At 62.1% G+C, this 57,671-nt stretch carries 48 protein-coding genes and 2 pseudogenes (1 of these 50 running past the window's edge); 23 read left to right on the top strand and 27 right to left on the bottom strand.

Going from position 1 to position 57,671, the window contains the following annotated elements; all coding sequences use genetic code 11:
• A protein-coding gene (locus NKI41_RS26315; protein ID WP_352685727.1) for a sensor histidine kinase crosses the window boundary here: on the bottom strand, nt 1-558 show its beginning. The gene continues 705 nt to the left of window position 1, outside the view; 558 of the gene's 1,263 nt are visible here — the first part of the coding sequence; the start codon lies at nt 556-558; its stop codon lies beyond the left edge, outside the window.
• Nucleotides 559-755: 197 nt separating this feature from the next.
• Here NKI41_RS26315 and ppk2 point away from each other — a divergent pair, with 197 nt between their 5' ends.
• Nucleotides 756-1,658 (top strand): polyphosphate kinase 2, encoded by a 903-nt coding sequence (gene ppk2, locus NKI41_RS26310; protein WP_352685725.1) that lies wholly within the window; start codon nt 756-758, stop codon nt 1,656-1,658.
• Nucleotides 1,659-1,682: 24 nt separating this feature from the next.
• Here the strand turns inward: ppk2 and NKI41_RS26305 are convergent, their stop codons facing one another.
• From NKI41_RS26305 to NKI41_RS26295, 3 genes are all read right to left on the bottom strand, one after another.
• Nucleotides 1,683-2,432 carry an enoyl-CoA hydratase-related protein gene (locus NKI41_RS26305; protein ID WP_023677343.1) on the bottom strand — a complete coding sequence of 250 codons (750 nt, stop codon included), beginning with the start codon at nt 2,430-2,432 and terminating at the stop codon, nt 1,683-1,685.
• Nucleotides 2,433-2,447: 15 nt separating this feature from the next.
• Nucleotides 2,448-3,086 (bottom strand): acyl-homoserine-lactone synthase, encoded by a 639-nt coding sequence (locus tag NKI41_RS26300; RefSeq protein ID WP_023677342.1) that lies wholly within the window; start codon nt 3,084-3,086, stop codon nt 2,448-2,450.
• Nucleotides 3,087-3,183: 97 nt separating this feature from the next.
• A complete protein-coding gene (locus tag NKI41_RS26295; RefSeq protein WP_352470107.1) occupies nt 3,184-3,915 on the bottom strand; it encodes a helix-turn-helix transcriptional regulator in 732 nt (243 codons plus the stop codon).
• Nucleotides 3,916-4,186: 271 nt separating this feature from the next.
• Between NKI41_RS26295 and NKI41_RS26290 the strand changes: the two genes are divergently transcribed.
• Complete coding sequence (locus tag NKI41_RS26290) at nt 4,187-5,038, top strand: ABC transporter substrate-binding protein (protein WP_352501702.1); 852 nt, start codon at nt 4,187-4,189, stop codon at nt 5,036-5,038.
• Between the two features lie 14 nt (nt 5,039-5,052).
• Here NKI41_RS26290 and NKI41_RS26285 read toward each other — a convergent pair whose 3' ends face one another.
• Entirely contained in the window at nt 5,053-5,463 is a 411-nt protein-coding gene (locus NKI41_RS26285; protein ID WP_023677339.1) for a tellurite resistance TerB family protein, read from the bottom strand.
• 238 nt (nt 5,464-5,701) lie between these two features.
• Between NKI41_RS26285 and NKI41_RS26280 the strand changes: the two genes are divergently transcribed.
• Complete coding sequence (locus tag NKI41_RS26280) at nt 5,702-7,357, top strand: lysine--tRNA ligase (protein WP_352685723.1); 1,656 nt, start codon at nt 5,702-5,704, stop codon at nt 7,355-7,357.
• Here NKI41_RS26280 and NKI41_RS26275 read toward each other — a convergent pair.
• From NKI41_RS26275 to NKI41_RS26245, 7 genes are all read right to left on the bottom strand, one after another.
• Nucleotides 7,320-8,159: a thermonuclease family protein gene (locus NKI41_RS26275; protein ID WP_352685721.1), complete on the bottom strand. Its 840-nt coding sequence runs from the start codon at nt 8,157-8,159 to the stop codon at nt 7,320-7,322. The genes NKI41_RS26280 and NKI41_RS26275 overlap by 38 nt on opposite strands.
• An 11-nt stretch (nt 8,160-8,170) precedes the next feature.
• Nucleotides 8,171-8,815, bottom strand: a complete 645-nt coding sequence (locus NKI41_RS26270) for a S24 family peptidase (RefSeq protein WP_352685719.1) — start codon at nt 8,813-8,815, stop codon at nt 8,171-8,173.
• Nucleotides 8,816-8,896: 81 nt separating this feature from the next.
• Nucleotides 8,897-11,116: a 3-hydroxyacyl-CoA dehydrogenase NAD-binding domain-containing protein gene (locus NKI41_RS26265; protein WP_352685717.1), complete on the bottom strand. Its 2,220-nt coding sequence runs from the start codon at nt 11,114-11,116 to the stop codon at nt 8,897-8,899.
• A gap of 12 nt (nt 11,117-11,128) precedes the next feature.
• Nucleotides 11,129-12,337: an acetyl-CoA C-acetyltransferase gene (locus NKI41_RS26260; protein ID WP_352685715.1), complete on the bottom strand. Its 1,209-nt coding sequence runs from the start codon at nt 12,335-12,337 to the stop codon at nt 11,129-11,131.
• A gap of 31 nt (nt 12,338-12,368) precedes the next feature.
• Entirely contained in the window at nt 12,369-13,538 is a 1,170-nt protein-coding gene (locus NKI41_RS26255; protein WP_352685713.1) for an acyl-CoA dehydrogenase family protein, read from the bottom strand.
• A 237-nt stretch (nt 13,539-13,775) separates the two neighbouring features.
• Nucleotides 13,776-15,572 (bottom strand): acyl-CoA dehydrogenase, encoded by a 1,797-nt coding sequence (locus NKI41_RS26250; RefSeq protein ID WP_352685711.1) that lies wholly within the window; start codon nt 15,570-15,572, stop codon nt 13,776-13,778.
• Nucleotides 15,573-15,808: 236 nt separating this feature from the next.
• Complete coding sequence (locus tag NKI41_RS26245) at nt 15,809-16,270, bottom strand: MerR family transcriptional regulator (protein WP_023677331.1); 462 nt, start codon at nt 16,268-16,270, stop codon at nt 15,809-15,811.
• 550 nt (nt 16,271-16,820) lie between these two features.
• Between NKI41_RS26245 and NKI41_RS26240 the strand changes: the two genes are divergently transcribed.
• The 4 genes from NKI41_RS26240 (at nt 16,821) to NKI41_RS26225 (ending at nt 23,952) form a co-directional block, all read left to right on the top strand.
• Entirely contained in the window at nt 16,821-20,681 is a 3,861-nt protein-coding gene (locus NKI41_RS26240; RefSeq protein WP_352685709.1) for a peptidoglycan-binding protein, read from the top strand.
• 191 nt (nt 20,682-20,872) lie between these two features.
• Entirely contained in the window at nt 20,873-21,796 is a 924-nt protein-coding gene (locus NKI41_RS26235; protein WP_023676949.1) for a sulfite exporter TauE/SafE family protein, read from the top strand.
• A complete protein-coding gene (locus NKI41_RS26230; protein WP_352448631.1) occupies nt 21,796-22,587 on the top strand; it encodes a TIGR02186 family protein in 792 nt (263 codons plus the stop codon). The genes NKI41_RS26235 and NKI41_RS26230 overlap by 1 nt, the downstream gene beginning before the upstream one ends.
• Before the next feature lie 108 nt (nt 22,588-22,695).
• Nucleotides 22,696-23,952, top strand: coding sequence for an Hsp70 family protein (locus tag NKI41_RS26225; protein ID WP_352470096.1), 1,257 nt, complete (start codon nt 22,696-22,698; stop codon nt 23,950-23,952).
• Between the two features lie 5 nt (nt 23,953-23,957).
• Here NKI41_RS26225 and NKI41_RS26220 read toward each other — a convergent pair whose 3' ends face one another.
• The gene (locus tag NKI41_RS26220; protein WP_352685707.1) at nt 23,958-24,860 is read right to left on the bottom strand and encodes a LysR substrate-binding domain-containing protein; all 903 of its coding nucleotides are present in this window, start codon (nt 24,858-24,860) and stop codon (nt 23,958-23,960) included.
• A gap of 279 nt (nt 24,861-25,139) precedes the next feature.
• On the opposite strand from NKI41_RS26220, the gene NKI41_RS26215 reads away from it, so the two are divergent.
• Genes NKI41_RS26215 through NKI41_RS26205 form a run of 3 tightly spaced genes read left to right on the top strand, consistent with a single transcriptional unit; the run spans nt 25,140 to nt 29,748 of the window.
• A complete protein-coding gene (locus NKI41_RS26215) occupies nt 25,140-28,070 on the top strand; it encodes a molybdopterin oxidoreductase family protein (protein WP_352685705.1) in 2,931 nt (976 codons plus the stop codon).
• Nucleotides 28,067-28,801 (top strand): 4Fe-4S dicluster domain-containing protein, encoded by a 735-nt coding sequence (locus NKI41_RS26210; RefSeq protein WP_352470094.1) that lies wholly within the window; start codon nt 28,067-28,069, stop codon nt 28,799-28,801. Before NKI41_RS26215 ends, NKI41_RS26210 begins: the two co-directional genes overlap by 4 nt.
• An 11-nt stretch (nt 28,802-28,812) precedes the next feature.
• Entirely contained in the window at nt 28,813-29,748 is a 936-nt protein-coding gene (locus NKI41_RS26205) for a dimethyl sulfoxide reductase anchor subunit family protein (RefSeq protein ID WP_352613905.1), read from the top strand.
• Nucleotides 29,749-29,750: 2 nt separating this feature from the next.
• On the opposite strand, the gene pdeM is transcribed toward NKI41_RS26205, so the two are convergent.
• The 5 genes and pseudogenes from pdeM to NKI41_RS26180 form a co-directional block, all read right to left on the bottom strand.
• The gene (pdeM, locus tag NKI41_RS26200; protein ID WP_023676942.1) at nt 29,751-30,467 is read right to left on the bottom strand and encodes a ligase-associated DNA damage response endonuclease PdeM; all 717 of its coding nucleotides are present in this window, start codon (nt 30,465-30,467) and stop codon (nt 29,751-29,753) included.
• On the bottom strand, nt 30,464-32,986 hold the full coding sequence (locus tag NKI41_RS26195; protein ID WP_352685703.1) for a ligase-associated DNA damage response DEXH box helicase: 2,523 nt from the start codon (nt 32,984-32,986) through the stop codon (nt 30,464-30,466). The genes pdeM and NKI41_RS26195 overlap by 4 nt, the downstream gene beginning before the upstream one ends.
• Before the next feature lie 67 nt (nt 32,987-33,053).
• Nucleotides 33,054-33,965, bottom strand: coding sequence for a C40 family peptidase (locus NKI41_RS26190; protein WP_502901244.1), 912 nt, complete (start codon nt 33,963-33,965; stop codon nt 33,054-33,056).
• Entirely contained in the window at nt 33,928-34,278 is a 351-nt protein-coding gene (locus NKI41_RS26185) for a MarR family winged helix-turn-helix transcriptional regulator (protein WP_023676939.1), read from the bottom strand. Before NKI41_RS26185 ends, NKI41_RS26190 begins: the two co-directional genes overlap by 38 nt.
• Before the next feature lie 70 nt (nt 34,279-34,348).
• Nucleotides 34,349-35,712, bottom strand: a pseudogene (locus NKI41_RS26180) (leucyl aminopeptidase family protein).
• Between the two features lie 122 nt (nt 35,713-35,834).
• Here NKI41_RS26180 and NKI41_RS26175 point away from each other — a divergent pair.
• On the top strand, nt 35,835-36,656 hold the full coding sequence (locus NKI41_RS26175; protein WP_352685731.1) for a tetratricopeptide repeat protein: 822 nt from the start codon (nt 35,835-35,837) through the stop codon (nt 36,654-36,656).
• A gap of 116 nt (nt 36,657-36,772) precedes the next feature.
• Here the strand turns inward: NKI41_RS26175 and NKI41_RS26170 are convergent, their stop codons facing one another.
• The 9 genes from NKI41_RS26170 to NKI41_RS26130 form a co-directional block, all read right to left on the bottom strand.
• Nucleotides 36,773-37,789, bottom strand: a complete 1,017-nt coding sequence (locus NKI41_RS26170) for a type II secretion system F family protein (protein ID WP_023676936.1) — start codon at nt 37,787-37,789, stop codon at nt 36,773-36,775.
• A gap of 8 nt (nt 37,790-37,797) precedes the next feature.
• Nucleotides 37,798-38,811: a type II secretion system F family protein gene (locus NKI41_RS26165; protein WP_352685699.1), complete on the bottom strand. Its 1,014-nt coding sequence runs from the start codon at nt 38,809-38,811 to the stop codon at nt 37,798-37,800.
• Between the two features lie 29 nt (nt 38,812-38,840).
• The gene (locus NKI41_RS26160) at nt 38,841-40,349 is read right to left on the bottom strand and encodes a TadA family conjugal transfer-associated ATPase (protein ID WP_352685697.1); all 1,509 of its coding nucleotides are present in this window, start codon (nt 40,347-40,349) and stop codon (nt 38,841-38,843) included.
• Between the two features lie 29 nt (nt 40,350-40,378).
• The gene (locus tag NKI41_RS26155) at nt 40,379-41,662 is read right to left on the bottom strand and encodes a CpaE/TadZ family protein (RefSeq protein WP_352541280.1); all 1,284 of its coding nucleotides are present in this window, start codon (nt 41,660-41,662) and stop codon (nt 40,379-40,381) included.
• A 55-nt stretch (nt 41,663-41,717) separates the two neighbouring features.
• On the bottom strand, nt 41,718-42,452 hold the full coding sequence (locus NKI41_RS26150; RefSeq protein ID WP_352541279.1) for a CpaD family pilus assembly protein: 735 nt from the start codon (nt 42,450-42,452) through the stop codon (nt 41,718-41,720).
• A gap of 14 nt (nt 42,453-42,466) precedes the next feature.
• Nucleotides 42,467-43,993, bottom strand: coding sequence for a type II and III secretion system protein family protein (locus NKI41_RS26145; RefSeq protein ID WP_352685695.1), 1,527 nt, complete (start codon nt 43,991-43,993; stop codon nt 42,467-42,469).
• A complete protein-coding gene (gene cpaB, locus NKI41_RS26140) occupies nt 43,990-44,805 on the bottom strand; it encodes a Flp pilus assembly protein CpaB (protein WP_023676931.1) in 816 nt (271 codons plus the stop codon). The genes NKI41_RS26145 and cpaB overlap by 4 nt, the downstream gene beginning before the upstream one ends.
• Before the next feature lie 189 nt (nt 44,806-44,994).
• Nucleotides 44,995-45,513 carry an A24 family peptidase gene (locus NKI41_RS26135; protein WP_352541278.1) on the bottom strand — a complete coding sequence of 173 codons (519 nt, stop codon included), beginning with the start codon at nt 45,511-45,513 and terminating at the stop codon, nt 44,995-44,997.
• A gap of 149 nt (nt 45,514-45,662) precedes the next feature.
• The gene (locus NKI41_RS26130) at nt 45,663-45,833 is read right to left on the bottom strand and encodes a Flp family type IVb pilin (protein WP_023676929.1); all 171 of its coding nucleotides are present in this window, start codon (nt 45,831-45,833) and stop codon (nt 45,663-45,665) included.
• A 342-nt stretch (nt 45,834-46,175) separates the two neighbouring features.
• Between NKI41_RS26130 and NKI41_RS26125 the strand changes: the two genes are divergently transcribed.
• The 12 genes and pseudogenes from NKI41_RS26125 to NKI41_RS26070 form a co-directional block, all read left to right on the top strand.
• Nucleotides 46,176-46,598 carry a pilus assembly protein N-terminal domain-containing protein gene (locus NKI41_RS26125; RefSeq protein WP_352613897.1) on the top strand — a complete coding sequence of 141 codons (423 nt, stop codon included), beginning with the start codon at nt 46,176-46,178 and terminating at the stop codon, nt 46,596-46,598.
• Between the two features lie 151 nt (nt 46,599-46,749).
• Complete coding sequence (locus tag NKI41_RS26120) at nt 46,750-47,310, top strand: TadE/TadG family type IV pilus assembly protein (protein WP_352541276.1); 561 nt, start codon at nt 46,750-46,752, stop codon at nt 47,308-47,310.
• A gap of 30 nt (nt 47,311-47,340) precedes the next feature.
• Nucleotides 47,341-47,961: a TadE/TadG family type IV pilus assembly protein gene (locus tag NKI41_RS26115; protein ID WP_023676926.1), complete on the top strand. Its 621-nt coding sequence runs from the start codon at nt 47,341-47,343 to the stop codon at nt 47,959-47,961.
• Between the two features lie 387 nt (nt 47,962-48,348).
• Nucleotides 48,349-49,590, top strand: a complete 1,242-nt coding sequence (locus NKI41_RS26110) for a phosphopentomutase (protein ID WP_352685693.1) — start codon at nt 48,349-48,351, stop codon at nt 49,588-49,590.
• The gene (gene mutM, locus NKI41_RS26105; RefSeq protein ID WP_352685691.1) at nt 49,583-50,473 is read left to right on the top strand and encodes a bifunctional DNA-formamidopyrimidine glycosylase/DNA-(apurinic or apyrimidinic site) lyase; all 891 of its coding nucleotides are present in this window, start codon (nt 49,583-49,585) and stop codon (nt 50,471-50,473) included. The genes NKI41_RS26110 and mutM overlap by 8 nt, the downstream gene beginning before the upstream one ends.
• A 24-nt stretch (nt 50,474-50,497) precedes the next feature.
• The gene (locus NKI41_RS26100) at nt 50,498-51,271 is read left to right on the top strand and encodes an enoyl-CoA hydratase (protein WP_352685689.1); all 774 of its coding nucleotides are present in this window, start codon (nt 50,498-50,500) and stop codon (nt 51,269-51,271) included.
• Between the two features lie 160 nt (nt 51,272-51,431).
• Nucleotides 51,432-51,698 carry a 30S ribosomal protein S20 gene (rpsT, locus tag NKI41_RS26095; protein WP_023676922.1) on the top strand — a complete coding sequence of 89 codons (267 nt, stop codon included), beginning with the start codon at nt 51,432-51,434 and terminating at the stop codon, nt 51,696-51,698.
• Nucleotides 51,699-52,613: 915 nt separating this feature from the next.
• Nucleotides 52,614-54,086 (top strand): chromosomal replication initiator protein DnaA, encoded by a 1,473-nt coding sequence (gene dnaA / locus NKI41_RS26090; protein ID WP_023676921.1) that lies wholly within the window; start codon nt 52,614-52,616, stop codon nt 54,084-54,086.
• A 208-nt stretch (nt 54,087-54,294) separates the two neighbouring features.
• Nucleotides 54,295-55,413 (top strand): DNA polymerase III subunit beta, encoded by a 1,119-nt coding sequence (dnaN, locus tag NKI41_RS26085; RefSeq protein WP_352685687.1) that lies wholly within the window; start codon nt 54,295-54,297, stop codon nt 55,411-55,413.
• A 26-nt stretch (nt 55,414-55,439) separates the two neighbouring features.
• Nucleotides 55,440-56,588, top strand: coding sequence for a DNA replication/repair protein RecF (gene recF, locus NKI41_RS26080; protein WP_352470079.1), 1,149 nt, complete (start codon nt 55,440-55,442; stop codon nt 56,586-56,588).
• 76 nt (nt 56,589-56,664) lie between these two features.
• Entirely contained in the window at nt 56,665-57,426 is a 762-nt protein-coding gene (locus NKI41_RS26075; protein ID WP_352470078.1) for a molybdopterin-synthase adenylyltransferase MoeB, read from the top strand.
• A gap of 2 nt (nt 57,427-57,428) precedes the next feature.
• Nucleotides 57,429-57,587, top strand: a pseudogene (locus tag NKI41_RS26070) (GNAT family N-acetyltransferase); the annotation flags it as partial.
• Nucleotides 57,588-57,671: the final 84 nt, after the last annotated feature.

Here is a 57,671-nt window from a genome sequence, read left to right as displayed (position 1 = left end):
CGCCTCACTCTGGTCCTTGAACACCAGCACGTAGAGATCCGTGGCATGGCCGACTGAAGACGCGCTCACCCGATAGGCTCGTTCGACCGGCAGCTTTTCTATGTAGTCGACGCTGTCCGAAGCGACGTTGCCCGCCAAGATGCTATCCAACAAGGCCTGCATTTCCGGCGCGCGGAATTTCAGCGACAGCGACATGCCGGGGGCAATCCCACCGAAGGCGGCAAAGGCAGCGGCGTTGGCGTGGACGATGGCGGCGGAGCGATCGAAAATGATCAGCGGATCGGCAACCGCCGCCGCGAGATATTCGCCGGAAAGTTGTTGCACGCCCGACTCGATGGCCGCGGCATTTTCGGTCGATTGGCGGGCGATGCCGGCCGGCAGCATCGCAGCGGCAACCAGCACGGCGCCAGCCAGCAGCACCACATAGCCAGACATGCCGGCAAAACCATAGACCATCAGAACCGCAACGAGACCGGCCGCCAGCAGCCAGCGGCTGTTCCACAGCCGCATGGCGACGGTTTGCGCCCTGCCTCTCCGCTCTGTGCCGATGTCGGCCATTTGCGCTCCGTCTGCGGCCACTTCAAGAACTTCTTGCTGGACCGGCGCTAGAGCGCAGTGCGTCCAATTGGGCGCACAAAGGACGCTCTACCTCTTTATCTGCTGCATCGTTCTTTCCGAAAATCGATTCCGATTTTCGGGCCGATGCAGTAAGGCTCCCAATAGCACGAGTCCGGAAGCTGGAAAGGTTCGCCTCGATGAAAAACGCCAAGGAAAGCCCCGCCGCACCCTCATCGGGGCCGCTGAAGATCATGATCGACGGCAAGGAGAGGGCGTTCGACATCGAGGCCCCCGCGCTTCCCGACTGGGTCGAGGACCGCAAGCTCACTGCCGGCGGTTACCCTTACGACAAGAAGATGAAGAGCGAGGAGTATGACGAGAGGCTAGAGAAGCTGCAGATCGAGCTGGTCAAGGCGCAGGCGTGGCTGCAGTCGACGGGCAAGCGGGTAATGTCGCTGTTCGAGGGGCGCGACGCTGCCGGCAAGGGCGGCACGATCTTCGTTTTGCGCCAGTATCTGAACCCTCGCACGGCGCGCAACGTGGCGCTGACCAAGCCAACGCCCACCGAGCTTGGACAATGGTACTTCCAGCGCTACGTCGACCACTTCCCGACGTCGGGCGAATTCGTCACCTTCGACCGCTCCTGGTATAACCGCGCCGGCGTTGAACCGGTGATGGGATTCTGCACGCCCGAGCAGCACGAGCAATTTCTGGACGAGGTTCCGCATTTCGAGCGGATGATCCGCAACGAGGGCATACATTTCTTCAAATTCTGGCTGAACATCGGCCGGGAAACGCAGCTCGAGCGATTCCACGACCGCCGCTGGAGCCCGCTGAAGAGCTGGAAGTTTTCGCCAATCGACATCGCCGGCATCAGCAAATGGGACGAATACACCAAAGCGCGCGACCTGATGGTCGAGCGCACGCACAAGGAGTTCGCGCCCTGGATCATTGTGCGGGCGAACGACAAACGGCGCGCGCGGCTGGCCGTCATGCAGCGCATTCTCCTTTCGCTTCCCTATGACGGCCGCGACCTCGACGTCATCGGCAAGGAGGACAAGAAGATCATCGGCGAAGGGCCGACTTTCCTCGAAAAATAAGCTCACCTCATCGATACGCGGCTCTCATGCCGCCAGCCGGGCAATCCGCTGCAGTCGCTTCAGCGTGGTGTCGTCCTGCAGCGCCTGCTGGAAAAGCGAGATCTCCTGATCGATGCGGTCGCAGAGCGCGCCGGTGTCGCCCCTAAGCAGGTCGCGCGTCTGTAGCAGCGCCGCGACAGGCTTCTTGGCGAGTTGCCTGGCTCTTGCCAACGTGGCTTCCTCGACGCTGCCGTCCGTCACGATCTCGCCGACAAGGCCCAGTGCCCTGGCATCTTCGGCGGCGAGCGTGTCGCCCAGGCAGAAGAAGCGGAACGCCCCGGCATAGCCGAGCTTCTGCGGCGCCAGAATGCTGGTCGCCGCGTCCGGCACCAGGCCGAAATCGACGAACGGCACCCGAAACGTGCTCTTGCTCGAGGCGATCACCATGTCGCAGTGGAACAGGATGGTGCAACCGACGCCGACGGCGTCGCCGTCGACACAGGCAAGGACCGGTTTCGGAAACGTCGCCAGCGTGCGGAACATATCGGTGACGGCGGCGATCAGTCGCCGATGTTTGGTGGCGTCGAGAAATTCGGAGAAATCGGCACCGAGGCAGAAGCACCCGGCCAAGCCGCGCAGGACCACTACGCGGACGTCGTCGTCGACAGCGGCTTCGTGGAATGTCCTGGCCAGGCTTTCATAGGCCCGCCTGTCCAGCACCGGGCGGCCGTCACCCGACGATACCGTGACGATCAGCGTGTGATTGCGGAATTCTGCTTTTGAGTGAACGTTCATGGCCTCTCTCCAATCTCACGAGGCGCGTCTCTGTCCGAGCATGTCCGGGTACCCTCTGGCCAGCACCGGCGCAAAGTGGTTGCGGCGCGAACGCACCACGTCGAGCGTGTGCTCGTTGAAGGTGAGCAGTGTGGCAACCACCTGCTGGTTGCCATAGGTACGCTGGTAACCGAGCGGCGTTGCCAGGAAATGCAGCTGCAGCGCGCGAAGCACCCACATCGGCTCGAATTCGATGATCACCTGGTTGACGTTGCGCTTCAGACCCCACTCGACGAAGCCGGCGATCAGCTCGGTGCCGACCGTCGACACGCCGCGCCGACCGTCGCGGAATCCCGGCGCAACCGCATAGCGGGTCAGTTCATAGACATTCGGGCCGGACGGTGGGGTTCCCTCATAAAGGTCCGCCAGCACATCGGTTAGAAGATGGGCCCGGGTTGTCGGCAACATCCGCTGATAACCGGCGAGCTCGCCATTGCGGATGACGATCTGGTGCACTGCCTCGTCGTGGTCGAATTGATCGATCTCGAGGCCATCAGGGCGCTGCAGATCGGTCCATCCCATCTCTTCGACGAAAACTCTGTAACGCAAACGATGAACTGCCTCCCAGAGGTCGGGCCGTTCCATCAATTCCTGGGTTGTGAGGGAAAAAAGCATTTGCCGTCTCCTAGTTTCAATAGGAAGATACGGCCGTGCTTTCCCAAAAAAATTACGCGATCACGCAAGCAAGAATTTCTAGGCCGGCGCGGCCGACCTAGTTAATATAGCCGCGCCTTATCGCTTCCGCGACGGCCTGGACCCGGTTGACGGCACCGAGTTTGCTTTTGGCGTTAAGAAGGTGTTTCTCTGACGTGTGTTCCGAAATGCCGAGAATTTGTGAAATCTCCCATTCGGACTTGCCAACAGCAGCCCATTGCAGGCATTCGCGCTCACGCGGCGTTAATTCGACATGATCGATGGTTTTGCCCGCCATGGTGTGGAGCTGCATTGCGCGGCCAATCGCATAAGTCGAGACCAGCGACACCAACCCGAAATCGGCGCTCGACAATTCGACAGCCTCGCCGCCTAGCGACACCATGACGATCTGGCCATCGAGCGTGATTAGCGGAAAGGCCAACCCATCGCGCAGCTTGAATTCCCCGGCATCGCCCATCACCTCGCCGCCGCTCTTGCCGATGCGGATGCCCTGAGATGCTTCCCGCCACTGGAATGGCGCTTGAAGCTGCTTCATGTGGCTGACGACGGGGTCGTGATCGACGTAGTTGCGCGCGACGTAGCGCTCAAGCCATTCAGCCGGCCAGTCGCAGAGCAGCACATGGTCCTTTTGCTGGTTTCTCGGCGTGCCAGGTTGCGGAACCGTCCCGGCCATCAGCGCCGTCAGCCCGAACCCGCTTGTTACCCCCAACAGCTTTTCGCAGACGGCGGCGGCTGTGCCGGCGTGCTGCAACTGATCTATCAACTCCAGCGTACGATCGAAATGACCCATCGCAACATCTACCCCATGTTGCCTTCCGCTCTTGAGGCCAATGGCAGTGATCAACCCGCACCACGCCATCAACCCCGGACTGCAAAGCTGCCTCCCCCGTGCGTCCTACTGCTCCTCTTCAGCCGGCATCACGCAGTCACTTGCAAACTCACTAAACAATATCCCTAAATTGCAATGATGAAACCAAAAACCGTCGCACCTGTGTTTTTTTCGTACAAAAACCTGTGTTATTTCGTACGAAAGCCGGGGCAAGACCGAACGGAGTCGTCGCGTGGCGTTTCGGCGCATATCCATTTCATTGATCTCGATATTGATCGGAGCGCAATCGCTTGCGGCTGCTGCGCTCGCCGCGGAGCCGCAGGTGCCCGTGTTCTGGGACGCCAAGGAGCGGCTGCCAAAGCCGGACCTTTCGATGCTGCCGCGGCTGCGATTCCTGACCACCACGGATTTCCCGCCGTTCAATTTCCTCGATGGGGCAGGCCGGCTGTCGGGCTTCCATGTCGACCTGGCGCGCGCCATCTGCGCCGAGCTCGGCGTTGCCGAAAAATGCCAGATCCAGGCGCTGCCCTGGGCCGAGCTCGAAGGTGCGCTCGGGAAAGGCGAGGGCGAAGCGATCATTGCCGGCATCGCCGCGACGCCGGAGTCGCGGTCGAAATACGCATTTTCACGCTCCTACCTGCAATTTCCGGCCCGCTTCATCATGCTGAAGACACAGGCGCTGACCGAACCAATGTTCGACAAGCTGCGCAGCAAGCGTGTCGGCGTGATCGCCGGCTCCGCGCACGAGCGGGTGCTGCGCGATTATTTCGGCGACGTCCAAATCGTCCCGTTCGCAAAGCCGGAGGAGCTTTATGGCGAGCTGAAAGCCGGCAAGATCGACGCCGCCTTCGGCGACGGCATGCGTTTCGCCTTCTGGCTCGGCGGTTCGGATGCAGCGGGCTGCTGCCGCTTTGCCGGCGGCCCCTATCTGGCGCCCGAATATCTCGGCTCAGGCATGGCAATCGCCACCAGGGCCGACGATCCGGCACTGGCCGCCGCTTTCGACTACGCGCTGCAGGAAATCTCGGTGAAAGGCACGTTCGCCGAGTTCTATCTGCGCTATTTTCCCGTCAGTTTTTTCTGAGCTTGGCCGCCGGCTCAGGTCAGCGTGCGAAGGCGGGCCTTGGCGGCTCGCGCAATGGCGGCGACCGTCAGCGCATCGAGGTCGAGTTCCCGGCGGACGAGCTGCAGAACGCGTACCTCCTCCAGGCGCATTTCGAGATCGACAGCTGCGACCTCGAAGGCGGCGGCATAGGCGGTGTCACGCAGGCGTTCGGGCAGCGCCTCGGCGACGCGCGCCAGGACGCCCTCCAGCCCATCCTTTTCATGCAGCATTTTCTGGCAGGCCTGGGCGACCTCGACCAGCCGCTCCTGGTTGAAATCCTCAAACACCGGCCAGGATCGAACGACGTCGCCGATCCGCGCCAGTTCGACGTCGGTCATGTCGCGGTCTGACGCCGAGGTGATGACCATCAGGTAGATCATGGCTTCGTGTGGCGACAATGGCATTTACAACTCCTTGAGATGGTCCCGAAGTTAGGAACGAGGGACCGGCGCCGCAAGGAAAAACAGCCGCGATCGTTGGCGCTCCGATCACGCCTTGGAAGTTGATCCATCCTGACTATCGGGACGGGGGCTTCTTGCCTGATCACGGTCCTGCCCGAAAACCGGGTTCCACTTTTCGGGATCATGGTCTAGAGCATGCGGCTGCCGGCATCGATGCTGGCAACGTTGCAGGAATAGCATCATGGCCGAACAACAGCCGATCGATCTCAGCCCGGAAGTCCTCGCCGCCGCCGCCGAAAGCAAGGCGTGGCCATTCGAGGAAGCGAAAAAGATCGCCGCCCGCTACGCGAGCAGCGGCTACCCGGAAACGGTGCTGTTCGAGACCGGCTACGGCCCGTCCGGCCTGCCGCACATCGGCACGTTCGGCGAGGTGGCGCGCACATCTATGGTGCGCCACGCCTTCCGCGTGCTGACTGAAGACAAGGTCAAGACGCGGCTGCTGTGCTTCTCCGACGACATGGACGGATTGCGCAAGGTGCCTGACAATGTGCCTAACAAGGACATGCTGCGCGCCTACCTCGGCAAGCCGCTGACCAGGATACCGGACCCGTTCTCCAATGAGTATCCGTCCTTCGGCGCTGCCAATAACGCACGGCTGCGCACTTTCCTCGACCGTTTCGGCTTCGATTACGAATTCGCTTCCTCGACCGACTATTATACTTCCGGCCGCTTCGACGCGACGCTGCTCAAGATGCTCGAGCGCTTCGATAAGGTGATGGCAATTATGCTGCCGTCGCTGCGCGAGGAGCGGGCGCTGAGCTATTCGCCCTTCCTGCCGATCCATCCCAAGACCGGCATCGTCATGCAAGTCGCGATCGACGAGCGCAAGCTCGACGCCGGCACCATCGTGTGGCGCGACCCGGACACCGGCGAGCGCTTCGAGACGCCGGTGACCGGCGGTCATGCCAAGCTGCAATGGAAGCCAGATTGGGCGATGCGGTGGGCAGCACTCGGCGTCGATTACGAGATGTCCGGCAAGGATCTGATCGATTCCGTCAAGCTCGCCGGGCAGATTTGCCGCGCGCTCGATGCTCCGGCACCGGAGGGCTTCAATTACGAGCTGTTCCTCGATGAGAACGGCCAGAAGATCTCGAAGTCGAAGGGCAATGGGCTGACCATTGACGAGTGGCTGACTTACGCGCCGACCGAGAGCCTTAGCCTTTATATGTTCCAGCGCCCGCGAACCGCGAAGAAGCTCTATTTCGACGTCATCCCGAAGGCGGTAGACGAATATTACACGTTCCTCTCTGCCTATCAGAGGCAGGACTGGAAGGAGCGGCTGGGCAATCCGGTCTGGCACATGCATGACGGCAATCCCCCGGCAGTCGACCTGCCGGTTCCGTTCTCGCTGCTGCTCAACCTGGTCAGCGCCTCGAATGCGCAGAACAGGGACGTGCTGTGGGGTTTCATTTCGCGCCACGCGCCGGGTGTGACGCCGACAACCCATCCCGAGCTCGACCGGCTGGCCGAATATGCCATCCGCTATTTCGACGATTTCGTGAAGCCGGCGAAAGTGTACCGTGCTGCCGACGCGGTCGAGCGCGAGGCGCTGACCAAGCTTTCGGTAGCGCTCGCCGCGCTGCCGGCTGATGCCGACAGCGAGGCAATCCAGAACGCTGCCCTCAATGTTGCGCGCAAGATCGAGCGCTACCAGGACCATTCCAAGCAGAGCCCGGAGGGCGGACCCGGTGTCTCCGTCGCCTTCTTCCAGATGATCTATCAGGTGCTGATAGGTCAGGAACGCGGACCGCGCTTCGGCTCCTTCGCCGCGCTCTACGGCATCGCCGAAACGCGCGAGCTCATTCAGCGGGCGCTGGCTGGTCAACTGGCGGCATGAGGACGCCGTCTTGCTCCTCCAGGATCGAGCTAGGCGCTACAGGCGCGGATCGCGACGCAGCAGCCGGGAGCGGCGGCAGGCCTGAAACGCTCGGCGCCGGCCCGAAGACGCCTTTTTTTGCTGCACGCGCCTTCTCGCCGGCTTCTGCGTAAGGGCCGCCCTTGGCGGCGCGCGCCCAGCCATTTTCGACCAGCCATTGGCCGATATCCTGATTGCCGATCCGGCACTCGGCGGCGATCAGATCACGACCGCCTTCGGGCGGCACGGCACAGACCACCGCACGACTGCGGAGAAAGGCGCGGAAGGCCGTTCGCGCCCGAATGCCGCAATTCCAGGACTCGCCGCCGTCGGTGCAAGTCTCCTCCTGCTTGACGATGTCGATACCGGAAACCGCAATCGAATAGCCCTTTGCTTCGATGACCCCGGCGGCCGACGCGACGGGCTGGAATAGTTTCGTGCCTTTCCAGTCGTCAGGCATTTTCGTTTTTGGCGGCTTGGGCGGTCCGGCCAATGCCAGATCGCTCAACGGGGCGCGCGGCTCTATCCGTTCAAGCTCGTTAGAACCGGGCTGCGGCGGCACCACGATGTCTGGATCGATTGCCCTCGAATGCGCCGCCTGCTTGGCTGGCACTGGTTTCGGGATGGCCGACGTAGCCGGCGCGGCGGGCTGCGGTTCAGCGCCGACCTGGATTTGCTCCCAGGGGCCGCCGCTTTCGCTCTGGACGGCGCGGCCGCCGGCGACAATTGCCGTGGCCATCGCCGGGATCGCCAGAACAGCCAAGGCAAGGTGAGGCAGACGCACCGGCCCCGCGCCTACTGGCTTGCCCAGACAATCCGCGCCACCCATTCGACATCGCGCATGGGGATGTCGCGGTCCGGGTGATCGGGATTGAGGGAGACCAGCGCGATCGACCTCGGTGTCTGGCGGTCGAGCACCTTGGCCATCACCTCGCCGGCATTGGTCTTGACGACGACGCGATCACCCTTTCGTATGGTAGCCCCCGGCTCGACGATCAGGACATCGCCATGGCGATAGAGCGGCAGCATGGAATCGCCCTGGACCTTCAAGGCATAGGAGGTCTCGGTTGCCCGTGCCGGAAGCTCGATCAGGTCCCATCCCTGCCCCGCTGGAAACCCGGCGTCGTCGAAGAAGCCACCGGCGCCCGCCTGGGCGAAGCCGAGCAGCGGCACCGACGATCTCTGCACGGATAGTGCGCCGGAATTACCCCGACCCTCGACCAGCCCCGCAAATTCGTCCAGCGAGGCGCCGGTCGCCTCAATGATCTTGGCCAGCGATTCGGTCGACGGCCAGCGCGGCCGTCCATCTGAGGACAGCCGCTTCGATTTGTTGAAGGCGGTCGAGTCGAGGCCTGCGCGCCTGGCCAGTCCGGAGGCCGAAAGCGAATAACGCTCGGCGAGAGCGTCGATGGCGGCCCAAACGCGGTCGTGCGAGAGCACCTTGCTCTCCTTCGAAACAGGAAAAAATACCTTCTCTGTTCTACCCCTTGGCCGCCATCTTGTCCACCGCCGAAGACGGCGTCAGGCCGCCTCCTTGGCCTCGTCCCTGGTATAGGGATCGAAGCGCTCGTAGAAGGTCTCGCCCTTCTCGGCCATATCAAGCAGCAGCTTCGGCGCCTTGAACTCGGTGCCGTATTTCTTCTGCAGGCGCTTGGCGATTTTGACGAATTTCTTAGCGCCGATGCCGTCGATGTAGGACAGTGCACCGCCTGTATAGGGCGCGAAGCCGAAGGCCAGGATCGAGCCGACATCGGCCTCGCGTGGGTCGGTAACGATGCCCTCTTCCATCACCCGTACCGCCTCAAGCGCGATGGTGACCAGCAGCCGCTGCTTCAGTTCCTCATAATCGACCTGCTCCGGCGCCAGCTGCGGGTAGAGATCCCTGAGGCCTGGCCACAGCTTCTTCTTGGCCGGTTTTGCCGGATAGTCATAGAAGCCCTTGCCGTTCTTGCGGCCCAAGCGACCATGCGTGTCGACTATCGTGTTGATCAGCGCCATCTGCTTCGGATCGACCGCCTTGTCGCCGAGGTCGCGCATGGTCTGCTTCATGATCTTCTGGGCAAGGTCGATCGCGGTCTCGTCGGTCAACGCCAGAGGACCGACCGGCATGCCGGCGGCTTTCGCCGCATTCTCGATCATCGGCGCCGGAACACCTTCGATCAGCATCTTGTAGGCTTCCGACATGTAGCGCAGTACGCAGCGATTGACGTAAAAACCGCGCGTATCGTTGACGACGATCGGCGTCTTCTTGATGGCGCGGACGAAGTCGATCGCGGTGGCCAGCGCCTTGTCGCCGGTCTTCTTGCCGAGGATGATCTCGACCAGCATCATCTTGTCGACCGGCGAGAAGAAGTGGATGCCGATGAAATTCTTTGGCCGCGCCGAATTCCTGGCCAGCGATGTGATCGGTATGGTCGACGTATTCGAGGCGAAGATCGCCGACTGCTTGAGCACAGCCTCGGCCTGTTCGGTGGCATCCTTCTTGACGGCCGAGTCCTCGAACACCGCCTCGACCACAAGATCGCAGCCGGCAAGATCCGCGTAATCGGCCGTCGGCGTGATCAGCGACAGCAACCGATCCTTGTCCTGCGGCTTGGCACGGCCCTTCTTCACCTGATCCGAGATAAGGGTCTCGGAATGCGCCTTGCCCTTGGCGGCGGACTCCATGTCACGGTCGAGCAGCACCACCGGAATGCCGGCCTTGGCCGTCACATAGGCAATGCCAGCGCCCATGAAGCCGGCGCCGAGTACGCCAATCTTCTTGAACTTCGTTTCCGGCACACCGGCCGGGCGGCGCGCGCCCTTGTTCAGTTCCTGGAGCGACACGAACAGCGAACGGATCATCGCTGCCGCTTCCCTGGTCTGCATAATCTCGGTGAAATAGCGTTGCTCGATCCGCAGGGCGGTGTCGAACGGCACCAACAAGCCCTCGTAAACGCATTTCAGGATGGCGGCAGCGGCGGGATAATTGCCATAGGTCTCTCGGCGCAGAATGGCGATGGCCGGCGGCCACAGATTGGCACCGGCCACCGAATAGATCGGGGCGCCGGGCAGCTTGAAGCCCTTTTCATCCCATGGCGCCACCGGTTTCAAGCCGTTCTTGATCATCGCCTTGGCGATTTCGACCAGCTTGTCCGGCTCGGCAATCTCATGGATCAGGCCCATCGACTTGGCCTTCTGAGGCAACAGCGTCTGGCCGGACGTCAGCATTTGCAGCGCCTGCTGCTGGTCGGTCAGCCGTGGCACGCGCTGGGTGCCGCCGGCGCCCGGAAAAATGCCGATCTTCACTTCGGGAAGCGCCATCCTCACTTTGTCTGAATCGGCCGCGACACGGCCATGGCAGGCGAGCGACAATTCGAACGCGCCGCCCATGCATGTGCCGTTGATCGCCGAAACCCATGGCTTTCCGGAAGTTTCCAGCTTACGGAACAGGCCGTTCATGGTGCCCGCATTGTCGAACAGGGCCTTGGTCGCCTTCTCCGGGTCCTTCGCCTTGTCGGCGGCGAGGGTCGCCAGCATCTTCTGCAGCATGGTGATGTCGGCGCCGCCCGAGAACGTATCCTTGCCGGAGGTGATCACCGCGCCATTTATCGCTGCATCGCTCGCCACTTTGTCGACGATGGTATTCAGTTCGAGCATCACCTCCTCGGTGAAGACGTTCATCGAACGGTCCGGCATGTCCCAGGTGACCAGCGCAATGCCGTCGGCGTCGATGTCGAGGGTGAAATTGGTGTAGCTCATCATCTCTCTCCGTCAGACGCGTTCGATGATCGTTGCAGTGCCCATGCCGGCGCCGATGCAAAGCGTCACCAGCGCGGTGTTGAGGTCGCGGCGTTCCAATTCGTCCAGCACCGTACCGAAAATCATCGCACCGGTGGCGCCGAGCGGATGGCCCATGGCGATGGCCCCACCATTGACGTTGATCCGGTCATGCGGAATGTCGAAAGCCTGCATGTAGCGCAGCACCACCGAAGCGAAGGCCTCGTTGAGCTCGAACAGGTCGATGTCCGACAGCTTCATCTTCGCCCGCTTCAACAGCTTCTCGGTGACGTCGACGGGGCCGGTCAGCATCAGCACCGGTTCGGAGCCGATGTTGGCGAACGCACGGATGCGTGCGCGCGGCTTGAGGCCGAGCGTCTTTCCCGCCTTTTTCGAGCCGAGCAGCACGACCGCCGCGCCATCGACGATGCCGGAGGAATTGCCGGCATGGTGGACGTGGTTGACCTGTTCCACCTCGGGATGCTTCTGCACGGCGACGGCGTCGAAGCCGCCCATTTCGCCGGGCATGACGAAGGACGGGTTGAGCGCGGCAAGCGACTGCATGTCGGTCGAGGGCCGCATATGTTCGTCATGGTCGAGGATGGTCAGGCCGTTCTGGTCCTTGACCGAGATCACCGAATTCTTGAAGCGGCCCTCGCCCCACGCCTTGGCGGCACGCTTCTGGCTTTCGACTGCGTAGGCATCGACGTCGTCGCGCGAAAAGCCGTATTTGGTGGCGATCAGGTCGGCCGAGATTCCTTGCGGCACGAACCAGCCGGGTAGGCCGACCGATGGGTCCATGAACCAGGCGCCGCCGGAGGCGCCCATGCCGACGCGCGACATCGATTCGACGCCACCGGCGATGACGACCTCGTCGGCGCCCTGCGCGATCTTGGCGGCGCCGAAATTGATGGCGTCGAGGCCCGAGGCGCAGAAACGCGATATCTGCATGCCAGGCGCCTTGGTGTCGTAGCCGGCCTCGAAAGCGGCGGCACGTGGAATGACCGCACCCGCCTCGCCAACCGGATCGACACAACCGAAGATGATGTCGTCGACGGTGCCGGTGTCCAGCCCGTTGCGGTCGCGGATGGCCTCGAGCACCTTGGCGCCGAGCCGCACCGCCGGCACTTCGTGCAGAGAGCCATCCTTCTTGCCCCTGCCGCGCGGCGTGCGCACGGCATCATAGACATAAGCTTCGGCCATTTTCCTGCTCCTTGGGTTTGCTGAAACTCGCTCAGAGCGAGCGCCCGATCAGCAATTTCATGATCTCGTTGGTGCCGCCGTAGATGCGCTGGACGCGGGCGTCGCGGAACATGCGCGCAATCGGATATTCATTCATGTAGCCATAGCCGCCATGCAATTGAAGGCATTCGTCGACGACTTTTCCTTGCAGGTCCGACAGCCAGTATTTGGCCATAGACGCGGTCACCGGGTCGAGGCCGCCGTTAATGTGACGGGCAACGCAGTCATTGTAGAAGACGCGGCCGATGGTCGCCTCGGTCTTCAATTCGGCAAGCTTGAACTGGGTGTTCTGGAATTCGATGATGGGCTTGCCGAAGGCCTTGCGCTCCTTGACGTAGTCGATGGTAAGCGCCAGGGCCCGCTCGACCATGGCGATAGCAGTGGTGCCGATCTGCAGCCGCTCCTGCGGTAATTGCTGCATCAACTGGACGAAGCCCTGGCCTTCCTCGTTGCCGAGCAGGTTCGAGGTCGGCACACGCACGTCGTTGAAGAACAGTTCCGACGTGTCGTTGGCCTTGAGGCCGATCTTGTCGAGGTTGCGGCCGCGCTCGAAACCTTCCACCTCGTCAGTCTCGACGACGATCAGCGAGATGCCCTTGGCGCCCTTCTCAGGATCGGTCTTGGCAACGACGATGATGAAATTGGCGAGCTGGCCGTTGGTGATAAAGGTCTTCGAGCCGTTGAGCTTGTACTGGTTGCCGTCCTTTTCGGCGCGCGTCTTGACGCCCTGAAGGTCGGAGCCCGCACCCGGCTCGGTCATGGCGATGGCGCCGATCAGCTCGCCGGTCGCCAGCCTCGGCAGCCATTTCTTCTTCTGCTCCTCCGAGCCGTAGTGGAGGATATAGGGGGCAACGATCGAATTGTGCAGGCCAATGCCGAACCCGTCGACGCCGACATGGCCGATCGCCTCGATGATGGCGCTCTCATGCGCGAAAGTGCCGCCCGAGCCGCCATATTCCTCCGGCATCGAGGCGCAGAGCAGGCCGGCAGCACCCGCCTTCAGCCAGCTCTCGCGGTCGACCATTTCGTTCTTCTCGAACTCGTCGTAACGCGGCGCGATCTCTTCCGACATGAAGCGGTGCGCCATGTCGTAAAGCATGCCGACCTCGTCCGCCGCCCAGGCGGGCTTGGGAAGGCCAAGGATTTCGGCGGGGTGGGTCATGGTTTCTCCCTCGCGCCGACGTTCCCCTCCCCCTCGAGGGGAGGGTGGCCGCGAAGCGGCCGGGTGGGATCGCCGATGACTTGCTCGACCTTATCTTTTACAACCTGCGCCATGTGCCACGGCATTGCGATCATTTTCCTCCAAGGCATGCATCAGAATGAAGGTCGGCGCACTGCACGCAGGACCCCTCCCGGCCCTTCGGGCCACCCTCCCCTCGAGGGGGAGGGAACGCCGAAGCTAGAACGCTTCCGCCGGCAGTGCCATCAATGTGTCGGCACCGCTGGAGATGCGGGCAAGATGGGCCGACGTCTCCGGCATGATCCGCTCTATGAAGAAGCGCGCCGTCACCAGCTTGTTGTCGTAGAAAGACGAAGCGCCGTCGGCGCCATTCGCCAATTTCGCTGCGGCCACCCTGGCCATCTGCGCCCACATATAGCCCAGCGCCACCAGGCCGAAGAGATGCATGTAATCGGTCGAGGCGGCACCGGCGTTATCGGGCTTGGCCATGCCGTTCTGCACCAGCCACATCGTCGCCGTCTGCAGATCGTTGAGGCCCTTCTTCAGCGCCTTGGTGAAGGGCGCCATCGTCTCGTCGGTGCGGTTTTCCTCGCAGAACTCTCCGACTTCCTTAAAGAAAGCCTGGACCGCGCGGCCGCCATTCAAGGCCAGCTTGCGGCCGACGAGGTCGAGCGCCTGGATGCCGTTGGCACCCTCATAGATCATGGCGATGCGCGCATCGCGGACGAACTGGCTCATGCCGTGCTCTTCTATATAGCCGTGGCCGCCGAAGACCTGCTGCGCCATTACCGCATGATCGAACCCCTTGTCGGTGAGCACGCCTTTGACCACCGGCGTCATCAGGCCGGTGTAGTCGTCGGCGACCTGGCGATCTTTGTCGTCTCCGGAGCGGTGAGCGATGTCGGACTTGATCGCCGTCCACAGCGCCAGCGCGCGGCCGGCCTCGTTGAAAGCCTTCATGGTCATCAGGCTGCGGCGGATGTCCGGATGGACAATGATCGGATCGGCCTTCCTGTCCGGCGCCTTCGGCCCTGACAGCGAGCGGCCCTGCGGACGATCCTTGGCGTAGGAAACCGCATTCTGATAGGCGACCTCCGATAGCGAGAGGCCCTGCAGGCCGACGCCAAGCCGCGCCTCATTCATCATGGTGAACATTGCTTTCAGCCCGCCATTGGCCTCGCCGAGCAGCGTGCCTTCAGCGTCGTCGTAATTCATGACGCAGGTCGAGTTGCCATGGATACCCATCTTCTGCTCGATCGAGCCACAGGAGACGGTGTTCTTCTCGCCCGGATTGCCTGAGGCATCGAGCTTGAGCTTCGGCACGATGAACAGCGAGATGCCCTTCACGCCATCCGGCGCGCCCTCGATACGGGCCAGCACCAGGTGGACGATATTGTCCGACATGTCATGCTCGCCGGCCGAGATGAAGATCTTCTGACCGGAGATCCTGTAGGTGCCGTCGCCATTGGGGACGGCCTTGGTGCGCAGCAAGCCAAGATCGGTTCCGCAGTGTGGCTCGGTCAGGTTCATGGTGCCGGTCCAGGCGCCCTCGACCAGCTTCGGCAACCATGTTGCCTTCTGCTCTTTGGTGCCATGGGTGATGATCGCAGCGATCGCGCCTTGCGTCAGGCCGGCATACATCATCAGCGACATATTGGCCGACACCATGTATTCGGCAACCGCAGTGTGCACTGCGTAGGGCAAGCCTTGCCCGCCAAACTCGACAGGTGCCGCGAGCCCCATCCAGCCGCCTTCGCGATACTGGTCGAAAGCTTCCTTGAAGCCTTTCGGCGTCGTTACCGAACCGTCGTCATGGCGCATGCAGCCTTCCACGTCGCCAACGCGGTTCAGCGGCTGCATCACGTTTTCGGCGAGCTTCGCGCCCTCGGCAAGGATGGCCTCGAGCACATCCGGCGTCGCGTCGGAAAATCCGGGAAGATTGGAATAACGCTGATATCCCAGCACTTCGTTCAGCACGAACAGCGTGTCCCGGACCGGCGCTCTGTAGATCGGCATGCGTTTCCTCCACCATGCGGTCTTGGCCTGAAATCAGCCCCAGCATATGAGGATGGCAGACGGACCAACGTTGTGGTCGAGATAACAAATATTGACGTTTGCGTAAACGTCAATTCGGCGGTGCGGCAAATTTTTTCCCGCGCGCCAGGACGACAAACGACAAAGCGCGGCAAACGACGAAGAACCGCGCAGCGAAAGCCGCGCGGCTTTTATTCGTCACAAATCGAAAGCTTAGTTTAGCTCGCCACACTGGCCTGCGGCGTCGAGCGCTCGATCAGCATTTGCCGGACGGTCGACATCGAAGCACTCAGTTCGCTGATGGCATCGTCGATCAGCGCCCGCTGCTTCTGCAGGCGGGCAAGCTGCTTCTCCGACTTGTCGAGCGCCAGCCGCAATTGCTTGGTGTTGGAGCCGTTCGGATCGTAGAGGTCCATCATCTGCTTGACGTCACGCAGCGAGAACCCGACCTTGCGGCCAAGCAGGATCAGCTTCAGCCGGGCCCTGTCGCGGCGTGTATAAAGACGGGTCGAGCCGTCGCGCTGCGGGTTGAGCAGACCCTTGTCCTCATAGAAACGCAGCGTACGCAGCGTCACTCCGTATTTCTTGGCCATTTCGCCGATGCGGACAAGCTCTTCACCGGCTTCGCTCGACATATCGTTGGTGTTGGCCGCGGCTTGGCCGGGCGAAATAAGTTTCATGGTCACTGGCTTTCCCCGTCTGGTGGCGTCGCGGTCGCGGACCTTGCGTCGCCTGAGTGAAAGCGGGGGCGTGCTTCCACTCGTGGTTTCAACAAACAAATCGCAAACGGCGTAATCCGCTCATTTACGTTTACGTCAATTCTATATCGATAGCCGCCTCAGCACGCAAGAGTGTTCTGGTCTTGCAACTTTATGCCGCAGCACCAGCGGACAACCTAAAAGGTCGTTGCCGATTTCGGGAGCGATCATGCGGCTGATCAAAATTCTACAACGTCTTTTGCGCGTCCAAAAAAGACACCCGCGCCGTCGGCAGCCAGCCGACAAAGTTGCAACTTCTTAAGCTTGGTTAACGCGTTGTTTACCACGTTGGGGCGAAATGTGCGCATGTCGGTTACCCGTGTCTATCCTGTACTGAATTTTTCACGGTTTTTCGGAGCGCGGATGAGACCGGGAAGCTCGTCTTCCACTGCAACAAGCCAAGCAGTCGCCTTCGTCCCGGCAGGACTTTGGGAACCTGGTGAAAGCCAGCAATTCTGAAACGGGCGCATTGATGAACAGCAAGCGGTCCTACCTCGATACACTCAACGCCGGCAGGCAACGCCGGCCGCACACGACGCTTGAAGAGCTCAACCGCTCCCTGGAAACTCTGGAGCAGCGGCTGGAGCGGACGCGCGAGGAGACGGCAAGCCACCCCGATCCGCGCCGACCAGCGGCAGAACCACGCTATCCCAGCGCCCAACCCTATGGCCAGCAGCGCCGGTATGAGGATCCACGCGCGCAGCGGCCGAAAGGTCCAGCAGCGGCTTTCGACCAGAATTACCAGGCGATCGCCCGCGATATCGACCGGGTGCGCGGCCAGGAGGACGGCGTCGCCCTAGCCGGCAAGATCGCCGGGGAATTGCGCGGCCTGCGCGAAGAGTTGCGCCAGCAGATGACCTCCGGCATGCAACGCGAGTTCGAGGTACTGCGGAAGAATATTGAGCGAGCCTTCCAGTCAAATGGCGGCGGCAAAGGCAGCGCCGAACTCAGCGTCGAATTCGAGCGGCTTTCCGGCGCCATCCAGACACTGGCCGAAAAAAGCGACGACAGAAGCGTCAATATGCTGCGGCTCGAGCTTGAGCAGGTCAAAGCCGCGCTCGATACGCTAGCGCGCGAGGAGAGCGTGCAGGCGGTCGGACGCCGCTGGGACGATTTCGACCGCCGCTGGAACGCTTTCGAGGATCGCGTCGAGGCCGATCAGCGCAAGCGTTCCGATGCACCCGGCCTGTCGGCGCTGACGGAGCGGCTCGAACAGATCAGCAATGCCGTCAGCAATCTGCCGGAATCGCTGTCGCTGCGCTCGCTCGAGGAAAAGGTCCGCACGCTTGCCGGAGCGGTCGACCATTTCGCCCGCCAGCAGGACAATCGCGGCGGCGACACATTCAGTCAGATCGACGAGCGGCTCGACGAGATTTCCCGCGCGATCGTCGCCTCGACGGTTGCCGCGCAAGCCAATTCGTTCGACCCCGAGCCCTTCGAACGCATCGAGAAGCGGATCGATTCACTGGCCCAGCAAATCGAAGAAGTGTCGCAGGATCGTCCGGGTCGGGAGGTCATCGACCGTCTCAACACATTGTCGAGCCGCGTGGATGAACTGGCCGGCCGAGCCAATCTGCCGGAACAGGCGATGGAGCGCCTTGCCAGGCAAGTCGCGCTTATTGCCGACAAGATCGACCACGCACCTGCCATGCCCGACGCCGACTACATCTTCCAGGGGCTCGAGCAGCGCTTCGACGTGCTGTCCAGCATGATGGAACGTCGCCAGGGCGACGCAATCGAACAAGGCAACATGCTGTTTCGCGACCTTGAGCGCCGGTTGGACGAGGTCGCCGACAGGCTAGACCAGCGCATGCCGCAGGTCGATAGCGCCGGCATCATGGATGCCATCGACGCCCGCTTCACTGCGCTGGCCAAGCGGATTGAGACGCGCGTTCCAGATCCCGCCAACGAGGCGGCGATCCGTGGCCTGGAGAGCCGGCTCGAAGACATCTCAAGCCGGCTGGATTCGTCCGCGGCACAGGTCGCCAGCATCGACCCGGCGTTGATCCGCAGCCTTGAAGCGCAGGTCGCCGGCCTGACGGCGCATCTTTCCAAGCCCGGCACGCCGCTGCCGGAATTCGACGACATCAGCCCGCGTCTCAACGAAATCGAGAAGTCGCTGGCCGGAACCCGCGATTCCATCCTCGGCGCGGCGCGCGAGGCGGCTGAGAGCGCCGTCCGCTCACTGGCCGGATCAAGCGCCAACACGGCGGCCGTCACCGGCCTCGCCCAGGACCTGAAGACGCTCGAGGCACTGACGCGGCGTTCGGACGAGCGCAATTCGAGAACGTTCGAGGCTATCCACGATACGCTGCTCAAGATCGTTGACAGGCTTGGTTCATTGGAGACGGGCGAACCGGCAAGCGCGGAGTTGAGCAAGCGTTTCGGCCGGCCATCCAAGATCTCGGTACAGGACGCACCGTCGATGGACCTCGACCAGCCGCTGCCGTTGACAGGCAGCATGGCCGATCTCGACGGCCGCGCCGCGGCGCTCGTGCGCGACGAGCCAGGTCCGCGTACGCCAGCCGAGGCCGCCGCCGCAGCAGCCCTGGCGGCTCTCGGTTCAGACACGACGCGTGAAAAATCCGAGCAAGGCGGCGGCAGGAAATCGATGTTAGGCGGGCTGGCGCGCGCCTTGAAGGGCAAGAAGGACGCCGAGATGCCGCCGCTTGCAGGCTCGGCGCAGAGCGCCGAGATACCGAGCGTCGATCTCGACGAGCCCCTCGACCCCAAGCTCGCCAACCGGCCACTGGAACCCGGCTCCGGCGCACCCGACCTCAGCGCCATCATGAAGCGCGTGCGCGACGAGCGCGGGCAGCCGACCCGGGAAGGCGGCGCTGAGGCGGCAAAATCGGACTTCATTGCGGCAGCCAGACGGGCTGCGCAAGCGGCGGCTGCCGAGGCGGACGCCCTCAAGCGCCAGTCGACGATGAAAGGCCCGGTCAAGGCACTCAGGATCGGCGACCTGCTCAAGGCGCGGCGCAAGCCGATCCTGATGGGGGCAATCGCCATCATGCTGGCGCTTGCCGGCCTGCAACTGGGCAAAGCCTTCTTCTCCGACCCGGTCGAAGTCACCAACAATGAGGCGGCACCGGCCGTGGCCGTACAGCCGGTGGAAACCAATTTGGCCAGCGTTGCCAGCGAGCCGAAGGCGGACGCGCAGACGACACCACAGGAGAGCGCGCCGTCGCCCACCGTCAGGCAGGCAGAGCCATCCGCATCGATGACCAAGGACGACACGGCGGCGCAAACCGGCCCCGCTACACCGGCAGCCGGGACATCGACGGCGCCCTCGGCTTCCGCGGAGCCCGCTGACCTGGCGGCGCAAGACACCGCGGCCGCAGTGCCCACGCCGGCAGCGGCGACGGCCATCGACGCCGAGCCAATGGCTGCCGCGCCTGCTATAGCCACCGCTGCGACGCAGGACACGACCGGCACGGTGCCACCGGCGGATGCTGCCGCGGCAGGCGTTGCCAAGATCGACGTTCCGGCCGATGCCGGTCCGGCCGCCCTGCGCGATGCAGCGGCGGGCGGCGGCGCCAAGGCGCTGTTCGAGATCGGCTCGCGCTACGCCGAGTCTCGCGGCGTCAAAGAAGACATGGCGGCGGCGGCCAAATGGTATGAGAAAGCTGCCGAACTCGGTTTCGCGCCGGCAGAATACCGCATCGGCAATTTCTACGAGAAGGGCATCGGCGTCGCACGCGACATCAAGAAGGCGAAAACCTGGTACCAGCTTGCCGCAGCGCAGGGCAATGCCAGCGCGATGCACAATCTTGCCGTGCTGTTTGCGATGGCGGCGGATGGCGTGACCGACAATGAATCGGCAGCGCGCTGGTTCCAGGCGGCGGCGGATCTCGGTGTCAAGGATAGCCAGTTCAATCTCGGCATCCTCGCGGCGAAGGGCGTCGGCATGAAGCAGAACCTCGAGGAGAGCTACAAATGGTTCGCACTCGTCGCCAAGACCGGCGACAAGGATGCGGCGGCCAAGCGCGATGAGATCGCCAAGGCACTGAGGCCCGAGCAGCTGGAGCGTGCGCGGGCCGCGGCTGAACTGTGGAAGGCCAAGCCGCTCGATCCAGCCGCCAATTCGGCCGACGTTCCTGAATCGTGGCAGGACGGCACACCGCAGACGACCGCCGGCATCGACATGAAGAAAGCGGTCCAGAACATCCAGCGCATTCTCAACAAGAACGGCTACGAGGCCGGCAATCCCGACGGGATGATGGGCCAGAAAACCAAGAACGCGATCATGGCCTTCCAGGCCGACAACGATATGAAGGCAACCGGCGCGATCGACGAAAAGCTGGTCAAGGCGCTGCTTGCGCGTAAATAACGGCGGATGCGTCGTTTCCGCGACGCCCTTGCCACAGATTTGCCTGTTAACTGATTGAGTTGTTTTTTGTTTCGGCGGTGCGGCGAAGTTTGACTTCACGGCCCGGCCGGCGCAAGAACGAGATAGCCTTCTGACGCAAAATGCCCGCAACGGTTGCATTCGCCAGGAGGCAAACTGATCGAGACTGACGGGTGGGCATCTATCTCCCGATCGCGGAAATTTCCGTCAACATCTTCGTGCTGCTGGCCATGGGTGCGGCGGTGGGTTTCCTGTCGGGCATGTTCGGCGTGGGCGGCGGCTTTCTCATTACGCCACTGCTGATCTTCTACAACATACCGCCGGCAATCGCGGTCGCCACGGGCGCCAACCAGGTCATCGCTTCCTCCTTCTCCGGCGCCCTGTCGCACATGAAGCGCGGCACGCTCGACTTCAAGCTTGGCGGCGTGCTTTTAGCCGGCGGCATCGTCGGCTCGACTGGTGGTATCTATGTCTTTGCGCTCCTGCGCCGGCTCGGCCAGCTCGACCTGTTCATCTCGCTGCTCTACGTCGTGCTGCTCGGCACCGTCGGCGGACTGATGCTGGTCGAGAGCGTCAATGCGCTGCGCGCTACTCGCAGCGGCGCCGCACCGGTGTTGAAGAAATCCGGCCAGCATAATTGGATCCACCGCCTGCCGCTGAAGATGCGGTTCAGGGCCTCGAAGCTCTTCGTCAGCGTCATTCCGGTGCTTGGGCTGGGCGCGGCGATTGGCTTCCTGTCCTCGATCATGGGCGTCGGCGGCGGCTTCATCATGGTGCCGGCCCTGATCTACCTTTTGAAAGTGCCGACCAACGTCGTCATCGGCACCTCGCTGTTCCAGATCATCTTCACCTCGGCTTACACCACGCTGGTCCACGCCACCACCAATCAGACGGTCGACGTCATGCTCGCCTTCCTGTTGATGGCAGGCGGCGTCGCCGGCGCGCAATATGGCGCCAAGGCTGGTCAGAGGCTGCGGGGCGAGCAACTCAGGGCACTGCTGGCGCTGCTCGTGCTGGCGGTAGCCATCCGGCTTGCCATCGATCTTTTCGTCACGCCGCCCAATCTCTATTCTCTGTCCGGCGTGGGCCTGAGCTGATGGCCGGCCTAAGGACGCTCGCGGCCGCCGTCTTGCTGTCGCTGCTGGCTGCTGCGCCACCGGCGAAGGCGCAGGCGCCACTAACCGAAAACATCCAGATCGGCCTTTCCACCGACAATGTCTCGATTACCGCCGGCTTTTCCGGCGCCGACCTGACCATTTTCGGCTCACTGGAAAATGCCGATCCGCTTGTCGCGCGGCAAGGGCGCTACGACGTGATCGTCGTGCTGGAAGGCCCGGCTCGGCCGGTCGTCGTGCGCCGCAAGGACCGGGTGCTCGGCGTCTGGGTCAATCTGGAGTCGGAGACCTTCAAAAACGTACCTGTCTCCTATTCGGTGGCGACGACGCGGCCGCTGCAGGACGTCACCGATCCGAACAGCTACAAGCAGCTGTCGCTTGGCGCCTCCAACCTCTATTTGCAGCCGGCCGACGCGGAGGACAGCCCGGCGACAATCGAGGAGTTCACCGCCGCGCTGCGCGAACGCAAGGCGGCGACCGGCCTCTACAGCGAGAATGTCGGCGGTGTGCAGTTCCTGTCGCAGAACCTGTTCCGCGCCACCGTCAGGCTCGCCCCAAACGTTCCGGTCGGCACCCATAAGGCCCGCGCCTTCCTGTTCAAGAGCGGCTTGTTCATCAAGGAAAGCTCCGCCCAGCTCGAAATCCGCAAGTCCGGTTTCGAACAGTCGATCTTCCGCGTCGCGCACGACTATTCCTTCCTCTACGGTGTCTTTGCCGTATCGCTTGCCATGCTGACCGGCTGGCTCGGAAGACTGGTGTTCAGGAAAGACTGAACTCTCGTAAAAGTGGTTTCCCTTTCCGAGGGTATGGGTTAGACCGCGACCCCCGGCCCGACCGGACACGAGCTGCTGCTCCCCAAATCAGAAATACAGGAACGCACGATGCGACCAGCATTCGCCGGGATCGACTTCGGCACTTCGAATTCCACCGTAAGCGTGGTCAGGAACGGGCAGCCGCGGCTGGTGGCGTTGGAAGACGGCCAGGTCACGCTGCCCAGTGCGGTATTCTTCAATTTCGAGGACAACCACACCTATTTCGGGCGACGCGCCCTTGCCAATTATACGGACAGTATCGAAGGCCGCCTGATGCGCTCGTTGAAGAGTGTGCTCGGCAGCTCGCTCGCCCACGAAAAGACGCGCATCAAGGCGCGCTCGATCGGCTTCATGGAGATTGTCGGCCTGTTCGTCGGCCATCTGAAAAAGAAGCTGGAAGAAGAAGCCCATGACGCGGTCGACAGCGTCGTGCTGGGACGGCCCGTGCAGTTCGTCGACGACGATGCCGAGGCCGACGCCAAGGCGGAGCACGAACTCGAAAACGCCGCTCGTGCCCACGGCTTCAAGCAGATCGCCTTCCAGTTCGAACCGATTGCCGCGGCGCTCGACTACGAACAAAAGGTGACGCGCGAGGAACTGGCGCTGATCGTCGACATGGGCGGCGGCACGTCCGACTTCTCAATCGTGCGGGTCTCGCCCGAGCGCGCCCGCTCGCTTGACCGCAAGGACGACATCCTGGCCAGCCGCGGCATCCACATCGGCGGCACCGACTTCGACCGGCTGCTGAGCATCGCCCATGTGATGCCGCAGCTCGGCTATCTCTCACCGACCAAGGATGGCAAACGTAATCTGCCGGCGAGCTACTTCATCGACCTGGCGACGTGGCAGCGCATCAACCTGGTCTATACCGCGAGGGCGATGACGCATCTGCGCCAGATCCGCTATGAGGCGGAGCACGCAGACCTGGTCGACCGCTTCATCCACATCGTCGAGCATCGTTACGGCCACGCGCTGGCGGCGCTGGTCGAAAAGGCCAAGATCAAGCTGACGGACCGATCGTCGGCCGATGTCGAGGTCGCGCTGCCCGAGGTGAGGTTCACGGCAGAAATCACGCGCAAGGGTCTCGAAGCCACCATAGCCAGGGACATTGAGCGTGTTGCGGCTACGGTCGAGCAGACCATCCGCGACGCACAGGTGAAGGCCTCGGACATCACCGCGGTGTTCCTGACCGGCGGATCGACCGCGATCCCGCTGGCCAGGCAGCAGATCCTGGCGCTGGTGCCGCAGGCGTCGGTAATCGAAGGCGATGTGTTCGGCTCGGTCGGGCTTGGGCTGGCGCTCGACGCGCAGCGGAAGTTCGGCTGATCGGCTTAAAGCGGCGCGAATCTCTCAGCTTTGCCGCCAAGATGCGCCTTGAGCGCCATCTGGGCCAGGCTTGGCTGCCGGTCGCGATGCGTGATCATGGCAAATTCGCGCTTCGGCAGATCGACCGGCACGGAACGCAGACTGCCTTCGGCGACCGCGCGCGCGACGACGAGTTCCGAAATGATGCTGGCGCCGGCGCCGGCCTCGACCGCCTGGCGAATAGCCTCATTGCTCGGCAATACCAGGAATATCTGCAGGTCCGCGAACGAAATCCCGTCGCGTCGGGCAAGGTCCTCCAGCGCCTCGCGCGTGCCCGACCCGCCTTCGCGAATGATCCAGCGAAGCCCGCCAAGGTCGGGATGTCCAGGCGAAACTTCCGCGATCTCAGGGTGCGAGCGCGCCACGACCAGCATCATGCGATCGATATCGACCTTGGCACGGCGCAAAATGTCGGATTCGGTGCGCCCCTCGACCAGGCCAAAATCGGCTGCGCCATCAAGTACATTGGTCTCGACCTGCCTGGTGTTGCCAATGCTCACGCTCAGCCTGACGGCAGGATAGGCTTCGTGGAAAGAGGCGAGCCGGCGCGGCAGCCAATAACTGGCGATGGTCTGGCTGGCAGCTATCGAGAGACTGCCTGATATCGTCTGCGCGACATGCTCCAGCACATTGTGGGCGGCCGCAGTCCGCTCGAGGACCGCCTTGGCCTCGGGCAAGAATCGGCGTCCGGTCTCGGCGAGCTCGATATTGCGGCCCACTCGGTTGAACAACTGGACGCCGTGCTGCTGTTCGAGCGAGCGGATGGCGGCCGACGCGGCCGACTGTGAGATGCCCAGCAACTCGGCCGCTTTGGTCATGTGCGCCCGTTCGGCGACGGCAACGAAGATCCGCAACTGGTCCAGGGTCATTCCGACACTAAGAAGCAAATCCGATTGGAATTACAAGAGCAAGTTGTTAGACGGATCGGTCGCTTTGTTCTAAATTTTGGCCCGAAATTGGAAAAAAGTCGCGCCAGAGCAGTCGAGGGTAGAATTGGTGGGGCGGTTCAAATCCGTGTTTGCGCACTGGACCCGCAGCCTGCGGCGGCGGCTCTTGGGTGAACGCTATCGGCCGGAAGAGCATTACATGCGCGGCCCCGGCCCGAAGACGAGAGCCAAGTTCGCGGAGCGCAAGAGCATCACCGGATCATGACCAACAACCTGCTGCGCGGAGCCAATTCGGCACCATCACAACGGCCGCTTGCCGATACGCGCGCGCCCGCTGAAGGCGACGGCGTCGATACGTCGCCCGATGTCTCCGACAGCGTCGCCAAGACGACTTGCTATATGTGCGCCTGCCGCTGCGGCATCGACGTCCATATCAAGGACGGCAAGGTCCGCTACATCAACGGCAACAAGGATCACCCGGTCAACCGCGGTGTGCTGTGCGGCAAGGGCAGCGCCGGCATCATGCAGCATTACAGCCCGGCCCGGCTGAAGAAGCCGCTACTGCGCAGCGGCCCGCGCGGCTCGGGTGAGTTCCGCGAAATCGAGTGGGAGGAAGCCTTGTCGATCGCGACAGAACGGCTTTCGAACATCCGCCGAACCGATCCGAAGAAACTTGCCTTCTTCACCGGGCGCGACCAGTCGCAATCGCTGACCGGCTGGTGGGCGAGCCAGTTCGGCACGCCGAATTTTGCCGCCCATGGCGGCTTCTGCTCGGTCAATATGGCGGCCGGCGGCCTCTACACGATTGGCGGTTCGTTCTGGGAGTTCGGCGAGCCCGACTGGGACAACACCAAGTATTTCATGCTGTTCGGGGTTGCCGAAGACCATGATTCCAATCCGATCAAGATCGGCCTCGGCAAGCTCAAAGCGCGCGGCGCCAAGGTGGTTTCAATCAATCCCTGCCGCACCGGCTATAATGCAATTGCCGACGACTGGATCGGCATCCGGCCCGGCACCGACGGCCTGTTCGTATTCGCCCTCATCCATGAATTGCTGAAGGCTGGCCGCATCGATCTCGAGTACCTCTTGCGCTACACCAATGCCCACATCCTGGTCGTTCAGGAGCCTGGAGCTGTCGATGACGGGCTGTTCATGCGCAATGGCGGCGGCAATCCGCTGGCTTGGGACAGGGTGGCGAAGATGCCTGTCAATGCCAGCGATGCCGACGCAAAGCCCGCATTGACCGGCAGCTTTCTCGTCGACGGCCGCCGCTGCGTGCCGGTCTTCCAACTCGTCGCCGACCGCTATCTGGACGAGAGCTATTCACCGGACGCCGTCGCTGACCGGTGCGGCATCTCCGCCGACACGATCCGACGCATTGCCGCAGAACTCGCCCATGTCGCCTTCGAACAGCAAATCGAATTGCCGGTGGCCTGGACGGACTGGGCCGGCCGCCGGCACGAGACCATCAAGGGCCGCCCGGTGTCGATGCATGCGATGCGCGGCATCTCGGCCCATTCGAACGGTTTTCACTCTTGCCGGGCCATTCATCTGCTTCAGGTGCTTCTCGGCACGGTGGACGTGCCGGGCGGCTTCCGCTTCAAACCGCCTTATCCGCGGTCCGCGCCGCCGGGTCCAAAGCCCGCCGGCAAGAATGTGAAGCCGATGACACCACTCGAAGGCATGCCGCTCGGCTTCGTCTGCGGGCCGGAAGACCTGCTGATCGACGGAGGCGGCAAACCGATCCGTATCGACAAGGCCTACTCCTGGGATGCGCCGCTGGCCGCACACGGACTCATGCACACGGTCATTCGTAACGCCTGGGCCGGCGATCCCTACAAGATCGACACGCTGTTTATGTACATGTCCAACATGGCCTGGAACTCGTCGATGAATACGGTCGAGACGATGGCGATGCTGACCGATATCGGTGCGTCGGGCGAGTACAAGATCCCGTTCATCATCTATTCCGACGCTTATTATGCCGAGACCGTGCCTTTTGCCGATCTGGTGCTGCCGGACACCACCTATCTCGAGCGTCATGACTGTATCAGTCTGCTCGACCGGCCGATCAGCCATGCCGACGGTCCGGGCGACGCCATCCGCCATCCGGTCGTCGAGCCGGACCGCGACGTCAGGCCGTTCCAGACGGTGCTGATCGAACTCGGCGCGCGGCTCGGTCTGCCCGGCTTCGTTCATGACGACGGCTCCGCCAAATACCGCGACTATGCCGACTACATCGTCAATCACGAGCGCACGCCAGGTGTCGGTCCGCTCGCCGGCTGGCGCGGCAAGGACGGGGCCTCGGTCGGCAAGGGCGAGGTCAATCCCGACCAGTTGCAGCGCTACATAGATAATGGCGGCTTCTGGCACCAGGATTTCGCCGCCGATCAGCGCTATTACAAGATGGCCAACCGCTCGTATCTCGAATTGGCTGAGAGCATGGGCTTCATGCCGAAGGCCGAGCCGATCGTCTTCCAACTCTATTCGGAGCCGATGCAGCGCTTTCGCCTTGCGGCGCGCGGCCATGGCGGGGTGCTGCCGCCGGAGGCGGAGCGCAGCCGCATCGAGACCTATATGGATCCGCTGCCGTTCTGGTATGCGCCCTTCGAAGAGGCTGCGGTCGACAGCCAAGCCTATCCGCTGCACGCGCTGACGCAGCGGCCGATGCACATGTACCATTCCTGGGGCGGGCAGAATGCCTGGCTAAGGCAGATCACCAGCCAGAACCGACTGTTCGTGCACTACCGGACGGCAGCCGGCCTCAGCCTTGTCGACGACGATTGGGTTTGGATCGAGAGCATCAACGGCAAGGTCAAAGGACAGATCAAGCTGGCCGACGGCGTCAACGCCGATACGGTGTGGACCTGGAACGCGATCGGCAAACGGCGCGGCAGCTGGGGGCTCAAGGACGACGCGGCCGAATCCAATCGCGGCTTCCTGCTCAACCACATCATCGGCGACCAGACCTCCGCCGATGCCAACGGCAAACGCTATTCGAATTCCGACCCGGTAACGGGCCAGGCCGCATGGTTCGACCTGCGCGTGCGCATCGTCAAATGCGCGCCCGAGGAAGCGGGCTTCACCGAACCGCAGTTCGAGCGGTTCCGCCAGCTGCCGGACTCTGAGCTCTCGCCCGACAAGCTCAGTTTCGGCGCCGAGTTCCGCATGAAAAGAGAAGCCGCGGAATGACTTGCCTTCCCGCCCATACCGACAAGAAGCTCGGCCTTGTCATCGATCTCGACACCTGCGTCGGCTGCCAGGCCTGCGTTACCGCCTGCAAAGAATGGAACACCGGCGGCCATATGGCGCCGCTAACCGACATCGACCCCTATGGCGGCAATGTCGACGGCGTCTGGTTCAACCGCGTGCACAGTTATGAGCACATGACCGAGATGGGTGGGCGCACGGTCAATTTCCCACGCTCCTGCCTGCACTGCGAGACGCCGGCGTGCGTCACGGTCTGCCCGACCGGCGCCTCCTACAAGCGGGCGTCGGATGGCATCGTGCTGGTCGACGAGGACAAATGCATCGGCTGCAAATTGTGCAGCTGGGCCTGCCCCTATGGCGCGCGCGAGTTCGACACCGATGTCGGCGTGATGAAGAAATGCACGTTGTGCGTCGACCGCATCTACAACGACAATCTGGCGGAAGAAGATCGCGTGCCGGCCTGCGTCGCTGCTTGCCCGACCAGCGCGCGGCATTTTGGCGATCTGGGCGATCCGGCATCCGCTATCTCGCAACTGGTGGCCGAGCGTGGCGGTGTCGATCTGATGCCGGAAATGGGCTATAAGCCGACCAACAAATATCTACCGCCACGTGCCCACACCACCCGCGCCGCATCGGTGCCGGCGCCAGCGCTTGAAGCGGTGCGGGCCGAAGGCGGCTTCCTCGGCTGGGTCGACCGCATGCTCTCGAACTGACCCGTGCCTTCATGCATCCAGCCTTCTCCGTCGTCTTTTTCACCACGGCCACGGGCGCCGGTTACGGCCTGCTCGCGCTGCTTGGCGTGCTCGCTGGACAGGGCTTTATCCCGCCCGATTTCTGGCTTGGCCTCACCGGCATGGGGCTGGCGCTTGGCCTGATCTCGACAGGCCTGCTGTCGTCGGCCGGCCATCTCGGCCGGCCCGAACGCGCCTGGCGTGCCTTCTCGCAATGGCGTAGCTCATGGCTGTCGCGCGAAGGTGTTGCCTCGGTCGCCACCTTCGTGCCGGCGGGGTTGTTCGGTATTGGCTGGGTGGTCCTCGGCCGTACGAGCGGCTGGGCGGCTGTCGCCGGGCTGCTCGCTGCCATCGGCGCGGTCGCAACCGTCTGCACCACCGGCATGATCTACGCGTCGTTGAAGCCGATTGCCCAGTGGCACAGCCGCTTCACCCTGCCCGCCTACCTGGTCTTTTCGGCGATGACCGGCAGCGTACTGCTCAACGCCCTGCTGCAGGGATTTGCCGCAGGCTCGAATATGCTTCTGGCGGGTGCCCTGTTGCTGACCGCGCTCGGCTGGGGTTTGAAGCTGGCGACCTGGCGATACAATGACAGGCTGGAGATCCCGACCAATGCCAACACCGCAACCGGGCTTTCCGGCGGCACGGTGCGGTCGCTGGAATGGCCGCATACCGAGGAAAACTATCTGCTCAAGGAGATGGGTTTTCGCATTGCGCGCAAGCACAGCGCTAAACTCCGCCAGATCACGCAGGTGCTGGCATTTGCTTTGCCCGCGTTGCTGCTGGTCGCAGCGTTCGCCTTGCCGTGGCCCTATGCGGCAGCACTGTCGATACTCGCCGCAATCGCCCAACTCGCCGGAATGCTGGTCGAGCGCTGGCTGTTCTTCGCCGAGGCCAAGCACACGGTCACTTTGTACTACGGCAGGTAGGTTCAGCCCGGTCTGAGCATCGCGTGGGAAATCGCGAAAATGCGCTCTGTGCCAAGCATATAGGCCATCAGCGTTTCGCGGCGGAACAGCCCGGCATAGGCGCGATCGAGCACGTTGAGCGAGCCGGTATAGGCGCCGAAAGCCGGCATGATCATGCGGCCGCCATCGCCGGCAAAGCAACGACGCCGCACCGAACGGCCTTGCTGCACGATGCGGGCGCAAGGATGCAGGTGGCCTGATATCTCGCCTTCCACTCTCACCGCCGAAGGCTCGTGTCGGAAGAGTAGCGAGCCGATAGCCAATTCGCGTACGGTCTCGCCTGGCAAGTCGGCCGGCGCTTCAGGATCATGATTGCCGGCGACCCAGAACCAGTCGCGCCCGACCATCAACCCTTCCAGCCTTTGGCGAAAGCTCGCGTGCATACGAGCGGCGCCGCCGCCATCGTGAAAACTGTCGCCCAGGCTGATAACGATCGCAGGCTGATAATCGGCGATCACCGCCTGCAGCCGGAGCAACGTCGCACCGGTGTCGTAAGGTGGGACCAGCGTGCCGCGCCTGGCCAGTGATGAGCCTTTTTCCAGATGCAGGTCGGATACGGTCAGAAGCCGGAATTCGGGAAAATAGAGCACGCCGCGACGGTCGCAGATCGCGCGTTCGCCGGCGATACGGACAGCGCCCGCATCCGCCAGAGGCGCAGCCATGGCGAGCGCGACAGTCATTTCGTCCCCATGGCCTCCTCGATCAGCGTGGCTGCATCCATCAGCAGCGTGTCATCGGCCTCGCCATGCACCGGCATTTTGCCGATCTCGAGCATGATCGGCACGGCGAGCGGCGATATCTGCTCGAGGTTCTTATGCATGATTCGACCTTGGACGCGCGAGAGCATCTCGGCAAGTCTGCTGACATCCAAGAGACCGGTCGCGGCATCGGCACGCGTCGCCTGCAAAAGGATATGGTCGGGCTCGTGGCTGCGCAGCACGTCGTAGATGAGATCCGTCGACACGGTTACCTGGCGGCCGCTCTTCTCCTGCCCTGGGTGGCGTTTCTCGATCAATCCCGAGATCAGCGCGCAATTGCGAAACGTGCGCTTCAACAACCAACTGCCGGCGAGCCAGGCTTCGAGGTCGTCGCCCAGCATGTCCTGATCGAATAGCGCAGCCAGCGACGGTTTCTTCGCCCTGAACATATGGCCCATATCGGCCAGCGACCATATAGCAAGCGCATAGTCGGTGGCGACGAAGCCGAGCGGCTTGGCTCCCGCCCTGTCGAGGCGGCGGGTGAGCAGCATGCCGAGCGTCTGGTGCGCCAGCCTGCCCTCGAACGGATAGGCCACCAGATAGTAGCGGTTGCCGCGCGGAAAGGTCTCGATCAGCAGATCGTCGCGTTTCGGCAGCACCGACTTGTCGGCCTGAAAGCGTAGCCAGTCGGCGACCTGCTCCGGCAGCTTCTTCCAGCGCTGCGGATCGTCCAGCATGGCGCGGACCTGTTCGGCCAGGTACGTCGAAAGCGGGAATTTGCCGCCACCGTAATACGGCACCTTGGCGTCGCTGCCGGGTGCATTCGAGACAAAGCACTCATTCTCGCGGATACCTTCGAAGCGCAGCACCTTGCCGGCGAACATGAAAGTGTCGCCATGCGTCAGCGTCTCGAGGAACGCCTCCTCGATTTTGCCCAGAACCCGGCCGCCACGCGAAGCCGCGCCTCTGCTACCGGCCTGGACATAGCGGACGTTGAGCGCCGGCACTTCGATGATGGTGCCGACATTGAGCCGGTATTGTTGGGCGACGCGAGGATTTGAGACCCGCCACAGCCCGTCCTTGTTGAGACGAATACGGGCGTAGCGCTCGTAGTTCTTCAGCGCATAGCCGCCGGTGGCGACGAAATCGATGACGCGATCGAATGTCGGCCGATCGAGATCGGCATAGGGTGCTGCCGTTCGCACTTCCTCAAACAGCGCATCGGCATGGAACGGCGCACCGCAGGCACAGCCCAGCACGTGCTGCGCCAGGACGTCGAGCCCGCCATTGACCAGCGGTGGCGTATCCTGGGCACCGAGATAATTGGCGTCGAGCGCCGCCCTGCATTCCAGCACCTCGAAGCGGTTGGCCGGTATCAGGATCGCCTTCGACGGCTCGTCCATACGGTGGTTGGCGCGGCCGATGCGCTGTGCCAGCCGGCTGGCACCTTTCGGCGCGCCGACATGGACGACCAAGTCGACGTCGCCCCAGTCGATGCCGAGGTCAAGCGTCGACGTGGCGACGATGGCGCGCAGGGCGTTCTCGCCCATTGCCTTTTCGACACGCCGGCGCTGCGCGACGTCGAGCGATCCGTGATGCAGCGCGATCGGCAAGATCTCCTCGTTGACCCGCCACAACTCCTGGAATAGCAACTCCGCCTGGCTGCGCGTGTTGACGAACAGCAGGGTTGTCTTGTGGCGCTTGATCTCGTTGTAGATTTCCGGCGTTGCGTAGCGGGCCGAATGTCCCGCCCACGGCACGCGCTCCTCCGAATCGAGAATGGAGATGTCGGGCTTGGCGCCGCCAGTGACGACGATCAGTTCGGCCATCGGCCCCGGTGGATTCTGGCTGACCAGCCAGCGCCGCAATTCGTCAGGCTCGGCGACCGTCGCCGACAGGCCTATCGTCTGCAGGGCGGGCACAAACGAGCGCAGCCGGGCCAGCCCGAGCGACAGGAGATGCCCGCGCTTCGAGGTCGCCAGCGAATGCAATTCGTCGAGCACGACATAGCGCAGGTCCTCGAAGAAGCGCCTGGCATCGGGCGCGGCAATCAGCAGCGCCAATTGCTCGGGCGTGGTCAGGAGAATGTCGGGCGGCGCCAGCTTCTGCCGCTGGCGCTTGTGTGCGGGCGTGTCGCCGGTGCGCGTCTCGACGGTGACCGGCAGCTCGATTTCTGCGACGGGTTTGCCGAGATTGCGCTCGATGTCGACCGCCAGCGCCTTCAGCGGCGAGATGTAGAGTGTGTGGACGCCTCGATGCGCCTGCCCCGGCCTTCTCCTCGGCCGGCCGGCCAGTTCGGTCAGCGATGGCAAGAACCCGGCCAGCGTCTTGCCGGCGCCGGTCGGGGCGATTAGTAATACCGACCGGCCGCCCTGGGCTTTGGCCAGCAAATCGATCTGGTGGGCGCGCGGCGACCAGCCCTTTTCCGCAAACCATTTGACAAATGGCTCGGGCAGGACGACGGCGGCATTCTGTTCGGCAAGGCGCGGCTGCTCTGTCACGCGCCAGACGTAGCGCGGCGGCGCGCAATCGCCAAGCAGAATCAGAACAAAAGGTGATCGATTCGCGCTACGGCCGGCGAAACCCGGTCGGTCCGCCATAGAGATAGCCGATACGGGCGACCGCCTCCCTCAGTCCTTCACGCGACACCAGCATGGTGTGGCCGTTGGCGTGGATCATGGTCTCCGGATCTGTCATGATCGCGACGTGGCCTTTCCAGAAGACTAGGTCGCCGCGCCGCAACCCGGCAAAATCCGGCCCGGGTTCGAGCGGCTCGCCGACGGTCGCCGCCTGCATGTCGGTGTCGCGCAGCACTTGCCTGCCAGCCATGTGCATTGCAAGTTGCACGAGACCGGAACAATCGATGCCGAAGCCGGAGACGCCGCCCCACAGATAGGGCGTGCCGAGAAACGCCTCGGCGACCGCGACGTAGTCGGGATGAACCTCGGCGACCGGCCTGAGATGACCCGAGATGACCGCCTGGCCGGACGGCAGCAGAGCATAATGCGTGCCGCGCGTTTCCGCTGAGCCCGTCACCGCCACCAATGACCCCATCGAGAGCTCCCCGCTCACCGGGAACCGCAAATCCGGTCCCGGATAGAGGAAAGTGCGCGGCACCGAGACAACATGGGTGGGCGCATGCTCCCGACCGCCCAGCACGGTGTCGGCGACATAGCCGACATAGCCGTCGCGCTCGGCCTGTATCCAGGCCCAGCCCTCAACGTCCTCGAAGACGAGGACGTCTTCGCCGAACAGAAGCTGGGTATCGACGCCGGCGTCCCGCCGCGGCGCCTTGCGGATGTCGGCGACGGAGGCTGATATGCGAGCCGGCCGGCCGGCGACGAAACGGTCGGCGGCGACCTCGCCTCGCAGCCTGGCGTCGGCGAGATCGGAGCGGAAGGCATGGAGGCGGGCATCCCTGGCGGTCAAATCGGCAACTCGTTCAAATGGGCAACTCTTGGGCTCTGGCAATGATAACATCGCCAAAGCGCTCGACAAAGAGCGCGCCTTCGACTGTGCGCCTGACCAGCACGTTGCGCTTGTCGAGCTCGTCGCGGTGGCGCGACACCAGTTTCAGCGCCCCCATCGTATCGAGCGCACGGGTGATCACCGGCTTGGTGACGTTGAGGCGGGCGGCTAACCCCCGTACCGTGTGGGGCGGCGGATCGAGATAGATGGTGAACAGGATCGCCGTCTGGCGCATGGTGAGATCGGGCGCGTCGTCGCGCACCTCCGACAGCACCACCTGTTGCCATAGTCGCAACGCTTGGCTTGGACGCATGATAATCGACATCCGTCCAGCATGACGGAAAATTGTTTCGGTTCCGTTTCAGTCAATAACCTTCGTCGGCTATGCCCGAGAATCAGCCGTAGCGGTTCGAAATGACCTGCTCCAGCGCCCGGATGCCTTGCGCTTCGCCACCGGCAAGGCCGTGCGGGCGGTCGAACGGGTTCCAGGCGAAGATGTCGACATGCGCCCAGCCGGCGGTCTTTTCCACGAAGCGCTTCAGGAAAAGCGCCGCCGTGATCGAGCCGGCGAAACCGTCCGGCGTGACGTTGTTGACGTCGGCCACCTTCGACGCCAGCTTGGCGTCATAGGGCTTCCACAACGGCATCCGCCATAGCGGATCCTCGACCGCAACGGAGGCGTCCGCCAGCTCGGATGCAAGCGTCTCGTCACCGGTATAGAACGGCGGCAAGTCGGGACCGAGCGCAACACGGGCAGCGCCTGTCAGCGTTGCCATATCGACCAGCATCTGCGGCTCTTCGTCATCGGCCAAGGCCAGGGCATCGGCGAGCACCAACCGTCCTTCGGCGTCGGTGTTGCCGATTTCGACGGTAATGCCCTTGCGGCTCACCAGCACGTCGCCTGGCCGGAAGGCGTTGCCGGCTATCGAATTCTCGACAGCCGGGATGAGCACGCGCAGCCGAACCTTCAACCCGGTGGCCATGATCATGGAAGCGAGACCCAGCACGTTGGCAGCGCCACCCATGTCCTTCTTCATCAAAAGCATGCCCGAGGACGGCTTGATGTCGAGACCGCCTGTATCGAAGCAGACGCCCTTGCCGACCAGCGTTATCTTGGGGCATTGTTCGGCCCCCAAATCATGTCGATCAGGCGTGGCGCGTCGGCAGAAGCCCGACCGACGGCGTGGATCATCGGAAAGTTGGCGGTAAGAAGATCGTCGCCTTTGGTCACCGATATTTCGGCCTTGTGCGTCGCGGCCAAGGTCCGGGCGGCCTTCTCCAACTGCCCGGGGCCCATATCGCTGGTCGGCGTGTTAACCAGATCGCGCGCCAGGAAAATGCCATCGGCGAGGCGGCGGATGCGGGCGGCGTCGGTGCCTGCCGGCAGCGCGAGGCGAAGCGTCTTGCCTGGCTTCTTGCCGTAGCGGGTGAAGACATAGCCGCCGAGCGCCACGGCGAGTGCCGTAAGCTCCGGCTTGGCCGGTGCGGACGCAAAATGCCACTCGCCTGCGGGCAAGGCTCTCGCTAGTGCGCCGATGGCCAGTGCGCCCTCGCCATCACCGGTGCCGAACAGGGCTCCGGCAATCGCGCCGTTGTCGCCAGGCACGATGAGCGTCCTGCCGGCCTCGCCGGAAAAGCCGTTGGCCTTGGCCCAGGCGACCGAGGATGGCGCAAGGCCCGCCGCCGCCAGAGCATCCTTCGCCACCAGATGGACCGGCAGCGCATTGCTCAATTCTTTCTCGACGAGTTCGACAGGCATTCGCTGGCCTCCGGCTTCCGAGTCGGCGTTTCTTAACTCTCCGTTAGGGTTAACAGAATATTTCTGCGGGAGGAAAGATGACCTCGCAAATGGTCACGCGCATGAACGGAGCCCTGGTGCCGATGCCGACCAACCGCAGGATGAACGCCAGCGCAAACAGGCTGATCAGCACGGCGTTGATGATGGTGCTTGCTGCAGGCGTCGCCGGCTGCGGAACCAGCAAATTGACGACTGGCTCGATTTCTCGTCCAAGCGGCAAGCCGCTGGAAACAATGTCGGCGGGCGAACTGCACAACGCTACGATGGCGCTCGGCCAGTCCTATTCGAAAAACCCCAGCGACAAGCGGATCGCGACAAATTATGCCGCGGCGCTGCAGATGGACGGCGACGCAGACCAATCGCTTGCGGTGATGCGCAAGCTGGCGATCGCCTTGCCGAAGGATCGCGACGTGCTCGCCGCCTATGGCAAGGCGCTTGCCGCCAACGGACAGTTCGAGCCGGCACTCGATGCCGTGCGCCGCGCCCAGACGCCCGAATATCCTGACTGGAAACTGGTATCGGCGGAAGCTGCTATTCTCGACCAGCTCGGCCAGAAGGACGAGGCTCGCCAAGGCTATCGCAAGGCGCTTGACCTCAGGCCGAACGAACCGTCGATCCTTTCCAATCTCGGCATGTCGTACGTGCTGGAAGGTGATTTGCGCACAGCCGAAACCTATATGCGCTCAGCCGCCCAGCAGCCGAATGCAGACAGCCGCGTCCGCCAGAACCTTGCGCTGGTCGTCGGTCTGCAAGGCCGTTTCGACGAGGCAGAGAAGATCGCCTCGCAAGAGCTGTCGCCGGATCAGGCGCAGGCTAACGTCGCTTACCTTCGCCAGATGCTGGCGCAGCAGAATGCCTGGAGCCAGCTCAAGGACCAGGACAAGGCAAAGCCCGCCACCAACTGACCGCTTCGAGCGCCGAACCGGCGCGCGAATTCCGCAACATGTCTAACGCAAAGGGCCGCGCTGCACCGGCAGCGTGGCTCTGGATCGTATCAGCGTTTCTGGCAACGCCGCTGGCGCTACTCGCTGCTTGATTTCGGCTGGTCGCCAAAGATGCCGCGCTGGCTCACCTGGATGCCGGCGGGACCCAGAATGATGGCGAACAGCACCGGCAGGAAGAACAGGATCATCGGCACGGTAAGCTTCGGCGGCAGCGCGGCCGCCTTCTTCTCGGCGGCATTCATGCGCATGTCGCGGCTCTCACTGGCAAGCACCCGCAATGCATGCGCCACGGGCGTGCCGTAGCGCTCGGCCTGAACCAACGCCTGGGACACCGACCTGACGGATTCCAGGCCAGTTCGGCTTGCAAGGTTCTCGTAGGCCTGCTTGCGCTCCTGCAGATAGGAAAGCTCGGCGTTTGTCAGGATGAATTCTTCCGCCAATGCCACCGATTGCGCGCCGATCTCATCGGCGACCTTGCGAAGCGCCGCTTCCACCGACATGCCGGACTCGACGCATATCAGCAACAGGTCGAGCGCGTCCGGCCACGCCATCTGAATCGATTGCTTGCGCTTGGTAGCGCGGTTGTTGACGTAGAGCACCGGCGCGTAGAATCCCGCATAGGCTACCACGATGCACACGAACAGCTTCACGAAAAGCGGCTGCTCGGGCAATCCGCCGAGCACGAACAGATACATCGCCGCCAATGCAAAGCCGATGAAGGGCAGGACGAGACGGAAGAAAAGGAAGCGCGTCAGCGGATTTTGCCCGCGAAAACCCGCCACTTTCAATTTCTGCAAGGTACCTTCATCCGCCAGCGCACGCCTGAGATCCAGGCGATCGACAATATTGCGCATGCCGACCGACTGTTCTTCGCGCAGGCCCTTGCGGCGGCGGTCGGCTTCGACTGCCAGCCGCGCGCGCTGCTTGGCGCGCAGCTCATCGCGCTCCAGCGCTACGGATTTCATGCGCGCCTTGAGCTGGTTCCCGCCAAAAGCGGGCAGCAGCGTGAAGACGGTCGCAAACACCGCGATGCCGACCAGCAGTGCGATCAGCAGGGACGGGTCGGTGAGAGTTCTGATGACGTGATCGGTCATAGCGAGTCCTAGACTTCGAAATTCATCATCTTGCGCATTACCAGGACGCCCATCGACATCCAGATGCCGGAACAACCGAGGATCAGATGGCCGGTGCTGGTGATGAAGAGGGGCATGATGTAGTTCGGGCTCGTCAAATAGACGAGAAAGGCGACGACGAAAGGCAACGCGCCGATGATCACGGCGGATGCCTTGGCTTCCATGGACAATGCCTGGACCTTGGCTTTCATTTTCTTGCGGTCGCGAAGCACGCGCGAAAGATTGCCCAGCGCTTCGGAAAGATTGCCGCCGGCCTGAGACTGAATCTGGATGACGATGCCGAAGAAGCTCGCCTCGGTGCACGGCATCGTTTCTGGCATGCGCATGGCCGCGTCAGGGATCGACAAACCCATTTGCTGCGAATCGACTATGCGGCGGAACTCGGTCTTGACCGGCTCGGGGGATTCGTTGGCGATCAGACGCACGGCGTCGTTCAGCGGCAGGCCGGATTTTACCGCACGCACGATGATGTCGAGCGCGTTCGGAAATTCGTTGAGGAACGCCTTGACGCGGTGCGCGCGGCGAAACGAGACGAACCAGCGGGGCAGACCCAAGACGCCGACCAGCAGCGCAGCCGGCAAGATCAGCAACGGTGCGCCGATGAAATATACAAGAGCCGTCAAGACGACGCCGCAGACCGCCGAGTAGACATAGAAGCGCTCAAGCGAGATCTTCATGCCGGCCTGGCGGATTTGGATCTTCAGCGGTGGCTTCTTGACCAGGCTCTGATTGGACTTTTGCTTTTGATCGAGATCCTTCAGCGAATCCTGGACGGACTTGCGACGCTTGGCCGCTTCCGCCACGCGATCGCGCGACGCCTTGACGACGGAACGATCCGTCTCGGCGGTCTTGATCGATTCAAGCCGCTTGCCGACCTGCTTCTCGGTGCTGATCCGGTTGAACAGGAAAGCATAGGCCACCGCGCCGGCGCTGAAGCCGGCGAGCACGACGAATGCCAATACGGTGCCGTCAATTCCGAACATCGACCCTGGCCCCCACGCTTCCAGACGGATCAATCAGCGCGTTTCTCCATCGCCTCGAGCGCAACCGCGAGGCGCTGCTCCTCACCGTAGTAGCGGGCGCGCTCCCAGAAATGCGGACGGCCGATGCCAGTCGACACGTGCTCGCCCAGCAGCCGGCCGTTCGCGTCCTCGCCCTTGATGTTATAGAGAACGATGTCCTGGGTGATGATGACGTCGCCTTCCATGCCGATCACCTCGGTGATGTGGGTGATACGCCGCGATCCGTCGCGCAGGCGTGCAGCCTGTATGATCACGTCGACGGAGCCGACGACGATTTCGCGCACGGTTTTTTGCGGCAGCGTGTAGCCGCCCATGGCGATCATCGACTCTATGCGGTTGAGGCATTCGCGCGGGCTGTTCGAGTGGATCGTTCCCATCGAGCCGTCATGGCCGGTGTTCATCGCCTGCAGCAGGTCGAACACTTCGGGTCCGCGCACTTCGCCGACGATAATACGTTCGGGGCGCATGCGCAGACAGTTCTTGACCAGATCGCGCATGGTCACTTCGCCCTCGCCTTCGAGGTTGGGCGGACGGGTTTCGAGACGCACCACATGCGGCTGCTGCAATTGCAACTCAGCTGAGTCCTCGCAGGTGATGACGCGTTCTTCGCGGTCGATATAGTTGGTCAGGCAATTGAGCAGCGTCGTCTTGCCTGAGCCGGTACCGCCCGAGATGACAATGTTGCAGCGGACACGCCCGATGATCTTGAGAATCTCGGCCCCTTGCGGAGAAATCGAGCCGAACTTGACCAGCTGGTCGAGCGTCAGCTTGTCCTTCTTGAACTTGCGGATGGTAAGTGCGGTGCCGTCGATAGCCAGGGGCGGTGCGATGACGTTGACACGGGAGCCATCAGGAAGACGCGCATCGCAGATCGGGCTTGATTCATCGACGCGGCGGCCAACCTGGCTGACGATACGCTGGCAGATGTTGAGGAGCTGCTGGTTGTCGCGGAAACGGATGCCGGTCTGCTCGACCTTGCCGTTGACTTCGATGTAGACGTTCTTGGAGCCATTAACCATGATGTCGGCAATATCGTCGCGGGCAAGCAGTGGCTCCAGCGGCCCGTAGCCCAAAACGTCGTTGCAGATATCCTCGAGAAGCTCTTCCTGCTCGGCGATGGACATCGCGAAATTCTTGATCGCGATGATGTCGTTGACAATGTCGCGGATTTCCTCGCGCGCGCTTTCGGGATCGAGTTTGGCGAGCTGCGACAGATCTATCGTATCGATGAGTGCGGCGAAGACCTGGCTTTTGGTGTCGTAGTAGGTTTCGCTCTTTTGGCGCTGGATACTTTTCGGCTCCGGCGCCAATGGCGGCGGCTCGACCGCACGGCGAACCGCCGGCGCGGCAGGCGCGCCGGATGGCGGCAGCGCCGCCGGCCTGGCAGCTACAGCCACTTCCACAGGGTTCGCGGCCGCCGGCGCGGCAGGCGCGGGTGCTGGCTGACGGAATTCCGGAATGGTCCGGTTGCCGTCGTCGCTGCCTCTTTTACCAAACATGATCGCTTACCAATTCCACCGCTGAGGCATCACTTCTTGTTGCGCGAAAGCTTGCCGATCAGACTGCCGAGGCCAGCCTTCTTCTTCACCTTGATTTCGCTGCGCCCTGTCAGCACATGGGCGATCTCGTTGATCGTGGCGACAACCGGACTCTTGGCATCCATCTCACCGAGCATACGTCCGTTGTTGGCAGCATTTCCGAACAAAAGCGGCTCGAACGGGATGACCGACATCGGCGAAAGGCCGAGCGATTCGGAGAAGTCGGACGGCGTAATCTCAGGACGTTTCGGCACACCGGCCTGGTTGATCACAAGCTTTGGCGCTGGGTCGTTCGGACGAAGCCGCTTCAGCATGTCGACCAGGTTCTTCGTGTTGCGCAGATTGGCAAGTTCGGGCGTCGCCGTGATGACGATCTCGTCGGCCTTGACCAGCGTGTTCTTGGTCCAGCCGGCCCACACGTGGGGAACATCGAGCACGAGGAGCGGCGCGCTACGCTGGGCTATGTCGATAAGCTGGGTGAAGGCGTCGGGATCGAAATCGTAGACCCGCTCCAGGGTCGAAGGGGCCGCAAGCAGCGACAGGTGCTCGGCGCATTGGGCGAGCAGCCGGTCGAGATAGACCTCATCGACGCGTTCCGGCGAGAAGACTGCCTCGGCAATGCCTTGCGCCGGATCCTGGTCGAAATTGATATTGGCCGTTCCGAAGGCGAGGTCGAGATCGGCGACAACCACTTCGGATTTGAAAAGGGACGACATGGCCCAGGCCACATTATGGGCTATGGTCGAGGAGCCGACGCCGCCTTTGGCGCCGATGAAGGCAATCGAGCGGCCGATCGGCTCAGCTTCCGGATCAACGAAGATCGAAGACACCACGCTGACGATGTCGGCCATCGATACGGGCGCGATGACATACTCGGAAATGCCCGAACGGATGAGTTCGCGGTACAGACCGACATCGTTGTAGTGGCCGACAACCACCACCTTGGAGGTCGGGTCGCAATGCTCGGAGAGCTGGGCGAGTTGTTCCAGCAACAGCTTCGGCTCGCTGCGCGATTCAAGCAGGATCAGGTTCGGCGTCGGCGCCGACTGATAGAATTCGATAGCGGTGGGGATGCCCCCCATATGCACCTTCAAATGGGCCTTGGCCATGCGGCGATCCTCGCCGGCGCGCTCGACCGGATTGGCTACGCCTTCGGTCTCGCAAAATGCCTGGATCGAAATGCGCGGGATCGGCCGCAACGCCTGCATCGCGGCAATATCCTGCTCCGAGGTTTCGCCGCCCGGTACCTCTGTGTCATAGGCAAGATTGCTCATTGTCATCACTTTCCGTGACTTGCGCGGCTTAGGGTTTGTTGAGCCTCAACACTCGTTAATATTCGACTTCCGAATTGCCGAGGAATTCGTCCGAAATACCTCTGTCACGATAGACGTCGATCACCGCGCCGCGATTTTCCGCGTCGATCGGCGTCGGCTTGCGTGGCCCGATCAGATCGGACGGATTGGCCATCTGGGCAGCCAGGTTGTTCTGATACGAACAGCCGAAATCGGCATAGTGCTTGTTTTCCGAAGTCTGCAGCAGGTCTTCGGGCCAGCGCCCGCATTTATCCGTCTGAGCCTTCACCGAGACGTAGGCAACACGAACCGGTGCGGACGCTTCGGCCGAAACAGACTGATAGGACCGCATGTCGATCCGCTTCCGGCTGATGCCGCTGGCTATGGCCAGCCTGGCGAAATCGCGGCCGGCCGCGGCCGCTGCGATTTCGTTGGCTGAGCCGCTCGGAATCTCGATCGTCAGCACCGGAGCCGCGCTCCTGTCGTATCCGTCCAGGAAGCCCAGGAGCGTGTCACGTTGGGATCTGGTCATGCCACGGTCGCCGGCGCCGACCGGAAGGTCGATCTTCTGTACCTTCTCGGCTATGACGATCGGATGGGTGGTGCGATAATCGTCCGGTATGGCACCCACCGTGACGCTGTCGCGATTGGCGCAGCCGGCCAGCAATGCCGCCATCGCGATCGCCATAATGGGAACGGCCGGCCGCCAGATTCGCGAATGGACTGACCGCGTCGCGGTGATCGCCCGTGCCTTCGATGTTGCCTTAGACATGACCGCTTCCCCGCTTACTTGTAGATAAAGCCGACAACGCCGTGGTAACGGCCGTTGGGCTTGTTGGTCTGCATGGTGCCGTAGACACGGTTGACGCGGCCAAGGAAAATGCCGGCGCCATCGCTGGCGGCGTTGAAATTGTCATCCGGCTTGGCAAGATCGTTGCGCGCCACCGGCTTCACCAGATAGGGCGTAATGATGATGACGAGCTCGGTCTCGTTGCGAACGAAATCCCTGCTGCGGAACAGCGCGCCAAGCACTGGAATCTTTGTCAGACCGGGCAAGCCGTTGACAGCTTGCCTGAGATCATCGCGGACAAGGCCGGCAATCATCATCGAGCCGCCCGAAGGCAGTTCCACTGTTGTGTCGGCCAAGCGCTTGCGGAGCGACAGGGCATTCATGCCCGGGCTCGTTACGCCTTCGGACAAAGACACAGATCCCTCCGTTGTCGGCTCGGAAACCGAGGTTCTGACTTTCAGGCTGATACGGCCGGGAGACAGCACCACCGGCTGGAATTCCAGGCCAATGCCGTATTCGATCTTCTCGACCGAATACGTCTTCAGACCGGTCTGGTTATCGTTTGATACGGCTTGGGAAACGCTGGTCACCATGTTGTATTCGCCGCCAACCTTGAAGGTCGCCTTCTCGCCGGATACGGCCGTCAATGTTGGTTCGGCGAGGGTTTTCATGACACCGGACTGTTCCATGGCATTGATGTAGGCCTGCAGCGTCGAGCTCCCGATAGAGAGGCCCGAGTTCGACAGCGACTTGCCCAAACCAGTGAAATTGTCGCTTACCGCGCCCCAGCTGATGCCGTTGCTGCTGCCGTTGCCCACCATGTTGACGCCGAGCTGCTTCATCACCGAGCGGCTGACTTCCGCGACCGTCACCTTCAGCGTCACCTGGTCGTCGCCGATGATCTGCAGCAGGTTGACGATCTTGCTGACGCGGCGCTCGGCATCCGGGTTATCGATCGCGACGCCGGCTTCAGCCGAACCGCCGGCAGCGGTCTGCGAGTATTGACCCGTGGTTGCCTCGCCGCCGGACACGAAAATAGTTGCCAGATCGGCCGCGCGCTTGGCGTCCAGAGGAGTGTCCACGGTTCCGGTCAGAACGACGTTGTCGTTCAGCAACTCGACCTTGACCTCCGATGACGGGATGAAGCGCTTGATATAATCCTCCAGCCCGGCGACGTCACGTTCGACCGCTAGGTCAAGGCTGACGATCTGCTCGCCATTCGAGCCAAAGACGAAGATATTTGTCTCGCCGACCGCCTTTCCAAACAGATAGATGCGCCTGGCGGTGCGGGTCACCGCGTCGGCTACAGCGGGGTTGGCGACGAGAATGTCGTAGGCATCGCTCGGGAGGTCGATGACCACCGACTTGTTCAGTCCGAGCTTAACCCGCTGGGTGGCGGTCGAAGCCGTCACCCTGGCATTGCCTGCCGCATTGGCATCGACAATGCCATATGCACTCGTTCCAAGGAGAAACAGGCCGATCGCCGCAGCCAGGATGAGCGGCAGTTTGGTCTTTAGCCTCATTTCCTTGCCCCCACTTCGGAAACTTCGCCCGACTTGATCAACCGCACGGTTCCGCGCCGGCCATTGCCGGAAACCAGGTAATCGGCTTCGCCCACATTCTTGTCCTGACTGTCCTTGATCGAGCGCAGCGCCAATGTCAGGCGATCCGCCATCTGCTGTGCGACGGTGATGATCTCGGACTGCTGCGGCGTCAGTTCCAGGGTGGCGGTCTGGCCAACCCTGGTCTTCTTACCTTCCTCGTCCTCCTGAATGGTCTGGTCGATCGCCAGGACGCGAATGTTCTTCAGGATAGTTTCGGTCGTGAAGCCCGGACCACCGCCGTTGGCGGGATCGGCTCTGCGGGTCATGATGACGTCGACGAAATCGTTGGGAAGAATAAAGCCACCGGCCGAGGTGTCGGCCGAGATGCTTGTGGCAACGGCCCGCATGCCGGAGGGCAGGATCGACGACATGAAGCTTTGCCCTTCACCGATCAGCTTCGAGCGCCGCAGCGGCTCGCCGGCGTAGAGCGCCACGCGAGCGACGGCGCCCTTCAGCTTGTCCAGCGCTTCAGGCTCGGCGGCGCGGGTGATGAAATTTGCGTTGATGCCTGCGGACGGCCATGACTCCCAGGAAATGTTGTTTTCAAGCGGACTGCCCATCGGAACGTCGCCGGAAAGAACAAGCACATCCTGCAGCGCGATCGCCGGCGCCTGAGGACCGGAATCGACAACCGGAGGCGGCGGAGCCACGACCATGTTCTTCGCGACATAGCCTGCACCACCGGCCGCGGCTATCGCCACGCTCAGAATAATCAATCGGGATGCTGGCATCTGTCCGAACCTCGCCTTGGCAAACCACGTAGCCAAGCGGGACTTTGCAGCGGCAATCGTCAAAACAAGGTTAATGTTATACTTACGATCGTGATTAATTTAACGTTTATATAAATTGGATCGACAAGCCCGGCCCGAAGGAAAACGTGGCCAACTCGCCTGCTCGGCGCCAACCGCGTAAAGTGAACTTCAGCCCGCCAGCCTGGTAAGTCCCCAGGCCATCAATGGCGAGTCGGAATAGGTGAGCAGACCGCCAATGCCAAGCGCGATGCCGTACGGAACGCCGGTCGCCTCATCGGCGAAATGGCGCAGGAACGGATTATGGCTTGTGACGGCGGCAAGCGGCGATTTTCGATAGGCGAGGATGGCTAGCGTCAGCAGGCCGCCGATGAATGTCGAGGCGACGAGGTATTCGATGAGATGGATGTTCAGTCCCATCCACATGGCAGTGGCAGCCAGAAGCTTGGCGTCGCCGCCGCCCATGCCGCCCAGCGCGAACAGGCCGAACGTCACCGCGAGAACCAGGCCGGCGGCGGCGAAATGCCAGCCATAGGTGGCCCAGTCCATACCGGTCAAAGGCGCAACCAAGGCGAAGACGACCACAAGCAACACCGGCACGCGATTGGCGATCGTCATCGAAAGCATGTCGGAGATCGCGGCAAAAAGCATGCAGAACGGAAATACGACGAAGATCACGGCTTCAAGCATCGGCGCGCCTATGACCCAATTGCATCTGGCCCCCAACCCAATCCTATTCGACTAACGACTGATGAGGCGCAAATTTCAATTCATACCAGGACTAAATAAGGGCCGCCAGTGCGGCGGCCCTTATTTCAGAACAACCGAACCCGTTACGGTCAGCTACCGTTCACCTTAGTGGAGATGGCGGTGAACTTGGCGTTCAGCGAGTTGCCGAGCTGGCCGGCGCCGACCATGATGGCGAGTGCGATAAGAGCGGCGATCAGACCGTATTCGATAGCGGTCGCGCCGGATTCGTCCTTCACAAAACGTGCGATGAGGTTAGACATTCGAGCTCCTACTCCAATTGTTACAGCACTTCCGTCAACTTCTCTTGGTGGCTGATCGGATACTGCGAATCTAAGGAGAAGCTGTTTCAATCGGCTTAATAAACAGGCTTACCGATTCCTTTCCCGCTTCGACGACATTGCGTGGTTAACCCAGAACTAAAATACCCGCCGCCAGGGCCTCGGCCGACAAAAGGCGCAACAGGCGCAATTCGGCAAAGACGTTTCAGCCGTGCCGGCTAGGCCCAATGCCGGTTCCGGCTTGATCCTGAATTCCAGCCGCTTAACGGTTGGTTCACCAATCTCGTTCATGTTCCGTTGAACAGTTTGCCAGGGGGCGCCTCAATGGCCGGGCCGAGATCATCATTTCCAGTTGCCGTGCTTTTTGCCGCAGCGGCTTTCGCCTTTCCAGCCAAGGCCGGCGCCGGCATCGAGGTGACGATGAACCAGGCAAAGATCATCAAATTGTCGCGCGCCGCCGATACGATTGTCGTCGGCAATCCGGCGATCGCCGACGCCTCCGTGCAGGACGCATCGACGATCGTACTGACCGGCAAGGGATTTGGCGTCACCAATCTCGTCGTCCTCGACCAGCAGGGCAATCCGATCGTCGATGAGCAAATAACCGTCGTGCGCCAGGCAGCGTCGTCGGTGCGCATCTATCGGCGTTCCGAAGTACAGACCATGTCCTGCGCGCCATATTGCGAAAGCTCGTATAAGAGCGATGCCGAGAAGGCCTCTGAAGCCGAAATGAGCGCCGTGCATTAGCTAGCCGACGTCTCCGTCTTTGGCGGGAACGTGCTTCGGTTATCGCCGGGTTAAGGCCTTCCCGTTGAATTTAACGGTCATTCCAACCGGACTTCAATCGGTTCCGACTAAGGGTGGACCGATACAGAAGCGGCATCGGCGGGCAGCGGACATGAGCAAGGCAGGACGAGCAGGCTCTCCAAGACGGTTTTTGGGCGACCGCCGCGGAAGCACGGCGATCGAATTCGCCATGCTTGCAATTCCTTTCGCGCTTCTTGTCTTCGCCATCCTGGAGAGCTGCATTTCTTTTGCCGCACAGGAAGTGATGGCAAACGCAACCGACGACATCGCGCGCCAGCTGCGTACCGGCCAATTAAGACCGACCGATGTGTCCGGCACCAAGCTGCGGGATATGATCTGCACCAAATTGGAGATCATGGTCGCGAAGACCTGTCCCGGATTGCTGGTGGACTTGCGCGAATATCCGACCTTCGCCGATGCGGCGCTGGCCGGTTTCAAGATCCAGGATGGCGACGTCGTGCTGACCAAAGGCACGAGCACACAGACCTTCACCGTCGCACCTGGCCTGGCGGAGTCGAGAAACATGCTGCGTGTTTTTTACAAATGGCCGGTGATGACCGACTTCATGGCCAAATCGATGGCCAACCTGAAGGACGGCAAAACGCTGCATTTTGCTTCGATCACTTGGCAGAACGAGCCGTTCGACAACTGAACCACGTAGTCGCTTGAAAAGGGCAAAGCCATGATTCGTGCGGGGGCACAGCTGGGCATCGCAGGGATTTGTACAAGAGCAGTCCGGCTTTGCTCGGACCGCCGCGGTATTGCGGCTGTCGAGTTTGCCCTCATCGTGCCTGTCCTGTTGATCATGTACTTTATGACAATGGAGGCCTCGCAAGCCATCGAGACCAGCAAGAAGGTCAGCCGCATCGGCAGCATGGTAGCGGACCTCGTCACGCAGCAGCAGACCGTCAAGGCGGCCGATGTCGATGCCATCATGGCGATCGGCAGTTCCACGCTCCAGCCCTACAACCGCTCGAAACCGAAGATCATTATCACGGCGATACAGGTGACCAACGAGACGACGCCGAAAGTCCTGGTCGTGTGGTCGCGCAAACTGGTCGATGGCGTCTCTAGCGTCGACGCTGTCAAGGATTCCACCACAACGGTCCCGAGCGCGCTCAAGATCAAAGGCACGTTCCTCATCCGGGTCGAAAGCGATCTCGCCTACAAGCCAATCATCACCTGGTCGGCGGACGGCCAAAGCCGGTTCGGGTTGAGCTCGGTCTTCAATTCGATATCGATGGCGGAAACATATTATCTGCGGCCGCGCAGGAGCCCGACCATTCCGTGCAGCGATTGCTGACGCCTGAAGCCCGCTAACCGGTCTGTTGCTATTGCTTGCGACCGCGGGCCGAGACTAGACGCACTATGGCTGCAGCCAGCACATCCCTCGGACCGGCAACGGTTCGACGACGATACCGATACGGAACGTTCCGATAATATCGCGCCACCGGCTCGCGCCAGGTTTGTGCAAGACGCATCCAGCAGCAAAGCCAGTACGTCGGCGAATGCTGTCAGGGCAAGCCTCATGCGAGCTCCGCGCCGCGCATTTCCATCCGCAGATCGACCATGCCGCGATTCGTCTCTCCGGGACCAGCACGCCAAGCCGTGCTGTTTGGGTTTCCGAATTGCCAATGGCGGCGCGGAACCCTATGTCTGAGCCAACACACAGGCAATGATGAACCTTTCGATGGCACGCGCCTTCCTTTTTGTCCTCGACTCCTTCGGCATCGGCGGCGCGGCCGATGCCGAACGTTATGGCGACACCGGCTCCAATACGTTCGCACACATCGCGCGGGCCTGCGCAGAAGGCCGCGCCGACCGCGAAGGCCTGCGTGCCGGACCCCTTCTTGTACCAAACATGCTCGCGCTCGGTCTCGGCCAGGCCGCGGCAACGGCAACGGGTTTCAGGTTTGAGAATGCCGGCAGTGCACCGCTTGCCGCCGCCTTTCACGGCGCGGCCCAAGAGGTTTCGAGCGGCAAGGATACGCCATCGGGCCATTGGGAAATAGCCGGCCTGCCGGTCCGTTTCGACTGGGGTTACTTCCCAGACAAGATTCCTGCCTTTCCGGCCGAGTTGACCGAAGCAATGGTGCGTGAAGGGAAGGTGCCTGGCATCCTCGGCAATTGCCATGCTCCGGGCACCGAGATTATCGAACGGTTCGGCGAAGACCATATCCGCACCGGCAAGCCGATCTGCTACACTTCGATCGACTCCGTCCTGCAGATCGCCGCGCATGAGGTTCATTTCGGCCTGGAACGGCTTTACGAGTTCTGCAAAGTGGTGCGCAGGCTCGTCGATCCGCTGAATATCGGCCGCGTCATCGCTCGGCCGTTTATCGGTGAAACCGCCGCCACGTTCGAGCGAACGCATAATCGTCGCGACTATGCCGTACCGCCACCGGAACCGACGCTGCTCGACCGGCTGACGGCGCGCGGCAGCCGGGTTATCGCGATCGGCAAGATCGGCGACATTTTCGCCCATCGGGGGATCTCGGAAGTCCGCAAGGCTGCCGGCAACATGGCGATGTTCGACAAAACGCTTGGTGCCATGGAAGACGCCCGCGACGGCGACCTCGTCTTCGCAAACTTTGTCGACTTCGACACCGAGTTCGGGCATCGGCGCGACGTTGCGGGATATGCCGCCGCACTCGAAGCTTTCGACCGGCGCCTGCCCGAGGCATTCGCACGGCTGAGGCCAGGCGATCTGCTCATCTTGACCGCCGATCACGGCAATGATCCGACGTGGCGCGGCACCGACCACACGCGCGAGCGTATTCCGATTATCGGGACACGGCCGGGTTTCAAAGGCGCAGACATCGGACTGAGGACAACATTTGCCGACATCGGCGAAACCGTGGCCGAACATCTCGGGCTGGCGCGCGGCCGTCACGGCACCTCCTTCCATGCCACGATAGGTGGCCATGCCTGAGCTGCCGGAGGTAGAGACAGTCAGGCGCGGTCTGCAGCCGGCCCTTGAAGGTGCCCGCATTGTCGGTGTCGAGGCACGCCGGCCGGATTTGCGGTTTCCGTTCCCCGAGAGATTTTCGGAGCGGCTGACCGGCAAGACGATTGCGGCGCTCGGCCGCCGTGCCAAATATCTGACAATGCACATGGACAACGGCCCGGTTCTGATCTGCCATCTCGGCATGTCGGGTTCGTTTCGCATCGAAACGGCCGACGAGAGCGCAACGCCCGGCGTGTTCCACCACGAACGCTCGAAAAACACTGCTCACGATCACGTCGTCTTCGACATCGCATCCCCTGCCGGCGTCCGCTCTCGCGTGATCTTCAACGACCCGCGCCGCTTCGGGTTCATGCTGTTTTCGGAAGGCGAGCCCGACATGCATCCGATGCTGGCGGGATTAGGCGTCGAGCCTACAGGCAACGCACTGGACGGCGCGCTGCTCGCTTCGTTGCTGAAAGGTCGCAAGTCACCGCTGAAAGCGGCACTTCTGGACCAGAGGCTGATTGCCGGGCTAGGCAATATCTACGTCTCGGAAGCGCTTTGGCGGGCCGGCCTGTCGCCGCTGCGCGAAGCGGGCACCCTCGCGAGAGCCGGCAAGAAAGCCAAAGAGCAGAGCGAACGCCTGGCCGAAGCAATCCGCTCGGTCGTCGCCGATGCGATCGCCGCCGGCGGCTCGTCGTTGCGCGATCATATGAAGACCGATGGATCACTGGGCTACTTCCAGCATTCCTTCGCGGTTTACGATCGCGAGGGGGAAGCCTGCTCCAAGCCTGGTTGTGGCGGCCACATCGAGCGTATCGTGCAAAGCGGTCGTTCGACTTTCCACTGCCGGGCCTGTCAGGCTTGAACAAGAAGCGAGGAGGAGCAAAGCATGGGCTATGAAACCATCATCGTCGAAACCCGCGGCAAGGTCGGGCTGATTACGCTGAACCGGCCGCAGGCGCTCAACGCGCTGAATTCACAAGTGCTGGCGGAACTGGTCGCGTCGGTGAATAGCATGGGCGCCAATGCCGACATCGGCGCCATGGTCATCACTGGTTCGGAAAAGGCTTTCGCGGCAGGTGCCGATATCAAGGAAATGCAGTCCATCTCCTATGTGGATGCCTATCTGCAGGATTTCTTCGTCGGCTGGGAAGAATTTACGCGGGCACGAAAGCCGATCATCGCGGCGGTGGCGGGCTATGCGCTGGGGGGCGGCTGCGAACTGGCGATGATGTGCGACTTCATCATCGCCGCCGACACTGCCAAGTTTGGCCAACCCGAGATCACGCTGGGCGTCATGCCCGGCATGGGCGGATCGCAGCGCCTGACCCGCTTTGTCGGCAAGTCGAAGGCGATGGATATGTGCCTGACGGGTCGAATGATGGACGCAGCCGAGGCCGAGCGTTCCGGCCTTGTGTCGCGCGTGGTGCCAGCCGGCGAGTTGATCGAGGAAGCGCTTAAGGCAGCGGCCAAGATCGCTGGTTTTTCCTTGCCGTCGGTGATGATGGCAAAGGAGGCCGTCAACCGCGCCTATGAGACGACGCTCACCGAGGGTCTGCGGTTCGAGCGCCGGCTGTTTCATTCGCTGTTTGCGCTGGATGACCAGAAGGAAGGCATGGCGGCCTTCAGCGGCAAGCGGAAGCCGAATTTCACGAACCGATGAGATGACGAAGGCGCCGGTCAAAAAGAAAGCGCTGCAGCGTTGACGCGCCGGAAAAGCTGAACTATAAGCCGCACCAACCGAGGCGGCCCTGTGGCTGCCCGTTTGTTTTTTGCGCCCTGCGGTATCCCGCAAGCGCCCACCAGATCAGAAGAGAGGCACCATGGCCAATACCTCCTCGGCCAAAAAGGCAACGCGCAAGATCGCCCGTCGCGCAGCGATCAACAAGAACCGCCGCTCCCGCGTCCGGACCTACATCCGCCAGGTCGAAGAGGCGCTCGCGGCCGGCGATAAGGCGGCCGCACAGGCTGCCTTCAAGGTGGCCGAGCCGGAATTGATGCGCGCCGCGACCAAGGGCGTGGTGCACAAGAACACGGCATCGCGTAAGGTGTCGCGGCTGGCCCAACGGGTCAAGGTGCTGTCGGCCTAATATATCTTTTCCTGAACTGCGCTTCTTCAAACCCGGCCAATCGCGCCGGGTTTTTTTCGTTTGCCGGCAAGTACTTAAAAGAAAGCCCGCAAAATGGCGCTCCGCGTGCATTTCAAAGTTCGAAATGCTTTGCCGGCGTATACATACCCGCTGATATTCGCAGCCTTCGAAACTGCCAATGCGAAAATTTCCGAGCGTCACAGATTACTGTTTTTTTTCAGAGGTTTACCGATGGTGATCCACAGCTTGTTCACATCGGCTGCGGCCGATAGGCGGCAATTGGCTGTCAAGCGAATTATTTCAGAAAATTTCGCGTTGTGTGGCCTTTTTCACATTCGCCGGAAAAGGGTTTGAATCACAATGGCTTTGTCAAAATCAACTGTTGCGGCATGGCGTTCGAAACGTGCCTTCCTAGCCAGATTCCTTAAAAATCCGTTAGGGGTGGCCTTGCCCTATCCACAGCGATTTCGGTAATGTCTGTCCATCGAAGGGACGGGCCCTTGGCCCTTGACCAGCCTGAAACCGGCCAGCTCAAATTGGCAGAGTTTACACCGCGGATTCAACTCCGCGGACGGGGTTGGTTTGTCTTTTCGATACGGTAGGGGACTGGCGTAATTGTACATGGCAGGTCGACGGTGCGCCGGCGGTTTTTCGCCGGACGGCATTTTGTTGCCCTGACATGACCAAAGCGGATCGGCTCTTCGGCGCCGGACCGACAACGAGGCGATTCATCAGCCGGCGGCGGCGATGGTGTCGCAGCGAAGACACGGTCGCCGGAAACATGGATGCAGGAGGCGCATCCCCGGCGGAAAACAGGTACAAGAGACAAGGAACTCGATCATGCAGAGCGGCGGCATCGAAAGGGAGCTTACAGGCGACCTCCCATTTCCTGGAACGTTAATCGGAAGGAACGACATGGCGGCTTCCAATGAAGCTGAACAGAAGTTCGATCGGGTCAAGGCCCAGTTGAAGGCGCGACTGGGAACCGAGGTCTATTCGAGCTGGTTCGGGCGCATGAAGGTCGCTGAATCCTCTAAGGGCATTGTCCGCATCTCAGTGCCAACCGCATTCCTGCGTTCATGGATCAACGGCCACTATCTCGATCTCATCACCGAGTTGTGGAAGCACGAGGATCCGGAGATCCTCAAGATCGAGATCGTGGTTCGCACCGCCACACGGCAGGGCCGCAACAGCGTCGAGCCAGAAGTGGCCCCGGCGCGCAAGATGACCAGGCAGACGCAAACCGCGCTCTCTGCGGGCACGGCGAGCCCCAGCAGGGTCGAACGGGTCCCGGTACCCCGCCCGGGGATGCCGGCAGAAACCGAGTTCCGGCACAATGTTCTCGGTTCGCCACTCGATCCACGCTACACTTTCACCTCCTTCATCGAAGGACCATCGAACCGAGTGGCTTTTGCCGCCGCCAAGGCGGTCGCGGAATCGCAGTCGAGCGCGGTGCGTTTCAATCCGCTCTTTCTGCACGCGACGGTCGGGCTGGGCAAAACGCACCTGTTGCAGGCGATCGCCGCAGAATCGCTGAAGCAGAATCCGAAATCGCGGGTCGTCTATCTGACGGCTGAGTATTTCATGTGGCGGTTCGCCACCGCGATCCGCGACAACAACGCACTGACGCTGAAAGAACAGCTGCGCGACATCGACCTCCTCATCATCGACGACATGCAGTTCCTGCAGGGCAAGTCGATCCAGCACGAATTCTGCCATTTAATCAACATGCTGCTCGACAGCGCCAAGCAAGTGGTGGTCGCTGCCGACCGGCCGCCGTCGGAATTGGAGTCGCTGGAGCCACGCGTCCGCTCGCGCCTCAACGGCGGCGTCGCGCTGGAAATGTCAGCCCCGGATTTCGCCATGCGTATCGGTATGCTCAAGCTCAGGCTTGCCACCGCCAAGCTCGACGATGCGTCGCTCGATATTTCCGAAGAGATCCTCAACCACGTCGCCCGCACGGTGACCGGCAGCGGACGCGAGCTCGAAGGTGCCTTCAACCAGCTTTTGTTTCGCCAATCCTTCGAACCGCAGATCACCATCGACCGCATCGACGAGATCCTTGGCCACATCTATCGTTCGGGCGAACCCAAGCGGGTGCGTATCGAGGACATCCAGCGCATCGTCGCGCGCCACTACAACGTGTCGAAGACCGAACTTCTGTCCAACCGGCGCACACGCACCATCGTCAAGCCACGGCAGGTCGCCATGTATCTGTCGAAGGTGATGACGCCGCGCTCGCTGCCGGAGATCGGGCGGCGGTTCGGCGGTCGTGACCATACGACCGTGCTGCATGCGGTGCGCAAGATCGAGGATCTTTCCGGTGCCGACAACACACTGGCGCAGGAACTCGAATTGCTGAGAAGGCTGATCAACGACCAGGCCTGACGGCCCGAAAAACGCCGGCTCGCGGACTCCGGCCTTTTTATCCCCTTTATCCCCGGAAAGCCCGTGCAGCCGGTCCGAACCGGTGGCGCGGGCTTGCGTTTGCCGGGTTTTTCCTGTCAGTTTACGCAGATTCTGAGCCTGTTCAGACCTTTCGCGGGGCGCCGCTTGCCGGAGACCCGTTCATTCATTCAAGCGAGCCTGTTTTGTCATGCGTGTTATCCTGGAACGGTCAAATCTCCTGAAGTCGCTCAACCATGTTCACCGCGTGGTCGAGCGGCGCAATACCATTCCGATCCTGTCGAACGTGCTGCTCAGCGCCGAGGGGGCCAGCCTTGAAATGAAGGCGACCGACCTCGACCTGGAGGTGACCGAATCAACGCCGGCAAAGGTCGAACGTGGCGGGGCGACGACGGTCCCGGCACATCTGCTCTACGACATCGTGCGCAAGCTTGCCGACGGCGCGGAGGTGGCGCTGAAGACCGACGAAGACGGCAACGCCATGACGGTGACGTCGGGGCGCTCGAGCTTCCGCCTGCAATGCCTGCCGCAGTCCGACTTTCCCGAGCTTTCAGCCGGGTCGTTCTCGCATATTTTCCGGCTCGATTCCGTCGGACTAAAGGGCCTCATCGAAAAGACCCAGTTTGCCATCTCGACCGAGGAGACGCGCTATTATCTGAACGGCATTTATCTGCACACGCACGAGGCCGGCGGCAAGCTGAAGCTGCGCTCTGTCGCGACCGACGGCCACCGGCTGGCGCGCGCCGAGATCGATGCGCCGGCAGGCTCTGAGGGCATGCCTGGCGTCATAATCCCGCGAAAGACGGTCAGCGAGCTGCAAAAGCTGGTCGACGATCCCGATGTTGCAGTCACCACCGAGTTGTCCGACACCAAGATCCGTTTCACCATCGGCAGCGTTATCTTGACCTCCAAGCTGATCGACGGCACTTTCCCGGACTACCAGCGCGTCATTCCGACCGGCAACGACAAGAAGCTGATTATCGATCGCCAGAGTTTCGCCGCTGCCGTCGATCGCGTTTCGACCATTTCGTCCGAACGCGGCCGGGCGGTGAAGCTTTCGATCGCCGAAGGGCAGGTCACGCTTGCGGTCAACAACCCGGATTCGGGCAGTGCCACCGAGGAACTGGCGGCCGACTATTCGTCCGATCCGATTGAAATCGGCTTCAACGCCAAATACCTGCTCGACGTTGCCGCGCAACTGACCGGCACGGAGGCGAAGTTCATGCTGGCGGATGCCGGTTCCCCGACACTGATCCACGATATGGCCGACGAGACCGCGCTCTACGTGCTGATGCCGATGCGGGTGTAGGGCCCGAACGGGGCCATCTTGCTGTCGTGACCAGATCTGCAAAACCGCAGCAGACGTACATAAGTAAGCTCATACTTACGAATTTCCGCAACTATGCGGCGTTGGCAATCGACCTTGATCCCGGCGCTGTCGTTTTCTCCGGCGACAATGGCGCCGGCAAGACCAATCTGCTTGAAGCGATCTCGCTGCTCACGCCGGGCCGCGGCCTGCGCCGCGCACCCTATTCCGAGGTGGCGCGCGAAGGCGGCGACGGTGGCTTTGCGCTGCATGCCCGGCTTGACGGGCCGGAAGGCCAGGTCGAGATCGGTACCGGAATATCGGGCAGCGACGGCGAAGCCGGCCGGCGGGTGCGGATCAACGGCGCGACGGCACGCTCAGCCGAAGACATGCTGGAATGGCTGCGCGTGGTCTGGCTGACACCGGCCATGGACGGCCTGTTCCCCGGGCCGGCTGCCGACCGCCGGCGCTTCCTAGACCGGCTGGTGCTGGCGATCGATCCTGGCCACGGCCAGCGCGCGCTTGACTACGAAAAGGCAATGCGCGGCCGCAACAGACTGCTCGCCGACGGTTCACGCGACGGTGCCTGGTTCGATGCGATCGAGATGCAAATGGCCGAGACCGGCGTGGCGATTGCCGCGGCGCGTGCCGAACTGGTGCGCCTGCTCGCCGCCATGATCGACCGGCTGCCCGGCGACGGACCGTTTCCGCAAGCCGACATCGGCATCTCTGGCGAACTGGAAGGCGAACTCGGTATTTTGCCGGCCGTCGACGTAGAGGAACGGTTCCGTCGTGCGCTTGCCCAGGGGCGCGACCGCGACCGCACCGCCGGACGCACGCTCGACGGCCCGCACCGTTCCGACCTCGTGGTGCGCCACCGGCCCAAGGCGATGCCGGCCGAGCTCTGTTCGACCGGCGAGCAGAAGGCGCTGCTGGTCGGCATTGTCTTGTCGCATGCGCGGCTAACCGGTGAGATGTCGGGCATGACACCGATCCTGCTGCTCGACGAGATCGCCGCCCATCTCGACGGCGGTCGACGGGCGGCCTTGTTCTCGATCCTGGAGGAACTAAACTGCCAGGCCTTCATGACCGGGACCGATGCCGCGTTGTTTGACAGCCTCAAGGGACGCGCGCAATTCCTGACCGTCGATCACGGCACGGTCAGGCCGACCATTTGAACTTGGTTCATGGCGCACTTCTGAGCGGCATGCATTGATACCTGACAAGCTTTTTCCTCCGCTATATGGTCCGGCGATGATCACAGCCGCCCTCACCGATGAAGAGCTCGAACGCTACGCCCGCCACATCGTGCTGCCCGAGATCGGCGGCGCCGGCCAGCAGCGGCTGAAGCGGGCGCGGGTGCTCGTCATTGGCGCCGGCGGATTGGGAGCGCCTGTGCTCGAATATCTCGCCGCCGCAGGGATTGGCACTCTCGGTATCGTCGACGACGACATCGTTTCGCTTTCCAACCTGCAACGACAAGTGATCCACGGCACGGACATGGTCGGCATGGCAAAAACCGACAGTGCCAGAGCGGCGATCATCCGCATCAATCCAAACGTCGTCGTGGAAGAGCACAATTTCAGGCTGACCGTCGACAACGCCCCTACCCTCATTGCCCGTTATGACATCGTCGTTGACGGCTCCGACAATTTCGAGACACGCTACGCGGTGGCCGACGCCTGCGCCGCGGAAAGCCGGCCGCTCGTGCATGCCGCCGTTGGCCGCTTCGACGGCTCGGTCACCGTACTGAAGCCATTCGAAACCGGCCCGGACGGCAAGTTGAACCCAAGCTACCGCGATCTCTTTCCCGAGGCGCCGCCGCCGGGACTTGTGCCATCCTGCGCGGTGGCCGGCATTGTCGGCGCGCTGACCGGGGTCATCGGCACGCTGCAAGCCATGGAAGCGATCAAGCTGATCACCGGGATTGGCGAGCCGCTGGTCGGACGACTGCTGCTCTACGATGCGCTGGCGGCACGCTTCGACACGATCCGCTACAAGCGAACCAGCCCGTGAGCCTGCCTGCCGACGTTTCCATCGTGCAGCTTGCGGCCGATTTCGACCGTTGGGACGAGGTGCTGGCGCTGGTCATGCGCGCCTTCGCCTTTATGGACGAGGTTATTGACCCGCCGTCCTCGGCGCATCGGCTCACCGTTGAAAATCTCAGGGCTAGAGCGTCGACCGTGAACTATCCGCAAGCCGTTGATCTGGCATGTTGATTGAGGCGGATAGCGGCTTTTGGATTGCAGGATTAGCGGTTT

Origin of the sequence: Mesorhizobium sp. M0601 (assembly GCF_040320845.1) — a bacterium.
In the GTDB taxonomy this organism is placed as follows: Bacteria; Pseudomonadota; Alphaproteobacteria; order Rhizobiales; family Rhizobiaceae; genus Mesorhizobium.
This window is presented reverse-complemented; position numbering and strand designations above follow the sequence as displayed.

Coding starts and splice junctions, on each gene's coding strand:
- NKI41_RS26190 (WP_502901244.1), bottom strand. CDS start 33,965: ATGTTATCATTGCCAGAGCCCAAGAGTTGCCCATTTGAACGAGTTGCC.
- NKI41_RS26265 (WP_352685717.1), bottom strand. CDS start 11,116: ATGAGCTACACCAATTTCACCCTCGACATCGACGCCGACGGCATTGCG.
- NKI41_RS26175 (WP_352685731.1), top strand. CDS start 35,835: ATGCCGACCAACCGCAGGATGAACGCCAGCGCAAACAGGCTGATCAGC.
- pdeM (WP_023676942.1), bottom strand. CDS start 30,467: ATGACTGTCGCGCTCGCCATGGCTGCGCCTCTGGCGGATGCGGGCGCT.
- NKI41_RS26285 (WP_023677339.1), bottom strand. CDS start 5,463: ATGCCATTGTCGCCACACGAAGCCATGATCTACCTGATGGTCATCACC.
- ppk2 (WP_352685725.1), top strand. CDS start 756: ATGAAAAACGCCAAGGAAAGCCCCGCCGCACCCTCATCGGGGCCGCTG.
- NKI41_RS26150 (WP_352541279.1), bottom strand. CDS start 42,452: ATGTCTAAGGCAACATCGAAGGCACGGGCGATCACCGCGACGCGGTCA.
- NKI41_RS26185 (WP_023676939.1), bottom strand. CDS start 34,278: ATGTCGATTATCATGCGTCCAAGCCAAGCGTTGCGACTATGGCAACAG.
- NKI41_RS26165 (WP_352685699.1), bottom strand. CDS start 38,811: ATGTTCGGAATTGACGGCACCGTATTGGCATTCGTCGTGCTCGCCGGC.
- NKI41_RS26240 (WP_352685709.1), top strand. CDS start 16,821: ATGAACAGCAAGCGGTCCTACCTCGATACACTCAACGCCGGCAGGCAA.
- NKI41_RS26115 (WP_023676926.1), top strand. CDS start 47,341: ATGATTCGTGCGGGGGCACAGCTGGGCATCGCAGGGATTTGTACAAGA.
- NKI41_RS26250 (WP_352685711.1), bottom strand. CDS start 15,572: ATGCCGATCTACAGAGCGCCGGTCCGGGACACGCTGTTCGTGCTGAAC.
- NKI41_RS26205 (WP_352613905.1), top strand. CDS start 28,813: ATGCATCCAGCCTTCTCCGTCGTCTTTTTCACCACGGCCACGGGCGCC.
- mutM (WP_352685691.1), top strand. CDS start 49,583: ATGCCTGAGCTGCCGGAGGTAGAGACAGTCAGGCGCGGTCTGCAGCCG.
- NKI41_RS26225 (WP_352470096.1), top strand. CDS start 22,696: ATGCGACCAGCATTCGCCGGGATCGACTTCGGCACTTCGAATTCCACC.
- NKI41_RS26305 (WP_023677343.1), bottom strand. CDS start 2,432: ATGAACGTTCACTCAAAAGCAGAATTCCGCAATCACACGCTGATCGTC.
- NKI41_RS26280 (WP_352685723.1), top strand. CDS start 5,702: ATGGCCGAACAACAGCCGATCGATCTCAGCCCGGAAGTCCTCGCCGCC.
- dnaA (WP_023676921.1), top strand. CDS start 52,614: ATGGCGGCTTCCAATGAAGCTGAACAGAAGTTCGATCGGGTCAAGGCC.
- NKI41_RS26145 (WP_352685695.1), bottom strand. CDS start 43,993: ATGAGGCTAAAGACCAAACTGCCGCTCATCCTGGCTGCGGCGATCGGC.
- NKI41_RS26170 (WP_023676936.1), bottom strand. CDS start 37,789: ATGACCGATCACGTCATCAGAACTCTCACCGACCCGTCCCTGCTGATC.
- NKI41_RS26260 (WP_352685715.1), bottom strand. CDS start 12,337: ATGGCCGAAGCTTATGTCTATGATGCCGTGCGCACGCCGCGCGGCAGG.
- NKI41_RS26255 (WP_352685713.1), bottom strand. CDS start 13,538: ATGACCCACCCCGCCGAAATCCTTGGCCTTCCCAAGCCCGCCTGGGCG.
- rpsT (WP_023676922.1), top strand. CDS start 51,432: ATGGCCAATACCTCCTCGGCCAAAAAGGCAACGCGCAAGATCGCCCGT.
- NKI41_RS26120 (WP_352541276.1), top strand. CDS start 46,750: ATGAGCAAGGCAGGACGAGCAGGCTCTCCAAGACGGTTTTTGGGCGAC.
- NKI41_RS26130 (WP_023676929.1), bottom strand. CDS start 45,833: ATGTCTAACCTCATCGCACGTTTTGTGAAGGACGAATCCGGCGCGACC.
- NKI41_RS26110 (WP_352685693.1), top strand. CDS start 48,349: ATGGCACGCGCCTTCCTTTTTGTCCTCGACTCCTTCGGCATCGGCGGC.
- NKI41_RS26230 (WP_352448631.1), top strand. CDS start 21,796: ATGGCCGGCCTAAGGACGCTCGCGGCCGCCGTCTTGCTGTCGCTGCTG.
- NKI41_RS26210 (WP_352470094.1), top strand. CDS start 28,067: ATGACTTGCCTTCCCGCCCATACCGACAAGAAGCTCGGCCTTGTCATC.
- NKI41_RS26295 (WP_352470107.1), bottom strand. CDS start 3,915: ATGGGTCATTTCGATCGTACGCTGGAGTTGATAGATCAGTTGCAGCAC.
- NKI41_RS26075 (WP_352470078.1), top strand. CDS start 56,665: ATGATCACAGCCGCCCTCACCGATGAAGAGCTCGAACGCTACGCCCGC.
- NKI41_RS26135 (WP_352541278.1), bottom strand. CDS start 45,513: ATGCTTGAAGCCGTGATCTTCGTCGTATTTCCGTTCTGCATGCTTTTT.
- NKI41_RS26215 (WP_352685705.1), top strand. CDS start 25,140: ATGACCAACAACCTGCTGCGCGGAGCCAATTCGGCACCATCACAACGG.
- NKI41_RS26100 (WP_352685689.1), top strand. CDS start 50,498: ATGGGCTATGAAACCATCATCGTCGAAACCCGCGGCAAGGTCGGGCTG.
- NKI41_RS26245 (WP_023677331.1), bottom strand. CDS start 16,270: ATGAAACTTATTTCGCCCGGCCAAGCCGCGGCCAACACCAACGATATG.
- NKI41_RS26300 (WP_023677342.1), bottom strand. CDS start 3,086: ATGCTTTTTTCCCTCACAACCCAGGAATTGATGGAACGGCCCGACCTC.
- NKI41_RS26125 (WP_352613897.1), top strand. CDS start 46,176: ATGGCCGGGCCGAGATCATCATTTCCAGTTGCCGTGCTTTTTGCCGCA.
- dnaN (WP_352685687.1), top strand. CDS start 54,295: ATGCGTGTTATCCTGGAACGGTCAAATCTCCTGAAGTCGCTCAACCAT.
- NKI41_RS26160 (WP_352685697.1), bottom strand. CDS start 40,349: ATGTTTGGTAAAAGAGGCAGCGACGACGGCAACCGGACCATTCCGGAA.
- NKI41_RS26155 (WP_352541280.1), bottom strand. CDS start 41,662: ATGAGCAATCTTGCCTATGACACAGAGGTACCGGGCGGCGAAACCTCG.
- cpaB (WP_023676931.1), bottom strand. CDS start 44,805: ATGCCAGCATCCCGATTGATTATTCTGAGCGTGGCGATAGCCGCGGCC.
- NKI41_RS26220 (WP_352685707.1), bottom strand. CDS start 24,860: ATGACCCTGGACCAGTTGCGGATCTTCGTTGCCGTCGCCGAACGGGCG.